The sequence below is a fragment of the Microcoleus sp. Pol12B5 genome, assembly GCF_036701335.1.
Classification (GTDB): Bacteria; Cyanobacteriota; Cyanobacteriia; order Cyanobacteriales; family Microcoleaceae; genus Microcoleus.
This window is the reverse complement of the sequence record NZ_JAUBQQ010000030.1, coordinates 1-57,671: the sequence shown is the minus strand read 5'-3', so window position 1 is coordinate 57,671 and position 57,671 is coordinate 1. Positions and strand designations below refer to the sequence as shown.

Sequence of the window (57,671 nt, the reverse complement as noted above, 5' to 3'; positions counted from 1 at the left end):
TAATCCTTGGGACTTGTCAGCGCCAAATCAGCAAAACAGGAAAAATCTGCATCTGCTGAATATAGCAAATTATCGATTCCTACAGCGTGGCTCAACTGCTTGCGCTTGGCTTCGTCTTCTAGTTCCGTTACCCAACCGTCGAACCGCAATTGTACTGTAGCAACTGGCACAGCATCTAATTTATAAATGTTGTCAAATTCTGACCATTTGCGCCAAGCTGGGGGCAATATTTTCTGAATTCCAGGCACATCTAATGCAAAAACATAAGCGTCTGCGGTAATATTTTCTTCTGTTTCGCCGTTAGCTACTACCAAGCCTGTGACGCGGGTTTCTTTGCCTTCTTCAAACTGAATTTCTCGGACTCTGCGCCGCGTGTAAATTTTTGCTCTTTTGCTTTCCAAATATTCCACAATGGGTTTGTGCAAATATTCGTTGGGAGAACCAGCCAGCATCCGCATGACAGAGGCTTCGGTTTTGGAAGCAAAGAATTGAAAGATTGTCAACATACACCGGGCTGAAATATTTTCAGTGTCGATAAAACCCAGTGCGTAGGCGATCGGATTCCACATTCTTTTGAGCGAGTTTTGGTTGCCCCCTTGACTGCGGAACCAGTCAGCGAAGCTAACTTTATCCAAATCGCGGATAGTTTTCATTGCCCCGTCAAAGTCTATCAAACCTCGGACGATCGGGCTAGTTCCCAGGGCGATCGCATTTTGAATTTTGTCTTGTACGGATAGCTGGGATGTAGTAAAAAATGCCTTCAATCCGTGCAAAGGAGCACCCACCGGAAAGCGAAAATCTAAAGAACCGGTTTCGCCGCCTCGATTGATAAAAGTGTGGACGTGTTCTTTGAGGAGCAAATCGTCAAATGCTCCCACTTTTTTCATCAGAGCAAATAAGTTATAATAGCAGCCGAAGAAGACGTGCAAACCCATTTCCACGTGATTGCCGTCGGGATCTACCCAACTGCCGACTTTGCCGCCAACAAAGGGGCGGGATTCAAAAATTTCTACTTCGTGGCCGGCCTCCACTAAATCGACTGCTGTGGTCATTCCAGCCAGTCCCGCACCTGCGATCGCAACCCGCATTTTACCTATCCTTTACAGTATTTTTACAAATTGTAACAAAATTTAGAATATTAGAAATATTATTAAAGTTCGTAAATGCCGATCGACATTTGTATAGCCCTCTGAACTCTTGCTAGGACATCGGCACTAAGTTGACCGTAAGGGCCTTGTTCCAGATAAGTCTTTTGGACAGTAATAATTTGCTCGCAGACAGCCAGCGAGTCAGATTATAACCCTCCTTCACCGTGCCGGAATCAAAACCCGAGTCGGAGTTTCGCCCCCTCTCAAATCGCTAGTAAAAGGGACAATCAGTACAGTACGGCTCAATTCATTCCGGCTATCTATGGAAACGACAGCAACAGGACGCTTTTTGGTATCTCCGATCGTTCGCAAAGCTCTAACAAGATAAACTTCGCCTTGTCGCGGATAAGCTTCTGTCATTGTATCAAAGACCTTCCTCTATTAAAATTTCTTCCATTTGTTCCTGAGCAAATGTTGCCCATTCTTCCTCAAACTCAATATCTTCTTGGCTGCGGTTTTGATAAAACTTCCGCAACTTATCTTCTATTTGCTTAGCGTACCAGAGACGGAGAGCTTGTTCGATAGCCTCCGTCCAATCATCAGTAAGCTGGTCTATTTTCTCCGCGAATTCAGCATCAAGGGCGACTAACACTTCTCGCTTTTGAGTAGAATTTGACATAATCATTTTCCTTTATAATTTAAAACCTAGGGTGCGCTGGGGCGCACCTTACAAATTACTTTTACATATTCTTTCTTCCTTCTTCCTTATTCCTTATTCTTTCTTCCTTCTTCCTTCTTCCTTATTCCTTCTTCCTTCAAAACATCGGCATTAACTGAAGTGGCCCAATTCCCAACTCTTTAGCAGACACCCAGCGCACCTCAAGCAAAGCGATCATATCCTTAAACTGAGGCTGACCGCGAGAAGCACCCATCAACCCTTTAGCAATAATCAAACCGCACCAACCGTTGGTTAATTTACAGCGACGGTCCCACTTCTTGCGAGCTTCCTGATGCACCGGATCGTCTTCATTGAACTCCCCAAACAAATACAACTCTCCATTTTTAGTTTGCAAAATACCCAAGTCGAATTGCTCATCCTGAAAAGGATTTTCGCCCGGATTAAAACCAATTCCCTTCACACCTCCAGCTTCTTTCAAATCCTGAATCATAGTTTTTGCCTTTGGATGAGAAGTTTGAATCATCACCACCGGCAAACCATCTCCGGCGGTATTAATATCAACTTCTGCACCTTGGTGAAACTGGACACTTTGGCGCAGGAAATCTACCGTTTCCCAAGGTACGGCGCCGAGACTCAAAAATGAATTTTGCGGCACCAAATCGTCCCGCAGCAGTGGCTTGTCAAATTCCTCATCATCGTCATCATCGTCATCATCGTCATCACCGAGCATCTGTAATAATTCGTCTGAAACATCCGGCATCGTGGAAACTTTAACGGATACCTGTTGAATTTCTCCGTCAGGCTGCGCCACTGGGATGCGATAGCGGCTGCTAAGAGTGGGAAAAGTGTCTGAACCCAATTTCCGGCGGCCGTTGCGGAAAAAGCGATGAAATGCTTCGAGAGCAACTAACATCGTGAGGGCTTCTTCTTCGTAAAGAATCGATCGCAATCCTTCTAAAGGATGTAGGTTGCCGAAATTTGGTTCAATTTCCGATGGAGGCAAATCGGCTAAATCAATTTCGTCGTCCTCGTCGTCCTCATCAATATCTGCGGCACTTTCAAAGGTAACAAACAAACAGTCTTGCCCTAAAAAAGCCTGTTCTAAATCTTCAAAAGATTCATCATTATTTACGACTCGTTCTCGAAACCGTTTCAAGGATTCTAGAGAACGGTACAGTAAAACTCCGTAATCCATTCTGCCTTGCCCCAATACGGACACGTAGAGGCTGGCGACATCCCACTGATTGATTTCAATAGATATAATTTGGTGTTCGCTCAAAGTCCGCCACGGAGAATCTTGCCAAATTTGAGCAGCTTTTTCCATTAAAACTTCAGCATACTGAGGGGGCAACTCAGGAGGTCTGTTGATGGCGACCTCTTCCATGCCTCGAAATATTTCGTCAATTAAGGGCAATTCCGGCACGTAGTCAATGGAAATGCCTAAATCTTGAAGTACGCCCCGCAGATAAAATTGAATTTCTCGGTTTTTGACTACTATTTTTTGGGGGCGGACTGCGGGAGCCGGACTTTGGGGATGTTCCATTGCCCGTAGCAGGGCTCGGACGATCGCCTCTGGGCCGGCATCTGGGCCTACCATGTCCATAGCCCTCACGACTCCTTCGGAGCCATCGACCCAGAGAATGCACTCGCCACCTGCTTCTAGAACGTCATCGTCATCTAGCATCATGTGCGAGTCAGCATTAGATAAGGGTCGGCGATCGCCCTCCCACACGCTGGGAATTTGAGGTAAGTTTTGTAGCCGACGAAGAGTAGAGCGATTCAGCGCTGCCATAGAGTAAGCCCGTTGGGTGAAGCATTGTTGCGGTGCCGGTAGCCGGTCAACCGCTGCTTCTCAATCATAAACCCTATAGGGGGAGAGGACATCAAGCTGGGGAACGATGCCCCACGCTAATTAAAAATTAGAAGCTAAAAATTCTGCCTTCAGCATCTAACCGAATGCCTTCTGGCGAATGCCTGTACAATGGAGCAATAAGATTAAACTCTTTGCATTAGACAGTCTCAGGAGTTCGGCAAATTATGACTCAAGCCATTTCTGAAAAGCGCGGCATTCAAATGACGGACTCTGCTGTCCGTCAAGTTTTAGCCCTGAGAGAAAAACAAGGTAAAGACCTCTGCTTGCGGGTAGGGGTGCGGCAGGGCGGATGCTCTGGAATGTCCTACGTGATGGATTTCGCAGATCCAAGCACTGTGAAATCCGACGATGAAGTGTTCGACTACGACGGTTTTCAGGTAGTTTGCGATCGCAAAAGCATTCTTTATCTCTACGGTTTGGTTCTCGACTTCAGCGATGCTATGATCGGGGGCGGCTTTCAGTTTACTAACCCCAACGCAACTCAAACTTGCGGTTGTGGCAGTTCTTTTTCTACATAAATCGGAAAAGAGGGCATGGGGCAGAAAGTTGTTAACTGCCCCATGCCCTTTTCCATGCAACATCCCAAATCTAAAATCTAAAATCGAATGACCCCTGAAGAATTGTTTAAAGACGGTTTCGATCGCTACCAAGCTGGCGAAGCCCCGGCTAATCTGATCCCCGTATTTAAAGAAGTGTGCGAAAAAGCTCCCAAAAATGGCAATGCCTGGGCTAGCCTCGCGTGGCTCTATCTGTTGGAAAATAAACCTGCACCGGCTCAAAAGGCAGCGAAAACAGCCGTTAAATTGAACCCTCATGACCCCCAAGCTCGCATCAACCTAGCAGTAGCGATCCTCGATCTCAAAGAAAAAGGAGTGCGCCCCCACGTCGAAGTGGCTCAGCAATTAGTGATGGCTTCGGAAGAGTTGCTCGACGAAGTTAAAAAAAATTTTGAAGAAGGATTAAAGAGAAAACCCGACTGGAAGAGTCTCGCCCGCGTTAAACAGTGGCTTCTGGAGCCGTAACCACGCAAACAAGTCGATTTTTGGGCGGGGATCGAAGAAATCGGCTGTGCGGTTTATTACGACATCGTAATAAATCAATAAATAACTTTATGGAAAACTCAGGAAGTCAGTGCTAGTATTTGAAAACTTAGACGATTGCCAAATCCGCTCAGCGGTTTTCAGATTTTATTAGGATAATACTAGGAGTTGTAAAAACATGAGCACTGACAGCCACGTTAACATCAAACCAGCAACCCGGAACCACAAAGGTTTCTTTATTCAGCCCGCTTCTTACAAGTTGATGAGCATAGATAAATCTGGCTGGGCATTAATTTGCATGGACAAAGCAGTTTGTCACTATGTAGATCCTGATGATTTGCAATTGCCCAATAAATCGGGAATGTCTGAAGGTTAATTCTGAAGTTTTGAGAGACTTTAAGATGCTTTATTTGAGTAGCTGCCCTCCATTGAGGGCAGCATCTTTTTTTTGTCAGAAAAAACTCCGGCCACGAAGTCGTGTACGGGATTTATATCAATTCCGGTTGCACTCCTCCGGAATAGTTGACTGTTGACTGTTGACGGGCCGGTCGAAAAACCGAATGGTTGAGTGTTAACTGTTGACTCGATTTGATTATTCCGATGCAACCGGAAAGGATATTAAGGAATAGAAGGATAGAAGGAAAAATTACCGGTTAGATTTGAAGGCAAAAAGCATCTCCAACTCAGCAGTTGTCGGTTGTGTAGAAGCTGTGGCTACGCTAACTCCTCGGAGAGAATTGAGCAATTCAGCAGCAGGCGGTGAAACTAAATTTGGCTGTACTGCAAGCAAATATTGGTTAGCCCAAGACATGGTTTTTTCCATATCTATGTAAAAGTAACCTTGGTTTGCCCGCGGTAAAGAAGTAGCGATCGCCTGAAAACTTGGACTGCTGCTTAACGGCTGGGGTGGCGTCGAAGTAATCACATCAACTAAAGGCCCGCCGAAAGCTACAAACACAGAATTTTCATTCAGCCAACCGTGCCCGAATAAAGTGCCTTGCTGGGGTATTTGCCACTCCGTAACCTCTTTGCCTTGAACTTGTCTGGGGGCGACACTGACTGTAGGATTGCTTTTGGCGATCGCATCGAGTTTTTTCAGGGTTGCTTCGGCTGCAGGGCGATCGCTAGTTTCAAAAATCATCGCCGCCCCCATGCCCAACTGAGATAAAATGCCTTGATTAGAACCGATCGCCCCAATCGCAAATTCCCCATTCATCCAACCAAAAACCTCTCGATCCGCATCCAAATCCAACCGCTTAAAACTATTCCTCACCTGCTGAACTCCCCTGTCAACTTCCGGGCTATCTTGTGCCTCAGCGGTTGCTTGCGACCAAATTTGATCGATTCCCTTGCCACCGACTAACGCAATGGTTTCGACGGGAAATCTGGGCAACAATTTCGATGCAAATTGTGGATTTTGCTGCACGAATTTAGGGTCTAACTGAGCAATAGTTTTTACCCTCAATCCCTCACTATCCGCCCCAATTCCCGCAACCAAAGACTTCACTTGTTTGAACTGCGAAAACACTGTCCAAGGCAACTGGATATCGGCGGAAAAATTAGCTTTCAATTGCTCAATTGCCGCCGGATAGTCAGCAATATAAACAGTTGCGATCGGATTCTTGACACCAGCACTCTCAGAAAAAAACTTAGTTGTACTCTGCTGCGTAGCCAGGGAGGGTTCTCCTTTAAAAGTATCGATCGCCAATTCCACAGGCTTTTTCAAAGGAGCCATCACTAATTGGTCGTTCAGCAAAGCCAAACTGTAGCGCTTGCCAGTTGGCTCTGCAATTTCAAAAATTTTAACTCCTTTATACTCGGTTTCTTGAGTAGTTGCACCGGGCTGAGATTTTAATTTATTAGCAAAATTCCAAGCGCTAATTTTATTTTTGACGCTCACTACTACCAGCAGTTTTGGAGGCTCTGTATTCGTCACAGCATCAGGGGGCAGCAAAGCGACCATGACCCCCCCTAACCAAGGTTTTAAGTCCCTGTCAAAGTCGATTTGAGTGCCTGCCAAGCTTTGTTCTTGAAAGGTCTTCAAACCCTGACCGACCAACTTTTGAGCCCCTGGCGTGCCAAATCGCTGCAATTGTGACAGCGCTTGGGGATTGGGGGAGATAAACGCGGCCATCATTGCTTCGTCGGGTACAACTTTGGCGCTGTCTTGAGGGTTGGATACTTGTTGGCTCAAACCCTGGAAGTAAAAGTAGACCGCAGCGCTACCTGCTGCGGCGATGGAGGCAGCAATTAGAAGCTTTGATTTTTTTGCAGGCATGGTTTGTGTTCCTCGCGTCCTTTATCAGTTTAATGAAAATACACTTGGCTTGTGGGGAGGCGATCGGGCCTGCTCTCTAGTTTTGTATAATCAAAGACAAGTTTGGACGATCGTCTAAACTGCTAGAACTGTGCATTATTGGTAAAAGATGAAAGTAGCGATCGCGGGAGCAACGGGATTTGTAGGTAGCCGGCTGGTGGAGAAGCTGCAAGCTGCGGGACATCAAGTGGTGGTTTTGAGCAGGGATGCGGCGAAGGCTAGCCGAGTTTTTCCGGCTTCAGCTTATCAGAATTTAGAAGTTGTCGCCTACACTCCTGCGGAGTCTGGTGATTGGCAAAAGTCGATCGCTGGCTGCGATGGTGTTGTCAATTTAGCAGGGGTTCCGATTGCGGAGGAAAGGTGGACGGAGGCGCGCCAGCAGGAAATTCTGGACAGTCGCAAACTGACGACGGCAAAATTGGTCGAGGCGATCGTCAATGCTAATCCTAGACCATCGGTGTTTGTTAGCGCATCGGCGATCGGCTATTACGGAACCAGCGAAACCGCTGAGTTTGACGAAACGAGCCTCGCGGGAAACGATTTTTTAGCAGCAGTTTGCAAAGACTGGGAAGCAGCAGCCCAACCTGCAAAAAATGCGGGAACGCGGCTAGCAATTTTGCGGCTGGGGATAGTTTTGGGAATGGGAGGCGCCTTGGCAAAAATGCTGCCACCTTTTAAACTATTTGCAGGCGGCCCGATTGGGACAGGAAAACAGTGGTTTTCTTGGATTCATCGCGAGGATGTGGTTGATTTAATTTTGTACGCTTTGCAAAATTCGCAAGTTGAAGGCGTTTTGAATGCGACAGCACCAAATCCGGTGCGGATGAATGAATTGTGTCAAACTTTAGGAGAAGTTTTAAAGCGACCTTCTTGGTTGCCGGTGCCAGGTTTTGCTTTAGAAATGCTTTTGGGAGACGGGGCAAAACTTGTTTTGGAAGGGCAGAAAGTGTTGCCAAAACAAACTTTAGCTAGCGGTTTTCAATATCAATATCCGACGCTGAGATTAGCACTCGAAGAGATTTTGTCTGGAAGCTAGGAAGTAGCCGAATCATCGTTGTCCAAGAAACCGGATTTCTTCGATAATTGTGGCATCCTCACGCCGGATTTTGTTAATAAACCCGGTTTCTGAGGGTCCTGCGGGCCTAATCCAAGAAACCGGGTTTCTGCGAGAATGTTGGCATCTTCACGCCCGATTGTGGTAAGAAAGCCTGTCTCTGAGTCCCATGCGATCGCTGTTATCATAAAATCACTTGAGAACAGAAGGGAAGGACAATGCAAACCCAAGAAAAACCAGCAACCGAAAAGCAACCACAAACAGAAAAACGCTACTACACGCCAGAGGAATATCTCGCATTAGAAGAAAGTGCGATCGACAAAAGTGAATACCATGATGGGGAAATCGTACCAATGACAGGCGGAACAACCAACCACAACAAACTTGCACTGAATTTTTCTCGCAAATTCCCCTTGACTGTGAATGGTCAAGATTACGAGACATTTATCAATGATGTGCGCCTGTGGATACCCCAAACTCGCCGCTACGTCTATCCCGATATCATCGTCATTCAAGGAGAACCAGTCTATCAAGGAAGTAACAAAACAATTGTCACAAATCCTCTGCTAATCGTTGAGATTTTATCCAATTCAACCAAAGACTACGATCGAGGTGGTAAATTTCTCGTCTATCGATCAATCCCGGAATTTCGAGAATACATTTTAATTGACCAATACAGCTATCACATTGAACAATTTGCTAAAAATTCTAATGGCAAATGGGTATTAACAGAATATGATTCAGACGAATCGGTATTGACCCTAGAATCCGTAGAATTTCAAATGTCGCTGAGAGAGATTTACGAACGAATTAATTTTGAAGTTGAAGACGAAGAAGTAAACCAGACAAAAAGTGAAATTCAAGAATAAGAGCGAGTCCGCGCCAACTCGTTCAAAAACTGGCTTTCTTTGCGACTTTTTCTCGATCGTGAGCTTTGAGCAAACTCGCCGGATCGGGCCCAGCGGGGATAATGCAGCCGGGATTCAGCGGGAACAAATTGCCGTAATAATCGCGTTTGACAGCCTCCAAATCGCAAGTGCCAGCAACTCCCGGTAACTGGTACAAATCGCGCAGATAAGCTCCCAAATGCTCGTAATCTTGAATGCGGCGCACATTGCATTTGAACAAGCTGTAGTAAACGGCATCAAAACGGAATAGAGTAGTAAAAAGCCGCACGTCTGCTAATGTCACCCGATCGCCACAAAGATAACGACTCCTCAAGAGCGATCGATCGATCTCGTCTAAAACAGCAAACAATTCACTGCAAGCCGAGTCATAAGCAGCTTGAGATTGCGCGAAACCGCAGCGATAAACGCCGTTATTCACCGATTGGTAAATCTTCTCATTCCACTCGTCAATTTGCGATCGCAAATCCAGAGGATAAAGATCCATGTGAGGATTGCTAGCAAACTCGTTAAACTCCGAGTTTAGCATCACAATAATTTCCGAACTCTCGTTATTGACGATCGTCTTTTTCGACTCATCCCACAGCACTGGCACCGTACACCGCCCCTGATAGCCCGGTAAAGCCAACTGGTAAAGTTCGGGCATCGTGTTGCAGCCAAAAGTCTCCGACTCCATCACCCACATTCCCCCTTCAGAGGGATAGACAATCGACACAGATATCGCATCTTCCAGCCCTTTGAGCGCCCTCGTCACCAAAGTGCGGTGCGCCCAAGGGCATCCCGTACCCACGAAGAGGCGATATCGTGCTGTGGCGGGCTGGTAAGGGTTGTCTGCTTCTGTGCTGACAAAATTGCGGAAACTGCTGCTGGGGCGAATGTATGCTCCGGTGCGATCGGGCGGCGCTAGTTTTGACATCATTAATTGCCACATTGATGTCCAGACAAATTTGCCTAGCTTGACTGTTACGGATGAAGGAAGCGATTTGTTTTTCACAATGCGATTAAAAGAGGTTTGCTAAACATAATCAGCTTATTTTAACTCACATTGCGAGGTTTATTCCCTCGATCCCAGGCAGAGCCTGGGAACGCAGATGCTTTGGCTCTGCCTCTATCTGTTCCCTCACCTGGGAACGACTTTTCTAGGATCTGCCAGAGGCTATTTCGCCATAAGCTCGATCGATCACTCGGCGAGCAACCGTCTGAATTCCCGTATGTTCGTAATAATTGGTAGTCATGTCTAAAAACGCCGCCACATAATCCAATTTGTCATCAGTAACATCAACGTATTGCTTGAGATGGCCCAAAACTATGGCGGGAGTTAAGCCGCGAGACTGTACTAAATTGTTCATCCAACCTTGCGCTGAGGCGAAAGTTGATGTCACAAACCCGAACTTTTGTGAATTATTTGCGCCGGGAATTAGGTTGCTGATATTTTGGAATGTTGAGTTTTGCTGCAAGGTTGAAGGATTCAATCCGCCTATGGTATTTTGTGCTACTCTAATGAAGTCCGGGCCAAGGGGAATTAAACCGTCAGCACACACTAAAGCAGCCATCCGCATTAGAGATTCGCCTTTGTAATGAGATAAATAATTACCAAAGCTTCCCACATTGTCAAGGGAAATATTGTTAAGTTTGCAGTAGGCTATTAGCTCGATCGCCACTTTGACACACAAGTCGATCGTTTGAGTTGTGTCAGCTTTGGGAGTGAGGCGGTTGAAAAAGGAAAGAAAGCCGATGTTTTCGCCAATTTTACTGGCCATAGCCGTTGCACCTAACGCACTGTCGGCGCTGTCTGCTAACTGGTAAAGCCTGACTACGCCTTGATATGGCTCATTGGGGTTAGCGTAAAGCTCGATCGCGCGATCGCGAATTTTTTCAACTAATTTGCGCTTGGTTTCCCCAGTCACCGCTTGAATAGTATTCTCAAAACCCGTTAGATTATTCCACTCCCCCGGAACCACAAAATCGAGGGATTTGAGCATCATCACAGTGACGCCACCAGACGGCAAATTGTCAACCAATTCCACAATAGATTTGCTCATCAAAAACTCCTGAATAGCCCGATTTAAAGTGTTCTTCCAAATACTCCAACTTCGGCAAATCCGATTCCAGATTCCAGATGAATTCCCCAGAAGGAAGTAGGTAAGCACAAATAAATATTATACCACCCGATCCACTTTTGCCCTACTCTGATCTTTCCTCTCTTCTCTAACTCTGCGTTCTCAGCGCCCTCTGCGGTTCATTAAAAAAAGTCTTTTTCACCAAACATTTGCATTTCACTCGCCAGCATAAAGTTAACTTTCATTATATTAACCGACTCAAAATCGCCTAAGCGTGTTAAAATAAGTGGCGCAAAATAGAAAAACATAAAACATGACGGTTGCAGTTAACAAAACTCCGGGATTAGCCTCGCGCTTAGTAAATGGCGTCCTTTCCATCAAGCCTTTGGCTAATCTAGCCAAGCACCAAGCACGGGAAATGATGATAAAAAGAGGAGAAAAAATCGGAGTGCATTGGCGACAAGAATCCCAAGCACTTTTGTCCCGGAATTGGGATGCAGAATTGCTCAGCGTTCAAAATCCCGATCTTGTTTACCCGAAATATTATCTAACATCATTCCACGCTTATGAAAAAGGTAATATGAGTTGGGAAGCTGCTACAGAAGTTGAAGTTGCCGCCCGTACAGTTCACGCCACTATTTGGCCGGAAGCAGGTGCAGAAGGCGATGCAAAACTCCGCGCCAGCTATCACGAAGTCATCAAATTTCAGATTGCTTCTTCGCCGCGAGATATTGTTGATTTAGGATGTAGTGTGGGAATGAGTACCTTTGCCCTTGGGGAGGTTTACCCGGAAGCGAAGATGACAGGGGTGGAGTTGTCTCCTTATTTTTTAGCAGTGGCTAAATACCGTTCCCAACAGCGAGAATCTGAATCTTTAAATCAAAAATCTCCGACTTGGGTGCACGCCGCTGCTGAATCTACTGGTTTGCCTGCGGCTGCTTTTGATTTAGTTTCTATGTGTTTAGTTTGTCACGAATTGCCACAGAAAGCTACGAGAGAAATTTTTCGGGAAGCGAGGCGTTTGCTACGTGTTGGCGGACATTTGACAATTATGGATATGAATCCTCAGTCGGAAGTGTATGCCAAAATGCCTCCTTATATTTTGACTTTGCTCAAGAGTACGGAGCCTTATTTGGATCAGTATTTTGGGTTGGATATTGAGCAAGCTTTGGTAGATTCCGGTTTTGCCCAGCCGACAATCACTTGTAATACAGTCCGACACCGCACTATTGTTGCTGAGGCAATATAGCGGTTTTCAGTATAGTGAAGTACAGATATCGGGTAGGACACGGCAGTGCCGTGTCTAAAGCTGTATTTATTTAATTCGATTGAAAACTGCTATAAATGGTAAAGTTGCAGAGATATTATTCAATCCTTGGGGCGGTGGGTGAGTGTAAATAATCTAATCTGTGGATTGTCAAATTTCTGCCCTCGCACCCCCTACCGATAAATAATGGCGATGCTACCGGATTTGATATTAGACAGCCGTAGAAGCTATTCACAGCGCCATTTGTTAGACATTTTGATAGAACCCTAAAAGAAGGACATGAGCATGAACCCGACCGACCCATCTCCAAACGTCATCGATTGTTTGCAGGTTATCTTGGATGCGACAGCATCGAAAAATTACGAGCTTTTTACTACAGTCGGTGATGCAGGCTACAAAGCGAACATTACACAAAAAATGTTTGACGATGTTAGCGAGCAGCTTGCTTCCCGCCTGCAAAAGGGATACTCAATTAATTATTTTGGTGAAATAAAACAAGGTAATTTTCCGATTTATTTGTGGAAGCTGAGTTTTGAAGATGGTGGAGATGAATTTGTGGCACACATGACTATGAATGGAGACAAAGTTGCTGGGATTTTCATCGAATAACCTATCTTGGTGATAGTGATTCCGGTTGCACGAATGAGATGATTGTTGAATGTTGAGTAAAATTAGGATTTCCTGAAAACTGACTGTTGGGATATTTGAACAATACTGATGCAACCGGAAACAATATGATTAGAAAGCTAACGAAACACACTATTTTTAGTGTAGATTGACCTTGACCATGAAATTTATTTTCGGTCTATCGACATAGGGTAGAAACCGGGTTTCTGAGCGTAAGTCACACCAGAACTATGAATGGACAAAACATCTGTTGGTATAAATGTTTGCACCCATATCTCGAAAGTGGCGAGAGGAATGCTTAACTCAAGGACTTGATGTTTGTAAACGAGCCTTGATTTACTGAATAGGGATACTTTCAGTTAAACTAAAGTTAATGGGGCATCTCAATTTAGCGGTTGGGTGCTCCTATCTACATTAGTTAAATGTCTTTTGTTTATCTTTTTTATAAATACACAATATTATGAGCAATTGTCATCAAAGCCTGATTACTCATATCTCTTGGGGACGTATTAAAGTAACCACTGACGGCCAAACTTGTCAATTCAAAGATTGTAAAGTATGGCCTGGAGGTTCTAAGGAATGGGATTGGAGACTCACAGGTACTCGTCACCAACCAGGTATTCAACCTGCTGATATCAAAGAAATTTTAGAGCAAGGTATAGAATTTATGGTTTTGACACGTGGTATGGAACTCATGCTACATACCTGTCCCGAAACTGAAGAACTGCTGCATCAAAGAGGTATTGAGTATTATATTGGGTCTACCAAATTGGCTGTAGACATTTTCAACAATTTAATGCAACAAGGTAAGAATGTCGGGGGAATATTTCACTCAACCTGCTAACGCGGTACCGATGCAGCCAGGAAATTATATCGAACATTCGCTGAAAATAATCTTCAAGAACTAGGTAACAAAATAGATGAAAGCCAAAAAGCATCTTTTTATCAAGTTAGCTTCTGGTATCTCAGCATTTCTAGTGGTTGGCTATTTCGGCATCTCCGCTTATGCAGGACATACTCTTTCAAAGCCAAACAGATGCTTTGATCCTCTTAAAGCATCTGTTTTTGCTGTTCCTCCTGAAAATGTAAGATTTCGTGCACCTGATGGCGTGGAGATTGCTGGTTGGTTTATTCCAGAAAAAGCGACAGATAAGGTATTAATTTTAGTGCATGGATTGAATTCCAGTCGGACTTGTGAGCTTGCTGGAAAGTTTGCCGAGTTTGGTTCAGCTATGAATCAAAAAGGCTTTTCGATACTTATGATCGATCTGCGAGGACATGGGCAAAGTGCTGATTCTCGTTTCACCTTTGGAATTACAGAAAGGCGAGATGTTATTGCAGCAGTGGATTGGCTTAAAATCAGGGGCTTTAAGCCAAAAAAGATTGGGGTTTTAGGTTTTTCAATGGGTTCTGCTACTGTACTTGGAGCAGCAGCAGATGACTCTGACATCGGAGCAGTGGTCACTGACAGTGGTTACGCAGAGGTTTATCCAATTATTCAGAAGCATTGGCAGTCAGCTTCAGGATTACCTGGGATATTTCTTCTTTCTACCATGATGTTTGGACATTTGTTGACTGGATATGATCTAACTTCTTCTAAGCCAGTGCAGGAGATAGGTCGTATTTCCCCTAGACCAGTTTTGATTATTCACAGTGCGATCGATCCTTATACTCCTATAGAAAACTCCCGTCAACTCAGAGAAGCATATCCTGGGGCCGAATATTGGGAAACCAATGCCAAGAAACATCCAGAAAGCTACAATACGAACCCAAAGATGTACGTTGACAAAGTTGCTGATTTCTACAATCGGAGTCTCAAGTAGGGCTGCATAATCGGGTCAAGAAGCCTATTTAGGCTTTCCCTACCGGGCGGTTCATAATTGCCGCGCAAACAAACCAAAAGGATAATCAATCGCAAATTGTATGACTAGCTTCCCAACCTAACATGACTGTTTTACGCTCTACTCCCCAGCCATAGCCACCGAGTTCTCCAGATTCTCGAATGACTCGGTGACACGGAATTAGATAGCCGATCGCATTTTTACCGATCGCATTTCCTACAGCTCTAGCAGCAGTTGGGCGTGCTACCATTTGAGCTATAGTCTGATACGTTGCGATCGCCCCAAATGGCAATTGCAAAAGTGCTCGCCAAACTTGAATCTGAAAGTTAGTGCCTTTTACCAAGAGCGTTAGTGATTTTTGCTCGCTGAGAGTTTCTGAAGTGAAAATCAGGTCACGCAATGATTGAGTGGCTTGCTCATCACGAATGATTTCAGCTTTTTTCCAGGTCAATTGCAGTCTTTGTTCGGCGGTTTGTTCGTCTGTTGTCTCCAAGAAATAAAGATTACAAATACCACGGGCAGTTGTCGCGATTAGAGATGTGCCAAAGGGGGTATCATGAATACCATAGCGAATTTGTAAACCTGCTCCGCCTGCTTTGAATTCCCCTGGTGACATTGCTTCTAAGTTCACAAATAAATCGTGTAATCGTCCGGGACTTGATAGCCTCACGTCCAATGTTAAGTCGAGAAGGCTTTTAGTCTGAGTGATTTTTGCCTTGGCATATTCAACTGTCAGATATTGCAAAAACCGCTTGGGGCTAATGCCGGCCCATTGAGTAAATAGCCGTTGAAAATGATATTCACTCAGTCCTATGTGCTGGGCCACAGTTGCCAGATTGGGCTGGTTTAGGTGGTGTTGTCGCATAAAGGCGATCGCCCGAGCAATCCGGTGATAATCTTCGCTAGCATAGACACTGGCATTCTGCATCGAAATAATCTAGTCTAAGTCAGGGGAATTTTGATGTTTCCTCACTTTAGCCATATACTAGGCTCAAAGCCACCCGTTTCTTGCGGTGAATGCAGTCAGTCGATTTTAGATTTTAGATTTTAGATTTTAGATTTTAGATTGAAGAGATTGAAGAAAGCGACCTCACCGATCAAACCGGGGCTTGCGATGAGGATTCAAAGCTTTTTTCTCACTCCACGGATGCCTCGGACGATTTGTAACCAAATTGCTTGATTGTCAATAAATTAACCGAACTTTCGCTCTCATCCTCCGCGCAACTGCGTCACCAAGTGAACTAATTCCGGTAAAATCAGCTTTTCCACAGCTAGTTTCACGCCATTGCTAGAGCCCGGAAGAGAAAAGACTAACTTGCCTTGATAGACGCCTGCAACTGCGCGAGAGGCGATCGCCCTCGAACCAATTTCTTGATAGCTCAAGAACCGAAATATTTCCCCAAATCCTGGTAAAATCCTGTCAAGCAAACTCTCCATCACATCATAGGTCGTATCTCGGGGAGCGATGCCCGTGCCGCCGTTAAAAATGATTGCATCTACATCTTCACGCTGGGAAAAAGCCTGCATTTGCAATACAATTTTGGCTGCATCATCTTTAACAACAGTGTAAGCTACCACAGAGTGACCCGCATCTTTTAGCAGCTTCTTAGTTAACAAGCCGCTATTGTCTGTTTCCGCCGAGCGGGTGTCGCTAACAGTAATGATAGCGCAGTTTACGGTTATTTTAGATAAGTCGGGGTGAGGAATTTGCGTCATATAACAGATGTTGAAGGAAGAAGGAAGAAACAAGCAGGAAGAGGGAAGAGGGAAGAGGGAAAAGCGAAGAAGTCATTAGTTAGTTGTTATTTCTTCGTTGTTAGTTATTCATTATCAAATAACTAACAACCAATAACTAATGCCCCATACCCCATGCCCCATACCCCATGCCCTATTCCCCATCAATTATGCCTTGCTAAATCCTAAGCCGTTTGATTCGGAGTAGCGTTCCATAAAACGCATAAATCGATCCCATTCTTCGGGACTTCTCATTAGATAAAGAGCTTCCAAACCAGCAGGCTGACCGTTGATAAACTTAGCCTTAACCTCGCGAGTGAGGAGTTCGCCTTCTTCGTCGATCATGTACATTCCAGTAATGTCTTCGGTACTGGTGCTGCTGAGAGCTTTGGGATTTTCAAAGATAAACGTGGCCGTGCCTTGAGCTCCCGTTTTAGAACGGGTTAGGCGCACTTCGGGCACAGCATCTTCGTCTATACCCCGAGAAAATTGAATTTTAGCCATAATTTGACAGTCGAACCTTAAGGATTGCTTACTTAATTTCTTAATGTTTAATCATAAAACGATTCGGGTACTCGCAAATCAAGACTTGGCAGAGTGGGAGTGGGTGAGAGTGGGTGAGAGTGAGTGAGAGTAGGGGAGAGTGAGGGAATCGGAGACAAGGGGGAGGGGAGATGGGATAACTTGGGGTACAAAGAACTCACATCTTGCACCATTCTCGCTTAACAGGGTTTCCGGCCTGTTCCACAAAGAGTAGATTTTCTTGTGGGGTGGGCAGGAGATCCCGCCCTGAAAGGATTATTGAGAATGGTGCAATATCTCAGAAGAACCAACCTCTCTCTTGTGTCCCAATTCCCTTAGACGATGTAGGGAGAGTTAATTGGCTCGGTTCGCTTTGTGGCTACCAGAGTTTGGTAGATGAGGGCGGATATCTCGCCACGGGTGATGTCGTGGGCTGGGGAAAGCTTTTCGCGGGCGGGATAGTTGACCACGATTTTGCGCTCTGTGGCGGTTGCTATCTCGTCGGTGGCAAAACTGGGAATCTGAGCTCGATCGACATAAACGCTCAAAGAATTGGGGTTGCCGCCGCCCAACTGCAAGCCGTTTACCAAAGATACGATCGCCTGAACTCTAGTCAAATTCTGCTCCGGGCGAAACGTGCTGTCTGGATATCCAGCCAAAAAGCCAGCTCGATTAGCTTGGTCGATCGCTCCCTTGGCCCAAAAATCGGCCGCCACATCCTTAAAAACCGTCGCATCACGGCGCGGCACCAATTCAAACGCCTTCGCCAACATAGCCGCATACTGAGCTCTAGTTACAATCTCGTAAGGTTGAAAAGTGCCATTGGGAAACCCGCTAACAATATTCATCTTTGCCAAGCGATCAATAAAATCCTTAGCCCAATGCGTGCTAATGTCGCTAAACTGTAGCTTGCCAGGAGTCGGAGTTGGCGTCACATTGCCCAAATCAAATAAACCTTTCATCCGCGAAGAATTGAGCTGATTTCCCACCGTAGAAATCTTAACCCCAGTCGCGTTTTGCAAATCTAATTCACCGTTATTCTGAAAAATATTGCCACCCAAATCTTGAGCAGTACCAATATCTGGCAGCGACTTCCCCACCGCAGTCAAACCGTCTTGGGTATTTTTTTCAATGCGATTATTGCGTAAAATCGGCTGAGATTCCCCCGCTAAAACTATACCGGAGCGATTTTCCAAAATTTGGTTATCAGCAATCAAAGGAGCCGACTTAGCTTCCAGAGAAATGCCAAAATCCATCTTTTGAAAAATATTGCGCCGTATTACTCCCTTAGCAGTTCCCGCCATCATCACCCCAGCCGCAGAGTTTGCCACAAATACGTTGTCGAGAATCGCAGGATTAGCGATTCCCGTGGCAAAAATGCCTTCGCGCTTGCATTGAGTGAAAGTGCAGTTAGCTACGGTCGGAGAAGTTGACTCAATCCAGACTCCCGTGCCACGACTATCGAGATTGGTTACAGTTACTCCGCGCAACTCCGAATTAGTTGCTAGCAGTATCGTGATATTTTGGCTTGCAGCGGTGGGACTGACAAATTTGCCACTGCCTTGAATCAGAATGCCTTTACCTTTGTTAGCTTCATTGCCAATAAGTTTTACTCCCGAAGAAATTTCCAAGGGGAATTTTTCGCCACTAACAGCGCTGTAAGTTCCCGCTGCTAACTGAATCGTAGTTCCCGATGCAGCGCGGGCGATGATTGCACGGGCTATAGTTTTGAATGGAGCCGATTGGGTGCCGGCTGCGGAATCACTGCCTATTTGCGGGTTGACGTAAAGTGTTGCCATGTTTTTGTTAAAGAGATAATTGGCGATCGAGCTTTTGTGCAATTTTCATTGTCTGCGAACTTGACCCCGGATCTATATTCACCTGTGATTGCGGAGATTATTTAATTGCACCATATCCGCAACATTACCTCTCAGGAGTGGCAACCGCAGGGGGATTGCCCCTACAAGTCACTAAATTACTAATTTTAGGGCCGGAAACCGGGTTTTGTGCCTCCGGTTCAACCTAAAAATCAAGAGTTTTAGTTAAGAAAAGCCATTTTTTTTCGTTTTACGTCAGCGGATGGTAAGGCATTTATTTCTGGGTGTAAGCCGTCTTAACTCCCAGCCTATTTCACAATACAAGACGCCTCCAAAACCACTAGAATTTCATTCTGAAAAACCGCACAACTTGTCATTGCTGAAGCTAAGGCGGGAATTTTTCCTTGTTTGAGAGACAGCCTCGCCTCCGGTGTAGAATCAAATTGATTTAGCCAGCCATCATCCTTTATATACTCAAGAGTGAAAGCATTGCGATCGAGCATCCAAAAATCAACTCCATATTGATTAATAAAATTTTGCAATACAGCTCGATTGGGAGTGTATTGAGCGCGAATTAACTCGTTAATTCGCTGTTGATATTTGCTGTAGTAGCCTTTCTGATAAGGCACTGCATATTCCTTGGCCACCAGAACAGAACGCTGACTAAATGTTGGCAAGTGATCAGTCTCTCCCGCTATTGAAGCAATCAAGATATCTTTAGGTTGTTGCTCAAAAAATTTGTACAAACCCGATATTTTACCTTCTACATACCCGACGGTAGGAAATTTTTCGGTCAAGCAGGGATAAAGGACAACGGCGATAGCGATAATCGCTGTCGTAATTAGTGCAACTAGGTTTTTTACATCAAATGTTGTTGTGGTTTTTGAAGCCCAAAGACCGACTCCATCGATAATTAAAGTTAGGGCGATGGCAGTTATTAAAACAACAATAAATCGCAAGCTATAGGCTGTATAGCGACCGGGTTGATATAGCTTGAAAATGGTGGCGTGAGCCGCAAAAAACATCGCAGAGGATGCTAAAAATAGCTGAAGCAAAAGCCAGATTTTGCTTTGAATCTGATTTGCTAAGGGAAAAGCCGATCGCAAAAACAGCAGTAGCGGAAATAACAATCCGACACAGTGAGTTACAGGCGTAAACAGCGACTTGGGAAACATCCCGCTGCCCCGCCCTGTCAACCAATAATCTTTGGGGTTGGGACGAAAAAAAGCATTTCTGCCGTCTGGTGCAAATTCGGCCATTTGCTTCGCTTCTGCTGCGGTATAAGTTGGGCCAAATTCAGAGTGATCTAAGGCATAGGGCAGCATTACTAAAAAGATTACTCCCAAACCTGTAGTGCAAAATAGGTAATTTGTTCGATCGCCCGACAAGCGCAAACCGCCGTTTTTCCAGCATAGCAGGCGCAAAACTAAAATTCCAGCAGCAACCAAGGCGTAAGGAGGATAGAATAGTCCGATGAGGGCGATCGCTCCTAAACAAGGCAGCAACGAACTGCGGGACAAATAATATAAAAAAGCCAGAAATATCGGATATATAAAAGCTCTTGGCGTTGTGGAAGCCAAATCATCGGTCATCCACATATGCTGATTTAGCAGCAAAGATGCAATAAATCCAGTCATCGGGACTGGCAGCATTTCTAGGCAAAGCCCGAAACAGTAATAAGTGGAGATTAAGCCGAGAAATAGCGGCAATATTTTGTGAAATAATAGCGGGTGAATGCCAACTGTTGCTGCTAATTTGTAGAGCGTGCTGTATCCTGCGGGGGCGACAGATTGAAAGTAATTAGCAATGAAATCGTTGGGGAATAATTCAGGATCGACAAACCGCATCATCCAGAAAACGTGCTGCCTCGCATCGTCTTGCACCATATACTCGGCACTGAAGACTTGCTTGAGTCCTAAAATAGCATAAAGTGCAGCAAAAGTCAAGCTCAAAGTCAACCAAAATATTGTGTGCGATCGGGAAGTGCGATCGACTGTAGCAGTTAGAAATTTGTGCAACCGAGCTATTAATACCATTTGAGATTTGAGATTTGAGATTAAAGAATCAGGAATGACTGATTCTCAAACCTAAGATTATATCATGGCCGGTCAATTACCCCTAATAAAAACCGCTTTACTGTCAACCTCGCCCTATTTTAGATTATTTTCCAGACCGCACACCCGCAATTTTAAGGCGAATCCGATACAGACTTGTATTTGCCGTAATATAAAGCGTTTTGCGATCGCTTTCTCCCCAAGCCAAATTAGTCGCCGTCTCTGGCACAGAAATTTTCCCCAAAAGCTTGCCATCCGGCGATAAAATCCACACTCCCCCCGGCCCGGTGCTGTAAATATTCCCCTCTAAATCAACTTTTAGACCGTCGGGAACTCCGCCTTGACTGGCGTCTTTTAAATCGGCAAAAAGCCGCTCATTTGTAACAGTTTCGTCCGGTTTTACATCGAAAACGGCAATGTATCCCGCTTCCGAATTGTTGACATAAAGTTTTTGTTCGTCTGGCGAAAAAGCGATGCCATTCGGCAGCACCAAATCCTTAACCAGCAGAGTTAATTTTCCGTCGGATGCCAGCCTGTAAACACCGTAAAAACCCAATTCTTCCTGGTCTTTACTAACACCGTAGGACGGATCTGTAAAATAAATGCTGCCGTCGGATTTAACAACCAAATCGTTCGGACTGTTGAGCCGCTTGCCCTCGTATCTATCCGCCAATGTGATAACTTTGCCGTCCTTTTCTGTGCGGGATACACGCCGATTTTCGTGTTCGGCAGTAAGTAAGCGGTTTTCTTTGTCTAAAGTATTCCCGTTGGCTTTTCCCGAAGGGCGGCGAAATACCTCAACTTGCTGATTTGAGGCTAATTTATAGATAATATTGGCGGGAATATCGCTGAACAGTAAAAAGCCGCCTGGATGCCAAATCGGGCCTTCTATAAATTGGAAATTGCCAGCTACTTTTTCTAATTTCGCACTGTCATCCAGAATATCTTGCACGGTATTTTGTTTCTCCCTATTTTCCGTTTTGACGGTCAATACTGTAGATTTTGATGTTAATTTATTGGGCGAGTTGCTGTCAGGGAAAAGTTTTAACACAGGATTTTTGAAAAACCTGTTGCTGAAGGCTAGACTCAAAAGTATAAACAAGAGGCTGATTGTAGCAATTTTGGCGGTCATGTTTGACTTGTTAATTGCATTGATTGAGAGCTGTGGTAAAATCGATCGTACCGCATCTATCTTACATTTATATTAAGAATACAAAAGTGTGGCTTCAAACAGACCGCCGCGCGGATAACATAGTATAGCAATGTCATTTCAATTAGCGATCGCCACCTGCTGACATTCCTGAAGTTGACACCCCGGAGCATGGATTAAAATCACAAATAATATCTAGCTATATGCTTTCCACCTTAGATATCAAACTACTAGGCGGATTCTGCCTTTCCTGTGCAGACAAGCCCGTTGTCGGTGTCACCACAGAGCGCCCGCAAGCTTTGTTGGCTTACCTGGTACTGCATCGCGATATCCCGCAAACCCGTCAGCGACTTGCCTTTCAATTCTGGGCAGATTCAACCGAGGCCCAAGCTCGCACCAACTTGCGCCGGGAATTGCATCACCTGCGTCAGGGACTCCCCGATGCCGATCGCTACCTGCTGGCGGATGCCAAAACCCTGCAATGGAATCCCCATGCCTCTTTCGTGCTGGATGTGGCTGAGTTTGAACGGGCATTCGCCTCCGCAGAAGCAGCGGAACGAGCCGCAGATGTTAACGGTGCCAGAACAGCCTGGGAGCAAGCGATCGCGCTTTACGGCGGTGATTTGCTGCCGAGTTGTGAGGATGAGTGGATTTTTCCAGAACGCGAACACCTGCGACAGAAATTGCTCCATGCTCTCGAATCTCTGACTCGCCTGTCGGAAGCTCAGGGTGATTATCGGGCTGCAATCCGTGCTGCACAGCGCTTACTGGAGATCGATCCGTTGCACGAAACCAGCTACGCAGCTTTGATGCGATCGCACCATTTGAACGGCGATCGCGCCAATGCACTGCAAGTCTACCACCGCTGCATGACTTTGCTGCGCGAGGAACTAGGAGTTGACCCTAGTGCGATCACTCGCAAGCTCTACGAGCAACTGTTGCTGGAAGACGAAGCGCCCGACATTCAACCCTCGTCTCACTCCGCAGGGCCACCCCAAACGAATTTGTTTCCCTCACCTTTGGCTTTGTCGCCTCTAGTGGGACGCGATCGCGAATGGGCATCGATTCAGCAGTGGGCAAAGCCAATACTGCTTGCGAACTGCGGCGCGAACGCCAGCGCAGAGGCATCGCCAGTGCTCTTGCTCGCGGGCGAACCCGGAATCGGCAAAACTCGCTTGCTGGAAGAGCTGCGAGCCACGGCACAGGCGGTGCAAGTGCTGTGGGGACGAGGATTTGCCGCGGAGATGGTGCGACCCTACGGTATCTGGATTGATGCTTTGCGATCGATCGTTATTCCGCCCGCCCTCAACATTCCGCCGGAGCTAGGTTTCTTGCTACCAGAACTCGGTCAACCTGGGAAAGCTCCGCCCGATCGCAGTCATCTGTTTGATGCGGTGGTACAATTGCTGGCTCAATCTGCCAGTGAGGCTGCGTTAATCGTCATTCTGGATGACATTCAGTGGATCGATGAAGCTTCATCGGCATTGCTACACTACGCCATCCGCTTGTTGAGTCATAAGCCGATTTTATTCGCCTGCACCGGGCGTTCCAGGGAATTAGAGGAGAATGCGGGCATCTCGCGGGTGGTGCAGGCACTCAGACGAGAACGACGGCTGCTAACGCTGGAATTACATCCTTTTGATCGACAACAAACGGCTGAATTGATTCGCAGACAGCAAGCGGTTAATCCGTTAGAGCTATCTCCAGAAGCGATCAATCGCATATTTATCGATAGTGGGGGGAATCCCCTGTTTGCGCTGGAAGTTGCCCGGGCATTGTCCCAGGATCGGTCTACTCATGCTGATAATTTAGAGGCTTTGATCCGCGATCGCCTCCACCAATTGGATGACATCGCTCGCGAATTTTTGCCTTGGGCCGCTGCATTGGGGCGGAGCTTCAAACCGACAGCGGTGGCTCATGTGGCAGACTATCCGCTGCCGAAATTGCTGATGGCGATCGAACAGCTCGAACAACAAACCATTATCCGTCCCAGCGCCTCTCTCGGTGACGAAATCGGCTATGACTTTGCTCACGATATTGTGCGTCAGGCTGTTTATCGGCAGTTGTCACAACCGCGCCGCCATTTGATACATTTGCAAATTGCTCATAAGTTGCATCAACTCTCCACACCAGAAGGCGCTTGGGCTGGCGATATTGCCCGTCACGCCGCTATCGGGGGCGATCGAGAATTAGCCGCGTCTAGCGCCTTCTGTGCCGCCGAACGTTGCTTGAAATTGTTTGCCTACGCGGAAGCATCAGAATTGGCTCAGCTTGGGATTGAGCAGTGTCAAGGAGTTGACGATCGCACTCGCATTCAATTGCATTTAAAATTGCTGCGGGTTAGCGCGATCGCAGGCGTTACTGGCGATCAAGTTTCTCAACTCGACAGGGAGGTGCACCGCTTAATCGATGAAGCAAATGCTCTCGGTTTAGAAGAAGCAGAAGCCACCGGACTTGAGGCATTGGTGATCCTACATTTCGATCGCAGCAACTTCGCTAACGTCCACCAACACTCGCTGCGGGCAGCAGAGGTAAGTCGGGCATCCAGTCCAGTTACTGCCGTGCGATTGCTGGTATATAGCGGGTCTTGCTTGGCTGAAATTGGACGGGAAATGACGCGGGCAGAAGCTTTGTTGCTGGAGGCACAGTCTCTGGCGGGGAGAGTTGGCGCTACAAACATCGGAATTCCCCAAGGGTTGGGTGCCGTACACCGCCATCACGGGAACTATGCCCAAGCGCGAACTCTGTTGCAACAGGCGTGGCGATTGGCCCAGGCCCAGCAGGATCGTTGGTGCGAGTGTTATAACCTCAGCTATTTGGCGATGACGGAACTGGAAGCGGGCGATCCGGCGGCGGCATTGCCTTATTGTCAGGAAATGGCGATCGTCGGAGCCAAAATCAAAGGCGAAGGCAGTGAAGGTGCGATCGCCCAGGCACTTTTAGCTTTAGCGAACTATCAGCTTCAGCAAATTGGAGCCGATGCTGCTGTGGAGCGGGCGATCGCGACTTTGCAACAGGTGGATGCCAAACGGATGCTGTCTTATGTGCTGATTGGGGCGGCTCAAGTGGATTTAGAGTGCGATCGACCCCTTTTGGCAACAGCCCGCGCCGAAGCTGCTTTAGAAGCTGCTCAGACGGTCGATCATCCCAGCGAGATTGCTCTGGCTTGGGCGATTTTGATTGAGGGTGCTTTAGGTTTGGGCGATCGAGAACGGGCAACTGCCTGGTTTGAATCGCTGCGCGATCGCATCGATCGTCCTGCGCTGAGTTTCCGTGCCCGCACTGCTGTCGATCGGGCGATCGAACAGATTTAGTCATTAGTTATTAGTCATTAGTCATTAGTTGTAGCGAACTGCAATTAGGGATGGTGTTCCTCACAGGGAACTTTACTTTACTTCATATCGCTCTTCTAATTTTTTAAACTTTTCCGCTTGTTTGATAATTGCTTCATATTCCCCTTTTTTGTTAAATTATGCCAAACCTTTAGTATTACTGTAATTATTTGGTAGACCGTTATGTTTAAAATGAATCGCCGTCAATTTCTATTAAGTAGCGCTGTAACGTTTGGTGCGGTAATAGCCCATGCTCAAGTTAAAGCCCAAAACTCCCGAACTCCAGGAGCATTAGAGAAAGGACTATCCTCTCAGAAAGTGATCGTTGTCGGAGCGGGGTTGTCTGGTTTGGTTGCCGCTTACGAGTTAGCAGCAGCAGGTCATACAGTAACGGTTTTAGAAGCCCGTGAGCGAGTAGGAGGGAGAGTTTTGACATTGCGAGGCAATTTTAGTGAAAATCATTTTGTAGAAGCGGGAGCAGCAAGAATTCCGTCTAATCACAATTTAACACTTGGCTATGCTCAACATTTTGGTTTGCCTCTCAAGCGTTTTTTACCACCAGATGGGCTTTACATTGCTGTGAAGAAAGGGCAACGTCTTCTGATTTCTGCGGATGATTTAGCTAAAGTTATACCGGGCGGAGACATATCAAAAGTTGTTAAAATTGCTCAAGGTTCAGATCGATTACCACAAGCATTTGCTACCGCTCTAGTTGATAAAATTCATCTAGGATCTGCGGTTACTCGTATTGAACAAACTTCTTCAGGGGTTCAAGTCTTGTGCCAATCAGGACAGCAATACACTGGAGACTGCGTAGTATGTACTGTTCCCTTGCCAGTCTTGGGACAGATCAATTTTCAGCCTCCACTATCACCTCAAAAACAGCTTGCTATCGCTGGGGGTTATAACTATCGCGCAGCGACACGAATGTTTGTTGAATTCTCCGAAAGATTCTGGGAAAAAGAAGGGTTGAACGGTTGGGGGTTGTTTGAGGATCGTCCTGAAGAACTGTGGCAACCCAGTTGGGATTTTCCTGAAAAAACAGGTATTTTGGAAGCTTATCTGAAAGGGGAAAATGCCCTTGCTATGGATGCCCTCGCCCCGGAACAACAATTGCCTCAATTACTACAGCGATGGGAAAAGATTCTCCCTGGTGTAAGTGCTTATCAGGGCAAGATGACCAGTTATTCTTGGGCTAAAGACCCTTGGTCGAGGTCAGGTTGGGCATACCCGACTGAAGACCAAGAAAAAAGGTTGTTTGATGAACTTGGAAAGTCGGAAGGTAAAGTCTATTTTGCTGGAGAACACACTTCTACTACGAGGGGATGGATGCAGGGCGCATTAGCATCTGGATTGAGGACTGCTAAAGAGATCCATCAGGCAAGAACTTAATTTTCTGATATTTTTGTGCGATCGCACTATCATTTACAGATTGGCTGAGAATGCGAGCGTAGAGCAGACTTTGCCCACGTTTATGCTGGGGGGGTGACAACTCGCTCACTTTGTCCATTGCGAGGCGCTGAAAAAATTGGGGTGAGAGTGGGGAAAATCATCAATCGCTACAATTAGTCATGAGTCATTAGTTAACAGTCAACAGTGACCAATCAACAGTCATTACTAATTAAGAGGAAGTAATTATGTCTCTTATCAAAGTTGAAACAACGACCGATCAACCAATAACCGCAGAAATGTTAGCTGATACGCGAGTTTTAGATTGTCTTGGGGCAAGAAATGCCAAGTGGTGCTACTCTTTACTATCAGCCGATCGCGATCGCATGATTTGCACCTTTGAGGCACCAGATGCAGAGTCGGTGCGACAAGCTTATCGCCAAGCCGATGTTGGATTTAGCAAGGTTTGGACAGCCCAAGTTATTGAACCTGAAGGTGTGCCACCTGTATGGAACGAACCAATCCTCAAGGTGTTGGAGGGAAGCTATCCGAATGGCTTTACCGATGAAGAGTGGAAGGAAGCCCAGCGATTAATTTTAGCGTGTTATCAGGAACGGGGTATTGAATGGGTGCGTTCCTATGCGTTGCTGGATAAAACTCGCGTGGTGTGTGAACTGAACGCGCCCGATGCGGAAGTGATTCGAGAAGCCCACGGTAAAGCGGGAATTCCCTTCGATCGCGTTTGGTGTGCGGAAGTTCTCAAACCTTGAATTCGCGCGGACGATCGCGCTTGGATGCTTTGGGAACGCTTCGAGAACGCTTTGGGAACGCTTTCGGAACGATCGCCTCGTTAGATTGATATCAAGTTAAGCAAACAACCAGCAAATTAACTAATCCCTTTACACTTTAAGGAGAAATAAAATGGCTGAATTTGACCTTGGTACCTTGCCATCTAATAGTGCCGTAGTAGTTCCGCGCCGCACTATCAGTAATCTCAACAGCAAAGACACCTACAGTTTCCGTCTGGATAGCGATAAAAATATCAACCTTGGGCTGGTTGGTATGACCGACGATCTGAATGTTCAACTATTTCGCGATTTCAATGGCAATGGCTTAGTTGATGGTAACGATAAGCAAATTGCTATTTCCGATCGATTGCGTTTGGATGAAGTAATCAACTTGTCCTCAGCAGTTGCTGACGTTGATGCAGGCAATTACGTGGTGCAAGTCAATCGGAACCGTGCGTTCAACGATACTCCCTACAATTTGAGAGTATCGGCTGACGCGATCGGAACAGCCAGCAAAGTCCTCGCCGTAGAAGATGATTTCGGTGCCGTCTTTTCCAACGACCAACCAAGAACTCATCAAGGTTCTGTGGGTAACACCGACACCACCGATACTATCCATCTCGCTGTCAATACCCAGGGATTTTATCACTTTGGTCTCAATAATCTCAGCGCTGATGCCGATCTCCGATTGATTCAAGACAAAAACAACAATCGCGCCGTCGATGCAGGTGAGGTAATTGGAAGTGTGGTTAAGCGAGGCACTATTTCCGAAGGATTTGTCCAAAACTTGGCTCCTGCAACTAACTACTATCTCCAAGCCTCTCAATTCACAGGTAACACTAATTACTCTGTTACCTTGACTCCGATTCCCAACTAGAAAGTCCTGGATGTAAAAACTCTATCTGTAGGGTGCACACTGTGCACCTTACCCTATCACTTGTTCGTTCAAATGGCTTTAATTGAAACCAGACAGCTATGACCGCAGTTTTATTACAAATCCGCAATCGCACCATCTCTGGGGAGGAGATAGTTCCTCGACTTGCCAGCTACCAAATGCTGCCCCAATTATACCGCGAGAGCATCATTGATGAAGCGATCGCCCCCATCGATTGCACCGCTGAAGAAATCGTGAATGCCAGCCAGCAGTTCTACGAACAAAATCAACTGATCGACGAAACCACACAGCAGTTTTGGCTAAAAAAGCACGGGATGAGTCGGGAATTTTTAGAGACTGTTTTCATTCCAAGGCTGCTCAAAATTGAGAAATTTAAACACCAAACTTGGCATCACAAACTAGAGTCCTATTTTCTGCAACGCAAGCGATCGCTAGATCGAGCCATCTATTCTTTGATTCGGGTTAAAGACGCAGAAATTGCGCGCGAACTGTATTTTCGGATTCAAGAAAAAGAGCAATCCTTTGCCGAACTGGCGCGCGAGTATTCCCAAGGCCCAGAAGCTCAAGTCAATGGAATCGTTGGCCCGGCGGAACTCGGCACAATCCACCCGAATTTGGCGCATCTGTTGGCGATAAGCCGGACCGGTCAGCTTTGGCATCCTATCCCTGTAGAAGGATGGCTGGCGATCGTCAGATTAGAAACATTAATTCCGGCTCAGTTTGATTTAGCGATGCGTCAGCGTTTGCTGCGCGAATTGTTTGAAATTTGGGTGCAAGAACAGATAGGTGAAATGTTGAATTGACGGGCAGGAATCTGACGATCGTACCCCTGGCAACATCCAATTTTCCAAATAGAAACTTTTGAATACCATCACCATTAAATTATGATGACACAAACATTCGATCAAACCAAAGCAGAAGCATTCGCAGAACGGATGCTGGATATTCTCAACAGCGGAGGCCTGGCCGTCATGATTTCGATCGGGCATCGCACCGAACTGTTTGACACAATGGCAGAATTGCCGCCCTCTACCAGTCAACAAATTGCCGATGCTGCCGGATTGAACGAACGCTACGTGAGGGAATGGCTCGGTGCAATGGTAACGGGTCGCTTAGTGGATTATAATTCGATCGACAAAACCTACACTTTGCCGACAGAATATGCAGCATTCCTGACACGGGCTGCAGCTTCTAACAACATTGCCCCCTTTGCTCAATTCATTCCGGTGTTGGCATCGGTGGAAGACCGGATTATCGATTGTTTCTACAAAGGCGGCGGTGTACCCTACTCAGAGTTCAAACGTTTTCATGCCGTGATGGCAGAAGATAGCGGTCAAACCACGGTATCTGCTCTATTTGACCATATTCTGCCACTGATTCCCGGACTTACCGAAGCATTGCAGCGGGGTATTGAGGTGCTAGATGTCGGCTGTGGCTGCGGGCGAGCACTCAACAAGCTGGCTGAAGCGTTTCCGAATAGCCGATTCACAGGCTATGATTTTTCTGGAGAAGCCATCGCCAATGCCAACACGGAAGCCCAACTGCGGAAGTTGAATAATATCCAGTTTGAGGTGAAGGATGCCGCCACATTGGATGAGTGCGATCGCTACCATTGGATCACCACATTTGATGCAATTCACGATCAAGCCAGACCCGATATTGTACTCCAAAACATCTACAAAGCTCTGCGTCCCGATGGTGTTTATTTGATGCAAGATATCCGCGCCACAACGGATGTCGGCGGTAATCTAGAGCATCCCATTGCGCCCTTACTCTACACCATTTCTTGTATGCACTGCATGACTGTTTCTTTAGCCTACGGCGGCATGGGATTGGGAGCGATGTGGGGTCAAGAAAAAGCGCTGCAAATGTTGAGTGAAGCTGGGTTTAGCAGCGTTGAAATCAGGCAACTAGCCCATGATTTCCAGAACGACTATTATATCCTCAAAAAGAGCTAAAATAATGTGCAAACTTTGTGCGATCGGTCAACAATTGCAGAAGAAAAAACAGCCTAATTCGGGGTTGTTGAATACCAGCCAATTTTCGGTCTTCATCGATTTGAAACAATTGTCCTCCACACCGGAATTCAAATCAGCTAAACCACCTAACAATCCTCAGTCATCAGTTAAGCCCCTAGTTTAACACTCAGGGATTCTAATCAGGAAGAGGTTAATCTCTCAACTGCTTATGTTCGCACGAATGCTGTTCTCCTTAACCCTGACTTAAGGCGAATAAAGTCTTTACTATGAACCTGTTGGTAGTAAGGACTTTATTCGTTTCAACTTTTAAGCAGGAAATGATATAAAGAGGGAGGCAATACCGATCGCGATCGCACCGGTACCCATCACAAAAGACCAGAAGCGGTGATAACTCTTAACCGTGGTACCGCTATCGCTTTCAAGCTGAATCAAATCCATCCAAGGTGCAACACCCCGGCGGAACCAACCCAATGCGCTAACATCCATTCCAATCAAACTTTCAACCCGTTTCATGCCAAACAGGAAATTACCAATGGGCCCAAAACGAGAAACATAGCGCAGATAAATCATTCCCGTTCTGTCTTGTAATTTCAAATCAGAACCGAAGGCATAACCCGCATCGCCGCGACCAATTAATTCGCCTTGTAGTTGCGCCGGCTGACCGCGTAAAGGGCTTGCGTAAGGGTCAGACATTAAGGTCAAAACATCCAAATGTTCTGCTTGTTGGTAATTCGGGAACATCACCAGAGTCTTGAGCAAAATTCCCGTACCCAAACCGATTAAAGGACAAGCAACCATCATCATTGGGTTTACAGCATACAGAGAAATGCCGATCGCAAAACCCACCGCTAAGCCCATAGTTTCTGCACTGTACAGCAGCAAATCGAACACAAAATTGCCGTACAATCTCCGCTTGCTCAAATCGTTGCCTTCGCCGACAATTCGGCCCATGTCAAACTCAATATCCAAGCCTAATTGTTCGGCATAAGTGCTTAAAGCGCGAACTCGTTTACCAGTCAGCGGGTGAGTCGAGTTCAACTCCATCCACCAACCCCACGGATTAAACATATCCCACAAAAACACTCGCCCAATCTTTTCTGGTTGCGAAGAAATCCTGTAAGCAGTCCCAGTAGATGTGGCAGCTTTGGCATCGTAAATGCCTAAAGCGCGAGTTCCTTCTAACAAAATGCTGGGTTCTTTTGCCCTTTGTCCTTCTTCCAAAATACCGTAAGCAATTTTTACCAAAGCGCGAGACAAAGCATTGGGGTTTCCAGTAGTTTCGGCGGCAAAATGGTCGGCAAAATATTCTCGTGTCCGCGATAAATACAGCAATAAATAAGTGCCAGCGATGTAAAACAAATAAGCAACAGCAGCTACCGTACCGGCCGCATCTTTAGCTTTTTCGCCACCACTTCGACCCATTCTTTGAGTTGTAGTGTAAATTAAATAAGTAATCTGCACCAAAGTCGAAGCTAAAGTCATTACTGCAAAGTCCCAGTGGACGATGTGACCGAGTTCGTGGGCGTAAACAGTGGCAATTTCCTCGTCGTCTAAATAGGTAAAAAGACCTTGACTGACGACTAAGCGAGCGCTGTTTGGAAAGGAACCATAAGTAAAAGCAGTAGGGTTTTGGTCGTCGATAATTCCTAAACGCGGAGAAGAGAGTTTTTTCTGCTTGCAAACCTTCTGAATAACTTTCGCTGTTTCGGGACTTAGGCTTTCAATTTCTGCTAGGGAAACCCAGCGAGTATGGTATAGCCAATTTTGGCTTAAGTCCATCAAGTAAGGCGATAGGAAAAAAGCAGCGATGTTAAAAATCAGAGTTATGGGAAGTGCGATCGCCAATCCGGTAACTGGATCGGGACTGCTGAGAATCAAAACTGAGGCTAAAGATAGCGCTAACACCATACCAAACAGCAGGCTGAGGGTGATGCCGGAAGCTAAAACGAGATTTCCGCCAGTTTTCTGTATCAGTTTAACGCCTGCTTTGGCGGCTCGCCCTGCCTTGCGTAAAGGGGCATGAGATGACATAATAATCTCCAAAGGTTATTGACAAATGGAAATGACCGTGGGATTTTATCTATACTTCACTGTTTTAACCTGTTAATGTGGATTGCTGTCAGGGGTCTCAACAAAAATATAGAATTTCCTCTAAAATTGTTAAGACTGAAAACCGCCCCGAAATTTATTTGTGCGGATTCAATTCCACACTCAAAATTCAAAACCCAACAATCAAAACTATTTAAAAGTTACTGCCATGTCTATTATTGAAATTGCCCAAAAAACGCGCGTATCTGCTAGAAAGTTGGCAGTTTTGTCCGCTGATGCCAAAAATCAAGCTATTGAGGCTATTGCGAAAGCTTTAGAAGCTGCTGCGCCGGATATTGTGGCGGCGAACGCGGCTGACGGCAAGGCGGCTGAGGCGGATGGAATTGCGAAACCGCTGTACGATCGCCTAAAGTTGGATGAGAGCAAGTTGAAAAGTGCGATCGCAGGCGTGCGCGACGTTGCGAAACTCCCAGATCCTATCGGTGTCGTGCAAATTCACCGTGAATTGGATAGAGGATTAATTCTGAAGCGCATCACCTGTCCTTTGGGCGTTTTAGGCATTATTTTTGAAGCGCGCCCAGAGGCGTTAATTCAGATAGTATCCTTGGCAATCAAATCAGGAAACGGCGTCATTCTCAAAGGCGGCAAAGAAGCAGTCCGTTCCTGCGAAATATTGACAAAAGTGATACATCAAGCATTAGCAGAAACTGCGGTTAATCCAGAAGTCGTGCAATTGCTTACCACGCGGGAAGAAACAATCGAACTGCTGAAAATGGATGAATATGTAGATTTAATTATTCCCAGAGGTTCTAATTCCTTCGTGCGGTTCGTGCAGGCAAACACGCGGATTCCCGTGTTAGGACACGCCGACGGAATTTGTCATTTGTACGCAGACACAGCGGCGGATATTCAGAAAGCAGTAGAGATTTCTGTCGATGCAAAAACTCAGTATCCAGCCGCCTGCAATGCCATTGAAACCTTGTTAGTTCACAGTGCGATCGCCCCCAAATTCCTGCCCACTGTTGCCGAAGCTTTGCAGCAGAAAAAAGTCGAACTGCGGGGAGACGAAAAAACTCGCGCTATCCTTAAAAATATTGCCGAAGCAGCAGAAACAGATTGGTCTACAGAATACAGCGATTTGATTTTGTCAATCAAAATAGTAGATTCTGTGGAAGAGGCAATTAACCATATCAATACATACGGTTCCAGACACACCGATGTCATTGTTACCGAAGACAGCGAAACCGCCGAAACATTTTTAAATGGAGTAGATGCGGCCGGAGTTTATCACAATTGTTCGACTCGATTTGCCGACGGTTTCCGCTACGGCTTCGGTGCAGAAGTGGGGATTAGTACGCAGCAAATGCCACCTCGCGGGCCTGTGGGTTTAGAAGGGTTGATTACCTATAAGTATCGAGTTGTTGGAGATGGCCATGTTGCCGCTAGTTATGTAGGGAAGGATGCGAAGGAGTTTACTCATCGGGATTTGTAAAAGAGTAATACCATTTGCGAAAAATCTTGCTACAATAGCCTTAAAAAAAGGGACAATACTACATTTTATCAACCCTGATAAATGTTGCATTAGTGTAGAGAAGTAGAGTTGCTTCTCATCTTGATGCTGTCGTCAAATCGAGGTGAAGTCAACTGGCTGTGCATATTCTGCACAATTGTGTCCCAGTAGGTGATTCAGCTTTTGGGGAGATGTCTAACGTTTCTGAGCCCAATCACAACTTGAGTCATTTTACTCAATTATGTCTCCTCTGGAAATAGCGATCGCCTCTAGGGGCAGTTATACAAAATATAAACATTTTGTCAATGTGTAAGTCCTAGCGGCTTCTCTTAATTTTTATTGATTGGCTGGGGGAACTGCGGGGATGAAAATCATCATTTCTCCAAGGGCGTTGATAAATCCTGCTTTGAACCGCTAGATAGCGCGTCTAAATGAATGGTCTCATTGACCAAGAATTTCTTGATGGTACCCGCCACGTGATTTATCCGTGGAGTCAATCCAAAATCTAAAATCTAAAATCCTCAAGCCCCCGAATTTATCCGTGGGGTCAATCCAAAATCTAAAATCTAAAATCTAAAATCGAATGACCGAGTAGAGACGTTCCCTGCTCTGTCAGTTGAGTCTCCAATAAATTCGTTAATTCCTAGGCTCTCCCTTTAGGCTAAAGGAATTTCAATAATGAACTCTGTCCCAACACCCTGTTCTGAAAAGCAACTCAGTTGACCACAATGTTTTTCTACAACAATCTGATGACTAATTGATAAACCCAATCCCGTACCTTTTTCTGCTGGCTTGGTTGTAAATAGATAATCAAATACTTTAGTACGTACCTCTTCCGGCATTCCCAAACCGTTATCTTTAATGTGAATAATGGCGATATTTCGATGGCGGTCAACTTCAGTGTCAATCATAATTTGCCTTGGATTTACTTTAATTTCTTCCAATTTTTGCTTCTGAAGAGAATCTTCTAAAGCATCAATGGCATTAGCAATAATGTTAATAAATACCTGATTGATCTGTCCGGGGTAGCACGGTACTAGAGGTAAATTTCCATATCCTTTAACGACTTCTATTTTCGGACGTAGATCATTTGCTTTTAATCGATGTTGTAGAATTAGTAATGCACTGTCAATCCCTTCATGCAGGTTAGCTTCTACTTTTGATGTACTATCAGGGCGGGAAAAAGTTCTTAAAGATACACTAATTTGACGAATACGTTCTACGCCCATTTTCATGGATGAAATAAGCTGGGGTAAGTCTTCTATTAGATACTCTAAATCCACTTCTTCGGCACGAGTGGCGATCGCTGCACCTGGAGAGGGAAACTGTTGCTGATAAAGATGAACAATTTCTAATAAATCTTGAATATAAGTTTCAGCATGAGTCAGGTTTCCCTTGATAAAGCCTACTGGATTATTAATTTCATGAGCCACTCCAGCCACTAATTGACCGAGGGTAGACATTTTTTCGCTTTGGATTAATTGGAGTTGAGCTTGTTGTATAGTCTGTAGAGCTTGTTTTAGTTCAGAGGTTCGGTCTTCAACTCGTTTTTCTAATTCTTGATTCAATTGTTGTAAAGTTTTTTCTAAAGTAGTTTTTTCTTCAATTTTTTCTTGGAGCAATTGATTTTTGCTTGCCAGATCTTTGGTCAAATTTCGCAACTCTAAATGAACTTGAATTCGAGCTAATACTTCTTCTTTTTGAAAAGGTTTAGTGATATAATCTACAGCCCCAAGACTCAAACCTTTGACTTTTTGATCGGTGTTGCCAAGAGCCGTCATAAAAATGATCGGGATTCCTGAAGTTGACGGGTTACTTTTCAGTCGAGAACACGTTTCAAATCCGTCAATTCCCGGCATCATTATATCTAATAAAATTAAATCTGGAGTGACATATTCTATTTTTTGCAGCGCACTTTCTCCATCTTGAGCTACTAAAACTTCTAATCCTGCTTCATCTAAAACGTTAAATATAACACCTAAGTTTGTAGGATTATCATCTACAATTAAGAGGGTGTTTTTTGAGAAAGATAAATTATTCATAAAGGTTTAGCCTTCTCCTTGGTGTTTAATTATAGGCCGCGTGGCGTCCTGACTATCTAATCTGCCAGTTTGCAGAGCCAATCGGCAGCAGGATTTTTCAATTATAAGCTGCATGACGTTCTGACTATCTAGGGGTCGGGAAAAAATTAACCTTCTCCCATTGGTGTATCATCATATTATAGTTCAACGAGGATGCTAACCAATGTAATCTTTTTTATTTTAACGTAAAGTTTTTGTAACGCACTATAGTCTTATTGCTTTCCTATCCCTTTATCTACAGAAGAGTCCTACGTCTGGTGAATATTCTATGGCTCTATAGTATAGACAAATACATTATTCCTACTAAAAACTTATGTGTACAAATGTTTCTAAATTCCGAAAAATGCCGCTACGCCATGTCTTAATTGTTCCTTTTATTTTACAAATCTTTACAGCCGTAGGGTTAACCGGATATTTTTCGTTACAAAATGGACAGAAAGCTGTGAATGATGTAGCGGCACAGTTGCGCCGTGAAATTGCCACGAGAATTGAGCAGAATTTGCAGACCTATCTTGCTGCTCCCCATTTAGTTAATCAAATTAATGCTGATGCTGTTAGTTTGGGCCAATTGAGCATGGAAGATATGAGAGCGTGGGAGCGTCATATTTGGCGACAAAAAAATAGATTTAATAGCGTAAATGGTCTGACAATTATCAATGAAAAAGGGAAAGGTGTATCTATTATTAGTAATGATGAAAAAAAGCTCGTCCTTCAAGCAACAAGTCCAACCAAGCCGAACCAAGTATTTATGTATTTGGCTGGTAGTCAAGGAGAAAGAATAAAATTAATCAAAGTGGTTAAAAATTTCGATCCCCGAAGAATTACAGCTTACAAAGAAAGCATGGAAGCTGGCAAACCTACCTGGACTAAAATACATTTTGGTGAACTTATTATCACCCCTATAATGACAGCAGGGCAACCAGTTTTTGATAAAAATGGAAAAGCGACTGGTGTCTTGTTAACTACTCTACGTTTATCCCTAATTGGGAATTTTTTGCAAACTCTAAAAGTTGGAAAAACAGGACAAACTTTTATTATCGAGCGAAGCGGCATGCTAGTGGCAACTTCCACATCAGAAAAACCATACCAGAATAGGCAAAGATTTCCAGCCAATGACAGCAAAGATATTTTAACCAAAGCTACTGCAAAATATTTAACAGAGCGATTTAACAATCTCAATGAAATTAAAACTTCTCAGCAGTTAGAATTTTTAGTAGAAGGACAAAAACAATTCGTACAAGTTGTTCCTTTTCAAGATGGTAAAGGTATAGATTGGTTAATTGTAATTGCGGTTCCAGAAAATGATTTTATGGAACAAATTAACAGGAGTAGACATACGACGATTTTATTATGTCTTTTGGCACTATTTTTGGCAACTGTTTTGGGAATTGTGACTTCTGAATGGATAGCCCGACCGATTCGGCGTTTGGGTAAAGCCACAAGCGCGATCGCTGGCGGTGACTTCGAGCAAAAAGTAACGGCCTCCTCCGTTAAAGAAATCAGCGCTTTAGCGACTTCTTTCAATTTAATGAGCCAGCAACTCAAGCAGTCCTACGCACAATTAGAAGATTATTCGCACTCCTTAGAACAAAAAGTCGCAGAAAGAACTCAAGCATTAGAGCAAGAAATGGGCGATCGCCAACAGATACAAGAGACGCTCCGGCAAAGCGAAGAAAGGTATCAATTAACCCTAGAAAGCGTTAATGAAGGCATCTGGGACTGGCAAGTCCAAACCAACGCCATCTATTTTTCACCCCAATGGAAAGCCATGCTAGGCTATCAAGACAGCGAAATTTCTAACGAGTTTAGTTCTTGGGAAGAACTGATTCACTCCGATGATTTACACCCGATATTAGACTCTTTAGGAAAGTATTTAAAAAGAGGAAGTAACGAACCTTATAGTTGGGAATTTCGGATGCGGCACAAAAACGGTAGCTACAGGTGGATACTATCGCGAGGTCGAGTTGTCGAGCGAGATGGGGAAGGCCAACCCCTACGTTTAGTCGGCTCTCACACCGATCTTACCGATCGCAAACAAGCAGAAATAGAATTGCAAATAGCCAAGGAAGCTGCCGACGCTGCGAACAAAGCCAAAAGCGAATTTTTGGCAAACATGAGCCACGAACTTCGCACACCCCTCAACGGGATTTTAGGCTATGCTCAAATCCTCATGCGTTCAAAAAACTTAGACAATCAAGAGGTAAATAGTCTAAAAATTATTTATCAATGTGGCTCTCATTTGCTCACTTTAATTAACGACATCCTCGACTTTTCTAAAATCGAAGCTAGGAGAATAGAACTTTACCCGACGCAATTTCATTTTTGGGCATTTTTAGAAGATGTCAGCCAAATCTTTCGCCTCAGATCGGAACAAAAAGCCATCAGTTTTATTTGTCAATTTGACTCTTCCTTACCCACCAACGTGCAAGGGGATGAAAAACGCTTAAGGCAGATTTTAATTAATCTCTTAGGTAATGCTGTAAAATTTACCGATCGAGGGGGCGTTACCTTCAAAGTTCAACTTGTAAAATCAGTACCCTTAGAAACTAACGCTAATGAATTAAATGCCATCAACTCTATCCGCTTTCAAATTGAAGATACTGGAGTGGGGATTGGCGAAGAGAAAATGCAGAAAATCTTTCAACCTTTTGAACAGGTAGGCAATACCGATAAGATGTCAGAAGGAACGGGTTTGGGATTAGCAATTACTTTAAAAATCATCGAAATGATGGGTGGCAGTATTCAAGTTAACAGTCAGTTAAATGCTGGCAGCCAATTTTGGTTTGATTTAGATTTACCTTCTGCTAGTAAATGGGAATCGGCAATTCAGCTACAAGCTGCGATCGCTGGCTATCAAGGAACTAAACTGAAAATTCTCGCAGTTGACGATCAGTGGGAAAATCGTTCTGTGCTGGTTAATTTGTTAGCACCCCTTGGCTTTGAAGTGCTAGAAGCTACAAATGCCAAAGAAGCTTTAAAACAAGTCGATTGTAGCGATTTTAATGCTATTATTACTGATTTAGTAATGCCAGAAATGGATGGTTTCGAGTTAGTAAGCCGTCTCCGCTCTCAACCTAAGTTTAAAGATTTAGTCATTATCGTTTCTTCAGCTAGCGTGTTTGAAGCTGACCAGCATAAGAGTTTAGATATGGGCGCAAATGCTTTTTTACCCAAACCCGTACAGGCGGCTGATTTATTTGTATTGCTACAAAAGCATTTAGGGATATCTTGGGTATATCAAGAGTCATCTCACCTCAATCAAAATGTCAATCAATTCGTGCGATCGGATTCAGCTTCTTTGTTAGTCCCTCCACCAGATGAAGAACTGGTAATTTTATACGATTTGGTTATGAGAGGTAATTTAAAAGCAGTGACTCAACAAGTTGAACAGTTAAAAAAATTGGATGCAAAATATATTCCCTTTGCCGAACGGGTAGGTGAATTGGCTGCAAGCTTTCAGGAAAAACAATTACGGTTATTAATTAACGATTACAAAGCCGATAACAAAAATCAAATTGATGATGGAAAATAACACAAAATTATTTCAATTATAAGCCTATAAACCGCGTGGCGTTATGACTATCTAAGGGGCGAGAAAAAAAGTAACCTTGTCCGAAAATACATCCTAGTTCTCGAAGAATTTGTATTTGTTCTTGAGTTTCCAATCCTTCAGCAACAATTTCCATATTTAAATTTTTACCTAATAATATAATTGTTTGAATTAAACTTGTATCGTTGGGATTTCGAGCCAAGTTTTGCAAAAAGGAACGATCGATTTTTAAAGTATCAATTGGCAACTCTTTGAGTAAACTTAATGAAGAGTAGCCAGTACAAAAATCATCGATACATATACCAACCCCCATAGCTTTTAAAAATTCCAAGTTAAAACTTGTTGTTTTTAATAGACAACTTTCAGTAATTTCTATATTTAAAGTGTTTTTCTTTATCCCAGTTTCTTGTAAAATTTCTGCAATTTGTTCAAAGCAATTAACTTGCTGGAATTGAATGGGAGAAAAGTTAACGTTCAGTTTCAAAGGCAGGTCAGGCAATTCCTCTTGCCAACGTCTTAACTGGTTGCAAGCTTCCCGTAAAATCCACCAACCTAAAGGATTAATTAATCCTGTTTCTTCAGCAACAGGGATAAATTGATCGGGTGAAATCATGCCTTTGGGATGATTCCAGCGGATTAAAGCTTCAAAACCTTTAATTTCTTCAGTAATGAGGGAAACAATAGGTTGATAGTACAAGCAAAATTCTTGTTGAGAGATCGCTTTTCGCAAGTCTTGCTCCAGTTCGAGGCGTGCGATCGCATCCGCTTGCATCTGCGGATCGAAAACCTGATAGTTACCACTTCCCTGCTTTTTGGCTCGATACATCGCAATATCCACATCTCTAAGGATATCCATCGGGTGTTGATAATTTATTGCACTAGAAGTTATACCAATACTCGCTTCTACGATAGCTTCATATTCATTAAAATTAAAGGGTAACTTAAACTGTTCTAATAATTTTTGAGCGACTAAAGTTCCGGTTTCTGTTTCTAGTAAAATAATAAATTCATCCCCACCCATTCGCGTTGATATTTGACAAGGTTTTAAACACCCTTGCATCCGCTTGGCTACGCACTTTAGTAGCTCGTCTCCTGCTAAATGTCCTAGGCTATCATTTATAATTTTAAAACGATCTAAGTCAACAAACAAAACAGAATAACTTGTATTTGCTGCAATTAACTCATGCAACTTCTTAATCAACCAGTCTCGATTTGGCAAACCAGTTAAGGAGTCATGGAAGGCATTATGCTCCAATTGAGCTTGACTTCTGTACAAGTCTTGCAGCGTTTGAGACAGTTCTGCTGTTCGTTCTTTGACTCGGATTTCCAATTCTTGATTTAGCTGTTTTAAGTCTGCACGAGCCTTGGCGTGTTCCGCAATTTCTTGTGATAAGTGCTGATTTTTAACTTCAATAGTTTTAGTTAAATGCCGCAAATCTAAATGCGTTTTAATTCTCGCTAAAACCTCTTCTTTTTGAAAAGGTTTAATAATATAATCTACAGCTCCTAAAGATAAACCTCTGACAACATTATCTGTTTCAGAAAGAGCCGTAATAAAAATTACAGGAATTTGACTCCATAAGGGATTTTCTTTCAAGCGTGTATAAGTCTCAAATCCGTCTATTCCGGGCATCATTATATCTAATAAAATTATGTCTGGAATCACATAATTTATTTTTTGAATAGCACTTTCTCCATCTTGAGCGACCAAAACCTCAAAACTAGCTTCAGTGAGGAAATCCGCTAATATTCCTAAATTAGCCGGGACATCATCCACTACCAAAATTGTATTTGAGTAAGAATTTAAATTGTTCATAAATTTATTTCCTTGTATTGAGTGAGCATTTCCAAGATTTTTTTCTCTTGAAACTCTTTAGCTAACTGTCGCAATTTTGACGCAAATGACATATATTTTGGATCAGTTTCTTCAAGAGTTTTTGTCTGTTTTATAATCTCTTTCAAATTACCTCGCAAAGCCAAATTAAACAGTTTATCTAATACTTCTGGAGGAGGAGGAACAATTTTATCGTAATTTGGTTTCCTTCCTGAAGGCATCAATGAGGCAGCTTCATAAATCCACTCTATTTGTAAATGAAGTTCTAACTTTTCTAAAAGTTCTTCAGCTTGAACGGGTTTGGCTAAAAAATCAACAGCTCCAGCTTGTAAGCTTTGATTTTGGTCTGTTTCAAAAACACTTGCCGAAGAAACAATTATTTTAATATCTTTTAATTCTAAGCTTGTTTTCCAGTATTCCATCAATTGAAATCCATCCATTTCTGGCATAACTAAATCTGTAATCACTAAATCTGGTTTAGCCTGAGTTGCTATGTTCAATCCTTGTTTACCGTTAGTCGCTTCTATTACTTCAAATCCTAGAGGAGTCAGTAAATTAACAATGACCGATCGATTTTCCCAACGATCGTCAATCACGAGAATTTTTTGGGGAGATCCTTTAAATCCAATAATTTTACCTTTGTCAGTTTTAGAACTTGTATTAACCCATTCTGTGGCTTCTAATAGCTCTAAATCAAACCCAAAAATACTGCCCATTTGTAATTGACTCGTGACTTGAATGGTACTACCCATTAATTGAATAATTTTTTGAGTGATTGCCAGTCCTAATCCCGTTCCTTCTGCTTGATTTTTTCTAGATCCAACTTGTTCAAAAGGTAAAAATATTTTGGCGATTTCTTCGGGTTTAATTCCTACTCCTGTATCTTTGACACTGAAGCGAATTTTACAGCTAGTTTGATGGGAAAAATTAATATTTTTTTCAATTAAACTGACACTAAAACTTATGTCTCCTATTTTGGTAAATTTGATGGCGTTACCAATAAGGTTAATTAATGCTTGTCGCAAGCGTTTTTCGTCGGCGTGAATGGCAATGGGTAAATCGGGATCGGGTTGGTAGCTAAATTTGAGACTTTTTTGTTCGGCGCGAATGCGACAAATTTCGGCAACGGCCTGTAGAAAAGCGGGAAAATGAAATTCTGTAGGGTAGAGTTCCATTTTCTGAGCTTCTATTTTAGACAAATCGAGAATATCGTTAATCAAAGTTAGCAGGTGAGAACCGCACTGGTAGATAATTTCAATGCTATTTTGTTCGTGTTCTCCTAGTTTTACAGAACGCTTGAGAATTTGGGCATAGCCTAAGATCCCGTTGAGTGGGGTTCGCAGTTCGTGACTCATGTTAGCCAGAAACTCGCTTTTGGCGCGGTTGGCATTTTCTGCAGCTTCTTTAGCGGCATAAATTTCTTGTTCGGCACGTTTGTATTCGGTAATGTCTTCTACTGTACCTTCGTAGTAGAGAATATTGCCATTTTCATCACACATAGCGCGAGCATTTTCTGAAATCCAAATAATACTACCGTCGCGGCGATAAACTTGAGATTCAAAGTCGGAAACACTGCCGCGATCGCTTATAATTTTTATGAATTCTTCTCGGTGGTTGGAATCTACATAAAGTTGTTGTTTAATATTGGTTAATTTGCCAATTAATTGGTCAGAAGAATTGTAACCATAAATTTCAGCCAAGGCTGGATTAGCGCTAAGATATTCCCCTGCTGGGGTAACTTGGAAAATTCCATTAATTGAATTGTTAAAAATGCTGCGATATTTGGCTTCAGCAGCTTGTAATTCTTTTTCAAATTGCAGGCGCTTTTTGCGGTTGCTGACAAAAGCTATAAAAATGTAAGTCACTACCGCTAATACTAGCAGTGCAAACCCGATGATTTGATATTTTCTACCAACTAACTGATTCAGTCGCTGTTCCAATAAACGATCTAAAAGTGGAAAAGCTGTATTGTAAAGTTTTAATTGGGACTCTAGGGCAGTTGTGGCTGTAGCTGTATATACGAATGGCTGTAAGTTGATGGTATTGGCATTAATGATATCTTTGTCGAGTAAGTCAATAAATCTTTTGATATTCTTGAAATTTTCGCGTACGCTAGTTGATAGCTGCCGCTGAATTTGCGGATTAGCATTAGCAGAAATTTGCAAGCCTCTTTGCACTGCTTGGATAGGCGGTGCAATTAAACTCCGAATAATCAAAAGTTTGGCTCGATCGCTATCGGCAATTTTTTGTTTAGCTTGTTGAGTTGCTATCTTTGCACCGATATCTTTAGCTTGAGCTGTATTCTCTATCGTTAATGGTAGCTGCGTGACAACGGTATCCATTAAATAATAACTGTCTAAAGATGGATCGAGAATGAGATTAGAAACATCTCCAATGTGGGCAATTAAATCTAGGATATCGTTAACAAGAGTTGTATGTGCTTGCCAGCTTTGGGTAGGAGATAAGTTTAATTTTTGCTTTTTTAATTGCTGCCAGTTGCCATTAATGGAATTTTTGAGCGCTAGCCATTTCGGGCTAGTTTTAAATTGGGGCGATAGCTGTTTTTCCACGGCATTGAGGTTTTGGATTGCCGTCTCGATCTTTTCTGTTGCCGTGGCGATCGCAGGGGCTAAAGACTTGTCCCCATTTAAATATTGATTAACTTGCGTGCGGTGTTCAATAACAGCGACAAGCAAATTTTTCAAAGGATAGTTATAAGCCAAGCCGAGTTTTTCTTCTTGAGCGAATTCAATTTTAATATCAATTTCAGCAATTAATTGATAAACTACCAGAGCAAAAGGAAATATAAAAATCAACAACAACGCCATTAAATTTATGGGTTCTGTGAGGCGTTGGTTTAGGTGTTTTTTCATAATCTAATAAGTAATGGATAATGATTAATTTTTAAATGGCTATGAGGATAATTGTTAATCTGTGTTCTAGCCTCAGGGCGGAGTTTGACAATTTATTGGTAGCTATTTGTCCATTCTGTAGAGAGACATACCCCGTTATTCCTATACCCACAAAAATATTTAGGATAAAAGCTCGAACCAAGAGCAGATCTAACGGAACTTTGGGAGTTGCAGTCATCCACTAACTGGCTGAGGCTTTTTTAGATTTGTCCAGGTACTTGGTTAATATCAATATTACGCTGTCTTTTGCCCAACAATACGTATTATAGTTGAAGGAAGATGCTAATATATGTCATTGTTATTACATTACATTAAAATTCCTCCAAAAGACTCTAGTCCTATAACTCTTCTATCCTCTTATCTACGGAAGACTCCTACCTTTGAAAAATATTTAAATATTTAAAACCATATAATAATACATTTTTTGACAAGTTTATGTATAGAATTGTTGCTAATCCTCAGAAAAGACCGCTCCCCAGTATCTTACTTCTAGGACTTAGGCATTGACAAATGTTTATATTATGTGTAACTGCCTCTAGAGGCGATCGCTATTTCCAGAGCAGACAGAATTCACTCAAATTACTCAAGTTGTCATTGGATCCAGAAACATTAGACATCTCCCCAAAAGCTGAATCACCTAATGGGACACAATTGTGTAGAATATGCACAGCCAGTTGACTTCACCTCGATTTGACGACAACATCAGGATGAGAAGCAATTCTAGTTAAAAGCTAGTCCAGAAATAGCGCTTAGTTTAGTCGTTTTTTTGATAATGATGAGGGAGAGTCTACATCATCAAACGATCGCTAAAGCTATTGAGTAGAGGATTAATATTGCTGGGGCGATCGCCCTTCCTTATATCCCATTCAAACAAACTTAGCTACAATAAGCTATACTGTGCTCGGCGACTCCCCAAATCAACAATTTGCCGTGGTTTATGTCTAACTCATCTCTCCTCACCCCAGGTTCGACTCTCGAAAAACGCTACCGCATCCTCCGCGAATTGGGCCGAGGCGGTTTCGGCCGCACTTATCTCGCCGAAGATATCAACCGCTACAACGAACATTGCGTGCTCAAAGAGTTTTCTCCGGTGGTTCACAGCCCGAAAGCGGCCGAATTGTTCGATCGCGAAGCAAGTATGCTTTACCACCTCCAACACCCGCAAATTCCAAGGTTTCGAGAACTCCTGCGAACGGATTTGGGCGGGAATCCATCTTTGTTTTTAGTGCAAGATTATATCAAGGGTCAAACTTACGAAGAACTATTGATATCGCGCCAGCAGCAAGGTAAAAATTTTAGCGAAGCCGAAGTTACTCAACTGCTATTTCAGCTTTTACCAGTTTTAGAATACATCCACTCGAAAAATTTAATTCACCGCGATATTTCCCCGGATAATATTATTCAGCATGATGCTGACAAACTACCATTTTTAATTGATTTCGGTTCGGTTAAGCAAATCGCAGCAAATGCCGTACTTCAGTTTAACGGACAATCGGATACGGCGATCGGCAAACAGGGTTATTCGCCAGCCGAACAAATGCGACTGGGGAAAGTGTCTGCTGCTAGCGATTTATACGCTTTAGCCGTCACGGCTTTGGTACTGCTAAGCGGCAAAAAGCCTCAAAAATTTTACGATATCAATAATAAAACTTGGGATTGGCGATCGCACGTCAGTGTCAGCTCAAATTTAGCCACGGTATTGGATCGGATGTTAGCAGAACAACCGGGCGATCGCTACCAATCTGCAAAAGCAGTCCGCGAAGCACTCAAAGATCCAAAACTATCTCACATTGGCAGTATAATTTCTCAAATGGTGACAATGAACTTTGTCGGCCGCCCTTTCAAAAACACCACTCAAACTGCTACCAGTAATCATACTCCTGTTCACCAAAATCCTCAACTGGTTAATAACCACAGCACATTCAAGTTAATTCCTTGGAAAACCCTAGGGAGTTTAAGTGTGATTTTGGTACCCGGAATTTTAGCTTTTAGTGTAGTCAAATCTGGTTTCCCGTTGCCAAAATTGCCGGATTTACCTAAATTTTCTTCGCGCCAGCAACCTCCCGATACATCCTTAGAGGAATCTGAAATAATTCGTCAAGAAAAGATTGGTAAACGACGCAAAAATCTCAACATTAATCAAGATATATTCTATCAAAAAGTGGATGAATTATATTACAATAAATATCCAGAATTACAAGGGCGCAGCTTGACAGAAAAGCCAGAAGATGCTGAAATTAGGCGGAAATGGTATGAAGTTGCTGAGGATTTAATGGACAAGTTGGAGAAAGGAGAACGGTTGTGAAATTTAAGATAAAATAAGAGTGATTGAACCGCAGAGGGCGCAGAGGGCGCAGAGAAAGAAGGAACAGGGCACAAAAAGAGAGGGAAGAGAAAGAGAACTTTATCTGGTTTAATACAAAGTGGTATAGACAACGCACTTTTAGTTTATTGCAAAATGGATTCTATTCAACTTACAGGAATTCGCTGCTACGGATATACGGGCTATCTGCCGGAAGAGCAAGTTTTGGGGCAGTGGTTTGAAGTGGATGTTACTCTATGGCTGGATTTATCGCAAGCTGGAAAAAGTGATGATATTCAACATACTCTTGATTACCGCAGCGCAATTACTCTGATTCAAAAGCTAGTCCAAGAGTCGAAATTTTTATTAATCGAACGCCTAGCAGATACGATTGCTCAAGCGCTTTTAGAACTACCGTTAGTCGAAAAAGTTAAACTACAACTCTCGAAACCTGCTGCCCCCATCCCTGATTTCGGTGGCAGAATTACTCTAGAAATTACTAGAAGTCATTAATTATTAGTCCTTAGTCCTTAGTCATCAGTCTTTAATCTGCATTAGTTTGTCGCTAATGACTGATGACTAATGACTGATGACTATTGATTAGTTACCACTTCAGCAAGTTAAATTCTTCCATGTCTACGGTATTGCGGTTGCGATAAATCGCCAAAACAATTGCCAAACCTACGGCAGCCTCAGCCGCCGCTACCGTAACTACAAACACGGTAAATACTTGGCCCTTAATTTGTACAGGGTCGAGATAATTGGAGAAACCCATCAAATTGAGATTGACAGCATTCAGCATCAACTCGATCGACATCAACACGCGCACTGCATTTCTGCTGGTAATCAAACCGTAAATACCAATACAGAAAAGAGCGGCGGCTAATAACAGGAAATACTGGAGTTGCAGTTGCATAAATTTTGCGATTTTGTCTCAATCTAAAGTTACTACAAAACTAACACTATGGTGCGCTTAGCGCACCATAATATTACTTAGATTCTGGCGAAGACACATCTCCGGCAGAAACTAATTCGCGAGGTCTTTCCGGCAAACTCAAAGCAGGTGTTTCGGATAGCTTCTTTGACAGTTCATCCGGGAAGAAATCGCGTCGCGCCAACACAATTGCCCCTACCATTGCCATCAACAAAAACACTGATGCTAACTCGAAAGGCAGCAAAAAGTCGGTGAAGAAATGTTTGGCGATTGTGACGATCGAACTTTCTGCCGGTGCTCCTGTCGTCGCGACAATAGCCCAAGGAGTAGACACCACCATCGTACCCAAAAGCGCAAATAAACCAGCACAAACCAGTGCAGTTGCTACTTGACGCACCCAAGCGTTGGGAATTGTGCGGAAGTCTTCTCGCTTGTTTACTAGCATGATGGCAAACAAAATCAAGACGTTAACAGCACCAACATAAATCAATACCTGCGCTGCTGCTACAAAGTCGGCATTCAGCAACAGGTACAAACCGGCAATGCTGGTAAATACGCCGCACAACAAAAATGCTGAGTAAACGATATTGGAGAACAGCACTACTCCTAGTGCTCCTGCAATCATCATTACCGACAGTATGCCAAATGAAACAATTTGAACCCCTTCAGCTAGATTCACAATTTTTTATCCTCAATTATTAGTTTTCTATTGTTCGTTTTTACTCATTAGCTAGCAGTCATTAATAATTGGTTATTTCACTAATGACTGATGACTATAGCAATCGTTGCAGGATTTGTAAATTTTTGACCCCACCCCTGCCCTCCCCTTATCAAGGGGAGGGAGTAAGAAATTCACAAATGATTTAGGATAGCTATACTAACTAATGAGTAATTACTTACTTTTCGATAATTTCCTCTGGACGCAGACCGGCGCGGCGATCGGTGTAGGAAACTTCATGGGGGTCGATCGCACCTTTCGGCAAATAAGCGAATTCCCGCATCGGTGTCACCATCGGATCGTCTGTAACCTTGTAGGGTAAACGTCCGAGGGCCACGTTGTCAAAATTCAATTCGTGACGTTCGTAGGTGGCTAACTCGTATTCTTCTGTCATGGACAAACAATTAGTCGGACAATATTCTACGCAGTTGCCGCAGAAGATACACACTCCGAAATCGATACTGTAGTGCTTGAGTTGTTTCTTCTTAGTTTCTTTGTTAAATTCCCAATCCACTACAGGCAAATTGATCGGACACACCCGAACGCAGACTTCGCAGGAGATGCACTTGTCAAATTCAAAGTGAATTCGACCCCGGAAACGTTCCGAAGGAATTAGTTTCTCGTAAGGATACTGCACCGTAATCGGCCGGCGTCTCATGTGGTCAAAAGTAACAGATAGACCTTGACCGATATACTTAGCAGCTTGAAGAGTCTCTTTGGCGTATTCGCCTACTTGATTGAGGAATTTTAGCATGGTGTTCTCTCTCTGTACTTGAGTTTTTGGTAATTGATAATTAATAATAGGTAATTGGTTAACAGCTATTTTTGTTTAGCTATTGCCTTTTACCTATTATTAATTAACCGCCAAAAGCAAAGGGAAAGGCAAGTTTCAAAGCTGCGGTCAATAGCAAATTAACTAGAGCAACGGGAAGTAAAAACTTCCATCCCAAATCTAGCAATTGGTCGATCCGAACTCGCGGCAGAGTCCAGCGGAGCAGAACTGCCAGAAACAGGAAAAAGTAGGCTTTCAACATGGTCATCGTAATGCCCAACAAGCCAGTAATTACCTGCAACCAAGGAGTCGTCTCGCTCAATCCCAGGGCATTTGTCAGCACTTCGACAGGAATCGGGCATTCCCAGCCGCCGAGGTACAAAACTGCTACTAGCAGGCAAGAAAGGACGAGGTTAACGTAGGAAGCGATATAGTACAAAGCAAATTTCATGCCTGTGTACTCAGTCTGATATCCTGCTACCAATTCTTCTTCTGCTTCCGGGAGGTCAAAGGGCAAGCGTTCGCATTCTGCTAGTGCTGCAATCCAGAAAATTAGGAAACCTGCTGGTTGCCGCCAGATATTCCAGCCGACAATCCCGTAGCCGGCTTGCTGGTGTACGATGTCGATCGTACTGAGGCTATTGGACATCATCACGACTGCCAATACTGCCAAAGCTAGGGGAATTTCGTAGCTGAGGGATTGAGCCGCGGCTCTGAGTCCTCCGAGGAGGGCGTATTTGTTGTTGGAAGCATAGCCGGACATCAGCAAGCCGATCGGCTGAATGCTAGAAAGAGCAACCCACAGAAATATCGCTGTCCCCATATCAGCGATCAGCATATGCTCTCCGAAGGGCACGATTAAGTAGGAGAGAAAAACTGGAATCACCACAATTACCGGGCCCAGCGTGAACAGCAGTGCGTCAGCTTTTGCCGGTACAATGTCTTCTTTGAAGACCAACTTCAGACCATCGGCAACGGGTGCTAGCACTCCCAGAGGGCCGATAAATTCCGGGCCTACCCGCTGTTGAGCGGCTGCGGAAATTTTCCGCTCTAGCCAAACGCTAGTAAGTACCCCGAATACAGCACCGACAATCATCAGCACCATTGGCAGTGGTAGCCAAAGCACTTGGGCGATGTCCGCCGGCAAGCCCCAATTGATTAGGGCTTCTACGAAACTTCCTTGTAAGTCAATTCCTGGGTTCATTTTTCCAGCTTTTGAGTGCTCAGCATATAATTTTTCACCCGTCCTTCGTAGGAATAGGCTTAGAAATCGGGGTCTTTGTAAAGATTTTTAAGGCTTTACCGCCTAATAGTATATCGCCCGACAGGCTCCAAGAACGTACAGACTGGGTGAAATTATTTTATGCCAGAGCCCAGGTTAGCTAATGGGTTTGCCACTTATGTCTGTTTAGTCTGGCAACAAGCTTAGTCGATTTTAGATTTGAGATTTTAGATTGAATTAACCTCGAATGCCAAACAAAAGGGCCCAGAGTTAACTCTGGGCCCTTTTAATGCTTTAAAGTGGCTTTCAAATGGCTTAAACCATTGATTTTACGTCACTTTTTTTATGGAACTGGGCAGAATCGAACTGCCGTCCAAAGCGGGTATTTACCTTCCGATCGTTCACAGGTTTATCCCCTCTAATCCTCGGGGCGGGAACCATCTTTATCCCAGATGGGGGGATTTTCTAGTGATTGCTTTCCTAGCTAGCCGACTAGAAACGTTTAGCTAGGGCATCCGTTGGGGGTTGTTATGCTACCTTTAACGGAGTTAGGTGGCATACACTCTAAACCGGGCTTAAGAAGTTTTTAGGCTACAGCGACGGCTTTGCGAGCGAAAGGAACGATGTTGTTCGCATTTACTTTTTTGTTTGAGCCGATATTAACGAGAGTAGACTCCCTCTCGACCTGCATCACGGAGCAGCTTTCGCCACCCTGTCGAAACCATTACAGCCCCTCGTGTGTTCTTTAATCATAGACAATATTTCCTGTTGCGTCAAGTCAAGCGATTTTAGATTTTGGATTTTGGATTTTCGATTGGGGATTAAAGAAACCGGGTTTTTGGCGGTTAATGCGGGCTGTAACGAAGTATCTGGCAAAAAAAACTGGTTTCTGACCACCCGTGCGTAATTCCTAATTAATGCAAGTTGTCGTCCCAGACGCCGATGTAAATCCGATCGCGCTCATTGCGTTCGATCATCCCTTCGAGCGAACCCTTCTTAAACGTAAACCGATTACTCCGGCGCTGCTGCACGTCGCCGAGCCCTTGCAAAATCTCCCGGCTGGCGCCGCCCACCATCCCGTTTAACGCGGTTCGCATTACCAAATCGTCCACCGACGGGGCAAAAGAACCCTCTGTTTGTACTAGCTCGCCCGAATCGCGATCGTAAATGTAGCCGAGAGTAATTCGATTTGGCAATATTTCGTAAAGTGCGGTGCGAGTATTCGGCCAATAGCCCCGGGCTTGAGAGTCAGTGGGTTCTCCCAATTGGGATAAAATCTGACTTTCCGCCGTACCCACCGCATACCCAGGGATTGTGGGAGTCTTCTGATAATTGGTTTCCGGTTGTTCGGGGCTGGGGGCGGGAGATCGATCTGGTGGCAACTCTTTGTCAACAAGTTTTTCTGTTGGTGTAGGTTCGGCAGCCTCGGGAGAAGGCGCTGGAGTTGGCGCTGGGGCTGGTGTTGGCGCTGGGGCTGGTGTTGGAGTTTCAGCAGCAGGCGCTGGAGTTTCAGCAGCAGGGGGCGGAGTTTCTCTGCGAGTCGGCGCTGGCGTTGGTGTCGGCGCGGGAATTGGTGCAGGGCTGGAGCGCGCGTCTGGATATGCAGGGGCCGAAGTGCGATCGTCCTGGGCGACTGGTGCGGGTTCCGAAGACGGCCGGTTGAGGAAAACCCTAGCAATGCCGACCAAACCTGCAACAATAAGTGCGATCGCCACGAACCCCAAAATCCACCAAACCTTGCGGTTGTTGTCCCCAGAAGACACCACAGCAGGCGTTGTTCTGGAACCCGCAGGCGACTGAGGCCCGTGTCCCGGAATCACCGCCACCGTCGGCCCAGTGCTCGGCGACGCTGCACCCCCCTGCCCATGCAGCAGCGACAGCCACTCATCCACACTAGCAGGGCGATTTTGAGCTTCTACCGTCATCCCGCGCATCACCGCAGAGCTGACAGTCGCACTTAGCTGAGGCCGCAAGTCGCGCGGTGAAGGCATCGGCTGACTGGTACGCAAAATTGCAGCCACCGGCACTTGTGCTGTCAGTAAGGTGTAAAGCGTCGCCGCCATACCGTAAACATCTGTGGCGGGCGTATATTTTCCTTGGGCAAAATACTGTTCAGGGGGTGCGTAGCCGTCGGACACCATATTAGTGTGACTTTGGGTTGCACCAGGAGTAAACTCGCGGGCAATGCCAAAGTCAATCAGCACGACTTCCTGAGTACCTTGCCGCAAAATAATGTTTTGGGGCTTGACATCTCGGTGCAGCAAACCCTTTTGATGAACCGCCTTCAACGCAGCCCCAATTTGACTGATGTAGAGAATTGCGAGATTTTCTGGTAGCGGATTATTTGAACCGACTACATCGCCCAAATTCTGACCGGCTATGTAGTCCATCACCATGTAAGGCTGCCCGTCTTCCACAAAAAAATCGCTGACGCGGACAATATTCGGATGAACGCAGGAAGCTAACCGCCTCGCTTCGTCTTGAAACTTGCGATCGAACTCAGCAAAATTGGGTTGCTGCCGCAGAGATTCGTTGAGGGTTTTAATGACTACAGGCTGTCCTAAATAGCGGTGATTTGCCCTGAAAGTTATTCCAAAGCCGCCGCGGCCCAATTCTTGTTCGAGGGTGTACTTTCCACCCTGTAAAGTTTTGCCGATTAGCGCATCCATAGGTTCAGGCGATCGCGTACCAGATAATATGGCTGATTATTGCACGTATGGTCTGCCCACTCACCACTCCAAAGAGCGATCGCAATCCTCGATCGGCTCTAAGTAGCAGGTTGGCTTCTAGCTGACATTGATACTTGTCTCCGGCCTCAGACCAGGTGTGAGTGTATCCGATGCTCTTCTGGGATCGCTGAAATATCTGGATGTTTTCTGGAATCAGCATTCAAATTCAGCCTTATTTCAATTTTCAATTAATACTTGTGCTACTTTTTGTAACAATGACGATTGACTGTTATCACCTATTTTTAAAACATTTTGAGTGAGCGTACTAAAATGTAAAGCTGTGATGGGATGGTCGATCAGATCAGATGTGGGAATTGACTCTCCGCCAGATCTCTTCCCAATCAAATGATAGGCTCTAAACCCTTTCTTAATCGAGCCTGCGATACTTTGCCCTGGAGGGACATAATACTGAATAAATGTTTCGTTCTTCAAATCCAAACATATCATATTTTGGATTCTGTACATAGGTTGAATCTCGCTGTTGTAATAGGAGACCACAGGTAAGAATCTACTACTATTTTCACCTTTGTTTTTTCTGTCAATAGTTAATTGGCCGCTTTTCATATCTGCAATAATACCAGTTCGTCCAATTAATGTGGGCGTATAAAAATCATCTGTATAACAACTAATATACAGTGCCTCTGATTCATCTACAAAATATTTTTGATCGTTAATTAATTTTTCTGAAGAGTTTTTTCTCCTTCTTAAAAATCGAAATTTCGATTCTATTTGTTTCAAATCGCGCATTACATTTTTTATGTATATGTAACCATCTTGATACAGAAATTCTACCGCAACCGCTTTAGCTTCCTTATTTTTAGGGCTGCGTACATAAATACTAAAAAATTGTTTTTCAGGAAATGATTCATGAGTAATACGCAAGCCCAAGTTCGGATTTGCAAGACTCTGGGAGATCCAGTTCTTAATTCCCAACTCAATCAAGATTTTCTGAAATTCAGCGGAAATCTTTATCTTATATTTATCGCAGAAACTTTGCCATTGTTCGCTATCTTCTTGTCCTATTAGATAGCAGGAAATATAACCCTCTACATCCAATAATCTCCCCTCTGTAAAAGCTTTCGTATCCTTTTGGAGACTATCCCGATCGATTTGAGCTGTATAATTAAGAACCGCCCAAGCTGATTTCTTATTTCCGACACCAGTAAATTCAGGTATATTTCTGCCCTGGGTGCTAACAAAAATTCCTGTCTCTAAATAGTTAAATTTTTTCTTTAACTGTGAATAGAAATCTACTGGCGATTTATTATCTAATGTTGTTGATGGACACCAGAGAGTGTCTTTTCTCTGGTAGGCCCTCGAACCCGCTTCTTCCTCCAAAAGTTTATTGAAAACCAAATAGTTTTTTCCCGCTTGGAGTTGAATTTCTGACCATTTAATAGATTCGGTAATTCTCCAGCAAACCTCTTCCTCACCTTCAGCTTCTACTTTTTCATAGGTACTAACAGTTTTTCCCTGATTGTAAAATGCGATCGTAGATACCCCTTGATGTTTCATAAAATGTTGCAAAAATTGTTGGTCAGATTCAGTCAGATCGACTCCAGTATTGTTAATAATCTCTAAGAATTCTACAGATTCTATGTTTTTGATAAAAGGGTTTTCCAAGTAATGGTCAGCCTGAAAATCAAGAGATTTAAATTTAATCTGGCACTCACTTAAAAAGCCTTCAAGTTTTGTGATGAGGTTTTGGTAATGATAAAGCTGAGTCTTTTTGAACTGGTCATAATTTTTGGGATCGCTATCAAATTGCATAAAATTTATTTTATTTGTTTTCCTAGCATCTAAGTCGCGATCGAAGTAGTAGTTCTTATCGTCGTAGACCACCAAATCTCCTAAATCATCACCATCTATGGTACTGTAGCTATCTTTGGGTAAGAAGAGTCGGTATTTTCGAGACAAGGTTAATGTTAGTACGCTATGTTGATTGTATTTGATTAACAAGTTTTGTCCCCACACAAAAAGAGCCTCTTTCGATTTGCTGAGATCCCTGGAATGGAGTAACAGTAATTCTTCAAAACCATTCAGTGTCTCAAAGTATAAGCCTTGAGACAGAATATAAAACTTGAAAATGAGGTTGAAAATTCTTTCTCGATCGCTAGAATTGTCTGTAAATAACTTTTGCCATCCAGAATGATTTTTATTAGGGGATAAAAAGAACACATATTTTTTGCCCCCAGTATATGAGAGGAAGTATTGAATTTCTGATTTTTCCCGTTTCTCCCCATGTGCAGCAAGTCTTTCTTGGACTTGAGCTTTAATGTATTTATGCCGCTCTTTATAAAAGGTAGGCCGTGAATCCTCATTTTCAGAATCTTTATCTTCAGCAATCGGATATTTAAGCTCAAAATGTTCTATCCCTTGTCCCTCTTTAAATAGATACTTACGCAGTTTTTCGGCAACTTCTTGTTGCTTTTCTAATATTTCTATTTGGTTGGTTCGCGATATGTCTGACAATGCTGCTGTTTTATTGTTCATTTTATTTATCCTTGGGAAACAAAAACTCTGTGAGGATATTAGATTCTACTGGACAATTGCGATCGTCAAAAAAAATCAAATTTCCAGAAAATAGCGTGGGTGAGTATTGTTGATTTTTTTCTTGGGCGGCGTGCAAGTTAAGAAGTAACCCCCTTGCGGTGCTAAATTCTGGATAGTCTGAAACAATCGCCTTCAGCTTGTTTTCGGTTTTATCCAGCGTCTTTTTGGACAGGCGATTTCCCGAAGCCACGCTCCAAGCTTTAACATCAATACAAAATAGCGTATTCTCCTTGACATAGTACAAATCAAACCGCTCGTATAGCTTACGATACTTTTTGAAATCTCGCAATGGCTCAAAACGATAGCTGGATTTTATGTCTTTCCAGTCTTTGCCTTGGAAAACTTCATCTTTAATCCAGCCTTCCACAAAATTTTCAGCGAGTGAGGGATACAACACATCGTAAAAGAAATGCGGACGCGGAATATAAGTATTAAAAACTTGCGGTTGTGGCATCAACTTGTTGTACCGTCTGTAGATTGAATCAGTCGAAGTATCTAGGGAGCCAATTTCATTACCTTCTAAGTCATAGCCTCGCTCTCTGATTTTTAGATATTCAGGATATAACCGCTTCTGGTAAGGATAGATTTTTTCCCCATTGATGCTATCACTGATAATCTGGAATTTTTTACCGCTTTCTTCCTCGGAAGCTAAATAGGGCGTAAATTCAACTTGTTCTGGGTTGTGATAGAATAATGACTCAATAAAATTAGCCGGAAATAGCCCTGAATCTCGCAACTTTTCCAGATACTTGGCTGGGTATTTGAAAACAATTGGGTCGCGCAACGCATCCCACGTTTGTGCGATATCAAAAGTATTTTTATTAAGATGAAAGCGATCGATTTCCTCCAACATTTGTGTTCTAAAGTCTTGAAAAGCCAGAGTGGCATCAATCTCATCAATAACATGATCGTCATAATCCTTAATCGAACGTTTTTTCTCTTCTTCTCGAACGCTTAAGTAAACTTTGTGGTTGTTAACGGAAAATTTACGAATTTCCTCCTTTTCTTTTCCTTCCAGGTATCTGTAAAAATTTACTAAATTTTTTCTGGTTTCTTCATTAACAAATATTTTTATTACTTGGTTGGGAAAATCGCGTCTCTCAGATCTGCCGATCGCTTGCAAAACTTGTTTCCCTAATAAAATCTGGTGTTGCTGCTCTCTAAATGCTCCAGCTTCTGGTCGGCTGAGGTATTGGTTGAAATCTTTGATTTCAATATTAGACTCTCCCAAGTTGACAATACTTTTCATTAAGGCAAAATGGTAACGCGTAATAGAAAGTCCAGAATCTTTTGATTTGTTAAGTGATGGTCCCATTACTGTATAGTAACTGTCCATTAACAAAGCTAAAGAATCGAAATCCTTTTCATCGCCTTTGTGGTTTTTGATGATAGCATTAAACCCTTTGGAAGCTGATTGATAAGCCGATATAAAGAAGATTTTTTCCCCTTCTTTTTCAACGAGCTCATTCAAATACGTGTTCTCAGCTTTTTTGTCGAAGTAAAGACTGTTGAATGAGGCCTCATACAAAATTATTTTAATCTGAATATCACTCTGATATTCTTTATGCTTTACTTGCAGATAATATATATTTGGATGCTTTGGTGACACCTTAAATTTAAAGTTAGCGTGCTTGAGTAGCTCGCAATGTTGAATTAAGTTTTTAATCCAGCGTAGAGTTTGAGTAAAAGCAATTGTTTCTTGAATTGAGTCATCTTCAAACAGGTAAAACAAGAAACGAATAAACTTTTGAAGTTCTTGGATTTTGTAAATACCCAGCCAATTCCCATCCTGTTTGAGATCGTCAATAAAACTTTTTAAAATAGTTTCTTCAAATCCTTCGACAACTTTTTGAGTTTCGTTATTTGGGAAAGATAATAAATCCTCACCGAAAAACTTTACTGCAATCTGTCGCTTGGCCTCACGACTCTCTCTGATGTTTTCGCAAAGCGATACTTCTTCCTCGCTCATTTCCTTAAAGGAACTTTCACCGGATTCACTAGCATTCCGCAATTTATCTAGGACTTACGCATTGACAGAATAACAAAATAGTGCATTGATAAATAAGGGTCGTCTAGTAATGGGTATGGGAGAAT

Annotated in this window: 44 protein-coding genes and 1 other RNA gene (1 of these 45 running past the window's edge); 19 read left to right on the top strand and 26 right to left on the bottom strand. The window is 43.8% G+C overall.

Going from position 1 to position 57,671, the window contains the following annotated elements:
• The 4 genes from zds to QUA24_RS15115 all read right to left on the bottom strand — a co-directional run.
• On the bottom strand, window positions 1-1,088 hold the 5' portion of the coding sequence (gene zds, locus QUA24_RS15130) for a 9,9'-di-cis-zeta-carotene desaturase (protein ID WP_333230587.1). It extends 349 nt beyond the left edge of the window; the window shows 1,088 of its 1,437 coding nt (coding positions 1-1,088); its start codon is at window positions 1,086-1,088; the stop codon falls past the left edge of the window.
• 219 nt (window positions 1,089-1,307) lie between these two features.
• The gene (locus tag QUA24_RS15125; protein WP_333230586.1) at window positions 1,308-1,508 is read right to left on the bottom strand and encodes a type II toxin-antitoxin system PemK/MazF family toxin; all 201 of its coding nucleotides are present in this window, start codon (window positions 1,506-1,508) and stop codon (window positions 1,308-1,310) included.
• Window positions 1,509-1,512: 4 nt separating this feature from the next.
• Window positions 1,513-1,767, bottom strand: coding sequence for a hypothetical protein (locus tag QUA24_RS15120; protein ID WP_333212548.1), 255 nt, complete (start codon window positions 1,765-1,767; stop codon window positions 1,513-1,515).
• 136 nt (window positions 1,768-1,903) lie between these two features.
• Window positions 1,904-3,559 carry a DUF6930 domain-containing protein gene (locus tag QUA24_RS15115; RefSeq protein WP_333230585.1) on the bottom strand — a complete coding sequence of 552 codons (1,656 nt, stop codon included), beginning with the start codon at window positions 3,557-3,559 and terminating at the stop codon, window positions 1,904-1,906.
• Window positions 3,560-3,804: 245 nt separating this feature from the next.
• Here QUA24_RS15115 and QUA24_RS15110 point away from each other — a divergent pair, with 245 nt between their 5' ends.
• The 3 genes from QUA24_RS15110 (at window position 3,805) to QUA24_RS15100 (ending at window position 5,056) form a co-directional block, all read left to right on the top strand.
• The gene (locus QUA24_RS15110) at window positions 3,805-4,158 is read left to right on the top strand and encodes a HesB/IscA family protein (protein ID WP_006632680.1); all 354 of its coding nucleotides are present in this window, start codon (window positions 3,805-3,807) and stop codon (window positions 4,156-4,158) included.
• Window positions 4,159-4,245: 87 nt separating this feature from the next.
• The gene (locus tag QUA24_RS15105; protein ID WP_333212545.1) at window positions 4,246-4,662 is read left to right on the top strand and encodes a tetratricopeptide repeat protein; all 417 of its coding nucleotides are present in this window, start codon (window positions 4,246-4,248) and stop codon (window positions 4,660-4,662) included.
• A gap of 196 nt (window positions 4,663-4,858) precedes the next feature.
• Entirely contained in the window at window positions 4,859-5,056 is a 198-nt protein-coding gene (locus tag QUA24_RS15100) for a hypothetical protein (protein ID WP_006632682.1), read from the top strand.
• Between the two features lie 270 nt (window positions 5,057-5,326).
• Here QUA24_RS15100 and QUA24_RS15095 read toward each other — a convergent pair whose 3' ends face one another.
• Window positions 5,327-6,958 carry a DUF3352 domain-containing protein gene (locus QUA24_RS15095; protein ID WP_333230584.1) on the bottom strand — a complete coding sequence of 544 codons (1,632 nt, stop codon included), beginning with the start codon at window positions 6,956-6,958 and terminating at the stop codon, window positions 5,327-5,329.
• Between the two features lie 148 nt (window positions 6,959-7,106).
• Between QUA24_RS15095 and thyD the strand changes: the two genes are divergently transcribed.
• Both thyD and QUA24_RS15085 read left to right on the top strand, forming a co-directional pair.
• Window positions 7,107-8,033, top strand: coding sequence for a thylakoid membrane protein ThyD (thyD, locus tag QUA24_RS15090; protein ID WP_333230583.1), 927 nt, complete (start codon window positions 7,107-7,109; stop codon window positions 8,031-8,033).
• Window positions 8,034-8,269: 236 nt separating this feature from the next.
• Window positions 8,270-8,920 carry a Uma2 family endonuclease gene (locus QUA24_RS15085; protein WP_333230582.1) on the top strand — a complete coding sequence of 217 codons (651 nt, stop codon included), beginning with the start codon at window positions 8,270-8,272 and terminating at the stop codon, window positions 8,918-8,920.
• Between the two features lie 22 nt (window positions 8,921-8,942).
• Here the strand turns inward: QUA24_RS15085 and QUA24_RS15080 are convergent, their stop codons facing one another.
• Entirely contained in the window at window positions 8,943-9,887 is a 945-nt protein-coding gene (locus QUA24_RS15080; protein ID WP_333230590.1) for a glutathione S-transferase family protein, read from the bottom strand.
• A 208-nt stretch (window positions 9,888-10,095) separates the two neighbouring features.
• A complete protein-coding gene (locus QUA24_RS15075) occupies window positions 10,096-10,998 on the bottom strand; it encodes a hypothetical protein (RefSeq protein ID WP_333230581.1) in 903 nt (300 codons plus the stop codon).
• Between the two features lie 331 nt (window positions 10,999-11,329).
• Here QUA24_RS15075 and QUA24_RS15070 point away from each other — a divergent pair, with 331 nt between their 5' ends.
• The 4 genes from QUA24_RS15070 (at window position 11,330) to QUA24_RS15055 (ending at window position 14,733) form a co-directional block, all read left to right on the top strand.
• Window positions 11,330-12,265 (top strand): class I SAM-dependent methyltransferase, encoded by a 936-nt coding sequence (locus QUA24_RS15070; RefSeq protein WP_333230580.1) that lies wholly within the window; start codon window positions 11,330-11,332, stop codon window positions 12,263-12,265.
• A 303-nt stretch (window positions 12,266-12,568) separates the two neighbouring features.
• Window positions 12,569-12,892: a hypothetical protein gene (locus tag QUA24_RS15065; protein ID WP_333230579.1), complete on the top strand. Its 324-nt coding sequence runs from the start codon at window positions 12,569-12,571 to the stop codon at window positions 12,890-12,892.
• Between the two features lie 478 nt (window positions 12,893-13,370).
• Window positions 13,371-13,754 carry an Mth938-like domain-containing protein gene (locus QUA24_RS15060; protein WP_333230578.1) on the top strand — a complete coding sequence of 128 codons (384 nt, stop codon included), beginning with the start codon at window positions 13,371-13,373 and terminating at the stop codon, window positions 13,752-13,754.
• A 76-nt stretch (window positions 13,755-13,830) separates the two neighbouring features.
• Window positions 13,831-14,733: an alpha/beta fold hydrolase gene (locus QUA24_RS15055; protein ID WP_333230577.1), complete on the top strand. Its 903-nt coding sequence runs from the start codon at window positions 13,831-13,833 to the stop codon at window positions 14,731-14,733.
• Between the two features lie 85 nt (window positions 14,734-14,818).
• Here the strand turns inward: QUA24_RS15055 and QUA24_RS15050 are convergent, their stop codons facing one another.
• The 6 genes from QUA24_RS15050 to QUA24_RS15025 form a co-directional block, all read right to left on the bottom strand.
• Window positions 14,819-15,679, bottom strand: a complete 861-nt coding sequence (locus QUA24_RS15050; RefSeq protein WP_333230576.1) for a methylated-DNA--[protein]-cysteine S-methyltransferase — start codon at window positions 15,677-15,679, stop codon at window positions 14,819-14,821.
• A gap of 281 nt (window positions 15,680-15,960) precedes the next feature.
• Window positions 15,961-16,467, bottom strand: a complete 507-nt coding sequence (locus QUA24_RS15045) for a MogA/MoaB family molybdenum cofactor biosynthesis protein (RefSeq protein ID WP_006632696.1) — start codon at window positions 16,465-16,467, stop codon at window positions 15,961-15,963.
• A gap of 186 nt (window positions 16,468-16,653) precedes the next feature.
• Entirely contained in the window at window positions 16,654-16,989 is a 336-nt protein-coding gene (psb28, locus tag QUA24_RS15040; RefSeq protein WP_333057059.1) for a photosystem II reaction center protein Psb28, read from the bottom strand.
• Between the two features lie 353 nt (window positions 16,990-17,342).
• Window positions 17,343-18,806 (bottom strand): DUF1565 domain-containing protein, encoded by a 1,464-nt coding sequence (locus QUA24_RS15035; protein ID WP_333230575.1) that lies wholly within the window; start codon window positions 18,804-18,806, stop codon window positions 17,343-17,345.
• Window positions 18,807-19,132: 326 nt separating this feature from the next.
• The gene (locus QUA24_RS15030) at window positions 19,133-20,860 is read right to left on the bottom strand and encodes a hypothetical protein (RefSeq protein ID WP_333230574.1); all 1,728 of its coding nucleotides are present in this window, start codon (window positions 20,858-20,860) and stop codon (window positions 19,133-19,135) included.
• Between the two features lie 124 nt (window positions 20,861-20,984).
• Window positions 20,985-22,010, bottom strand: a complete 1,026-nt coding sequence (locus QUA24_RS15025; protein ID WP_333230573.1) for an SMP-30/gluconolactonase/LRE family protein — start codon at window positions 22,008-22,010, stop codon at window positions 20,985-20,987.
• Window positions 22,011-22,231: 221 nt separating this feature from the next.
• Here QUA24_RS15025 and QUA24_RS15020 point away from each other — a divergent pair, with 221 nt between their 5' ends.
• The 6 genes from QUA24_RS15020 (at window position 22,232) to QUA24_RS14995 (ending at window position 30,390) form a co-directional block, all read left to right on the top strand.
• Entirely contained in the window at window positions 22,232-25,342 is a 3,111-nt protein-coding gene (locus tag QUA24_RS15020; RefSeq protein WP_333230572.1) for a BTAD domain-containing putative transcriptional regulator, read from the top strand.
• A gap of 201 nt (window positions 25,343-25,543) precedes the next feature.
• Window positions 25,544-26,752 (top strand): flavin monoamine oxidase family protein, encoded by a 1,209-nt coding sequence (locus QUA24_RS15015; protein ID WP_333230571.1) that lies wholly within the window; start codon window positions 25,544-25,546, stop codon window positions 26,750-26,752.
• Window positions 26,753-26,997: 245 nt separating this feature from the next.
• Window positions 26,998-27,519: a DUF4242 domain-containing protein gene (locus QUA24_RS15010; RefSeq protein WP_333230570.1), complete on the top strand. Its 522-nt coding sequence runs from the start codon at window positions 26,998-27,000 to the stop codon at window positions 27,517-27,519.
• A gap of 151 nt (window positions 27,520-27,670) precedes the next feature.
• Window positions 27,671-28,414, top strand: coding sequence for a hypothetical protein (locus QUA24_RS15005; protein ID WP_333230569.1), 744 nt, complete (start codon window positions 27,671-27,673; stop codon window positions 28,412-28,414).
• 98 nt (window positions 28,415-28,512) lie between these two features.
• Window positions 28,513-29,235 carry a peptidylprolyl isomerase gene (locus QUA24_RS15000; protein ID WP_333209734.1) on the top strand — a complete coding sequence of 241 codons (723 nt, stop codon included), beginning with the start codon at window positions 28,513-28,515 and terminating at the stop codon, window positions 29,233-29,235.
• An 81-nt stretch (window positions 29,236-29,316) separates the two neighbouring features.
• On the top strand, window positions 29,317-30,390 hold the full coding sequence (locus QUA24_RS14995) for a class I SAM-dependent methyltransferase (protein WP_333230568.1): 1,074 nt from the start codon (window positions 29,317-29,319) through the stop codon (window positions 30,388-30,390).
• 327 nt (window positions 30,391-30,717) lie between these two features.
• On the opposite strand, the gene QUA24_RS14990 is transcribed toward QUA24_RS14995, so the two are convergent.
• On the bottom strand, window positions 30,718-32,442 hold the full coding sequence (locus QUA24_RS14990) for a zinc metalloprotease HtpX (RefSeq protein ID WP_333230567.1): 1,725 nt from the start codon (window positions 32,440-32,442) through the stop codon (window positions 30,718-30,720).
• A gap of 226 nt (window positions 32,443-32,668) precedes the next feature.
• Here QUA24_RS14990 and QUA24_RS14985 point away from each other — a divergent pair, with 226 nt between their 5' ends.
• Window positions 32,669-33,952, top strand: a complete 1,284-nt coding sequence (locus tag QUA24_RS14985) for a glutamate-5-semialdehyde dehydrogenase (RefSeq protein ID WP_333230566.1) — start codon at window positions 32,669-32,671, stop codon at window positions 33,950-33,952.
• A 674-nt stretch (window positions 33,953-34,626) separates the two neighbouring features.
• Here the strand turns inward: QUA24_RS14985 and QUA24_RS14980 are convergent.
• Complete coding sequence (locus tag QUA24_RS14980; RefSeq protein WP_333230565.1) at window positions 34,627-36,012, bottom strand: response regulator; 1,386 nt, start codon at window positions 36,010-36,012, stop codon at window positions 34,627-34,629.
• A 382-nt stretch (window positions 36,013-36,394) separates the two neighbouring features.
• Here QUA24_RS14980 and QUA24_RS14975 point away from each other — a divergent pair, with 382 nt between their 5' ends.
• Window positions 36,395-39,583 carry a PAS domain-containing protein gene (locus tag QUA24_RS14975; RefSeq protein ID WP_333230564.1) on the top strand — a complete coding sequence of 1,063 codons (3,189 nt, stop codon included), beginning with the start codon at window positions 36,395-36,397 and terminating at the stop codon, window positions 39,581-39,583.
• Window positions 39,584-39,599: 16 nt separating this feature from the next.
• On the opposite strand, the gene QUA24_RS14970 is transcribed toward QUA24_RS14975, so the two are convergent.
• Both QUA24_RS14970 and QUA24_RS14965 read right to left on the bottom strand, forming a co-directional pair.
• Window positions 39,600-41,417: an EAL domain-containing protein gene (locus QUA24_RS14970; protein WP_333230563.1), complete on the bottom strand. Its 1,818-nt coding sequence runs from the start codon at window positions 41,415-41,417 to the stop codon at window positions 39,600-39,602.
• The gene (locus tag QUA24_RS14965) at window positions 41,414-44,308 is read right to left on the bottom strand and encodes a response regulator (RefSeq protein WP_333230562.1); all 2,895 of its coding nucleotides are present in this window, start codon (window positions 44,306-44,308) and stop codon (window positions 41,414-41,416) included. The genes QUA24_RS14970 and QUA24_RS14965 overlap by 4 nt, the downstream gene beginning before the upstream one ends.
• Before the next feature lie 976 nt (window positions 44,309-45,284).
• Here QUA24_RS14965 and QUA24_RS14960 point away from each other — a divergent pair.
• Window positions 45,285-46,652 carry a serine/threonine-protein kinase gene (locus QUA24_RS14960; RefSeq protein ID WP_333230561.1) on the top strand — a complete coding sequence of 456 codons (1,368 nt, stop codon included), beginning with the start codon at window positions 45,285-45,287 and terminating at the stop codon, window positions 46,650-46,652.
• A gap of 153 nt (window positions 46,653-46,805) precedes the next feature.
• Complete coding sequence (gene folB / locus QUA24_RS14955) at window positions 46,806-47,162, top strand: dihydroneopterin aldolase (RefSeq protein WP_190662829.1); 357 nt, start codon at window positions 46,806-46,808, stop codon at window positions 47,160-47,162.
• A 91-nt stretch (window positions 47,163-47,253) separates the two neighbouring features.
• Here the strand turns inward: folB and nuoK are convergent, their stop codons facing one another.
• From nuoK to QUA24_RS14910, 9 genes are all read right to left on the bottom strand, one after another.
• Entirely contained in the window at window positions 47,254-47,559 is a 306-nt protein-coding gene (nuoK, locus tag QUA24_RS14950; RefSeq protein ID WP_228042566.1) for an NADH-quinone oxidoreductase subunit NuoK, read from the bottom strand.
• A gap of 79 nt (window positions 47,560-47,638) precedes the next feature.
• The gene (locus tag QUA24_RS14945) at window positions 47,639-48,262 is read right to left on the bottom strand and encodes an NADH-quinone oxidoreductase subunit J (protein WP_333230560.1); all 624 of its coding nucleotides are present in this window, start codon (window positions 48,260-48,262) and stop codon (window positions 47,639-47,641) included.
• A 217-nt stretch (window positions 48,263-48,479) separates the two neighbouring features.
• Window positions 48,480-49,055 (bottom strand): NAD(P)H-quinone oxidoreductase subunit I, encoded by a 576-nt coding sequence (ndhI, locus tag QUA24_RS14940; RefSeq protein ID WP_333042046.1) that lies wholly within the window; start codon window positions 49,053-49,055, stop codon window positions 48,480-48,482.
• A gap of 103 nt (window positions 49,056-49,158) precedes the next feature.
• A complete protein-coding gene (gene nuoH / locus QUA24_RS14935; protein WP_333230559.1) occupies window positions 49,159-50,277 on the bottom strand; it encodes an NADH-quinone oxidoreductase subunit NuoH in 1,119 nt (372 codons plus the stop codon).
• 361 nt (window positions 50,278-50,638) lie between these two features.
• Window positions 50,639-51,029, bottom strand: a transfer-messenger RNA (tmRNA) gene (ssrA, locus tag QUA24_RS14930).
• 180 nt (window positions 51,030-51,209) lie between these two features.
• Window positions 51,210-52,964: a serine/threonine-protein kinase gene (locus QUA24_RS14925; RefSeq protein WP_333230558.1), complete on the bottom strand. Its 1,755-nt coding sequence runs from the start codon at window positions 52,962-52,964 to the stop codon at window positions 51,210-51,212.
• Window positions 52,965-52,968: 4 nt separating this feature from the next.
• Entirely contained in the window at window positions 52,969-53,184 is a 216-nt protein-coding gene (locus QUA24_RS14920; protein WP_333230557.1) for a hypothetical protein, read from the bottom strand.
• Window positions 53,185-53,201: 17 nt separating this feature from the next.
• Complete coding sequence (locus QUA24_RS14915; protein WP_333230556.1) at window positions 53,202-55,517, bottom strand: hypothetical protein; 2,316 nt, start codon at window positions 55,515-55,517, stop codon at window positions 53,202-53,204.
• A 1-nt stretch (window position 55,518) separates the two neighbouring features.
• Window positions 55,519-57,546 (bottom strand): hypothetical protein, encoded by a 2,028-nt coding sequence (locus QUA24_RS14910; protein WP_333230555.1) that lies wholly within the window; start codon window positions 57,544-57,546, stop codon window positions 55,519-55,521.
• Between the last annotated feature and the right edge of the window lie 125 nt (window positions 57,547-57,671).

Bases quoted from the DNA above. Each gene is read 5' to 3' on its own strand.
- QUA24_RS14910 (WP_333230555.1), bottom strand. From the start codon at position 57,546: ATGAGCGAGGAAGAAGTATCGCTTTGCGAAAACATCAGAGAGAGTCGT.
- QUA24_RS15120 (WP_333212548.1), bottom strand. From the start codon at position 1,767: ATGTCAAATTCTACTCAAAAGCGAGAAGTGTTAGTCGCCCTTGATGCT.
- QUA24_RS15035 (WP_333230575.1), bottom strand. From the start codon at position 18,806: ATGGCAACACTTTACGTCAACCCGCAAATAGGCAGTGATTCCGCAGCC.
- QUA24_RS14915 (WP_333230556.1), bottom strand. From the start codon at position 55,517: ATGAACAATAAAACAGCAGCATTGTCAGACATATCGCGAACCAACCAA.
- thyD (WP_333230583.1), top strand. From the start codon at position 7,107: ATGAAAGTAGCGATCGCGGGAGCAACGGGATTTGTAGGTAGCCGGCTG.
- QUA24_RS15005 (WP_333230569.1), top strand. From the start codon at position 27,671: ATGGCTGAATTTGACCTTGGTACCTTGCCATCTAATAGTGCCGTAGTA.
- QUA24_RS14920 (WP_333230557.1), bottom strand. From the start codon at position 53,184: ATGCTGATTCCAGAAAACATCCAGATATTTCAGCGATCCCAGAAGAGC.
- nuoH (WP_333230559.1), bottom strand. From the start codon at position 50,277: ATGAACCCAGGAATTGACTTACAAGGAAGTTTCGTAGAAGCCCTAATC.
- QUA24_RS15080 (WP_333230590.1), bottom strand. From the start codon at position 9,887: ATGTGGCAATTAATGATGTCAAAACTAGCGCCGCCCGATCGCACCGGA.
- QUA24_RS14965 (WP_333230562.1), bottom strand. From the start codon at position 44,308: ATGAAAAAACACCTAAACCAACGCCTCACAGAACCCATAAATTTAATG.
- QUA24_RS15100 (WP_006632682.1), top strand. From the start codon at position 4,859: ATGAGCACTGACAGCCACGTTAACATCAAACCAGCAACCCGGAACCAC.
- QUA24_RS15060 (WP_333230578.1), top strand. From the start codon at position 13,371: ATGAGCAATTGTCATCAAAGCCTGATTACTCATATCTCTTGGGGACGT.
- QUA24_RS15000 (WP_333209734.1), top strand. From the start codon at position 28,513: ATGACCGCAGTTTTATTACAAATCCGCAATCGCACCATCTCTGGGGAG.
- QUA24_RS14970 (WP_333230563.1), bottom strand. From the start codon at position 41,417: ATGAACAATTTAAATTCTTACTCAAATACAATTTTGGTAGTGGATGAT.
- folB (WP_190662829.1), top strand. From the start codon at position 46,806: ATGGATTCTATTCAACTTACAGGAATTCGCTGCTACGGATATACGGGC.
- QUA24_RS15045 (WP_006632696.1), bottom strand. From the start codon at position 16,467: ATGACGCAAATTCCTCACCCCGACTTATCTAAAATAACCGTAAACTGC.
- QUA24_RS15025 (WP_333230573.1), bottom strand. From the start codon at position 22,010: ATGACCGCCAAAATTGCTACAATCAGCCTCTTGTTTATACTTTTGAGT.
- QUA24_RS14985 (WP_333230566.1), top strand. From the start codon at position 32,669: ATGTCTATTATTGAAATTGCCCAAAAAACGCGCGTATCTGCTAGAAAG.
- QUA24_RS15095 (WP_333230584.1), bottom strand. From the start codon at position 6,958: ATGCCTGCAAAAAAATCAAAGCTTCTAATTGCTGCCTCCATCGCCGCA.
- QUA24_RS14980 (WP_333230565.1), bottom strand. From the start codon at position 36,012: ATGAATAATTTATCTTTCTCAAAAAACACCCTCTTAATTGTAGATGAT.
- QUA24_RS14960 (WP_333230561.1), top strand. From the start codon at position 45,285: ATGTCTAACTCATCTCTCCTCACCCCAGGTTCGACTCTCGAAAAACGC.
- QUA24_RS15030 (WP_333230574.1), bottom strand. From the start codon at position 20,860: ATGGTATTAATAGCTCGGTTGCACAAATTTCTAACTGCTACAGTCGAT.
- QUA24_RS15070 (WP_333230580.1), top strand. From the start codon at position 11,330: ATGACGGTTGCAGTTAACAAAACTCCGGGATTAGCCTCGCGCTTAGTA.
- QUA24_RS14990 (WP_333230567.1), bottom strand. From the start codon at position 32,442: ATGTCATCTCATGCCCCTTTACGCAAGGCAGGGCGAGCCGCCAAAGCA.
- QUA24_RS15105 (WP_333212545.1), top strand. From the start codon at position 4,246: ATGACCCCTGAAGAATTGTTTAAAGACGGTTTCGATCGCTACCAAGCT.
- QUA24_RS15020 (WP_333230572.1), top strand. From the start codon at position 22,232: ATGCTTTCCACCTTAGATATCAAACTACTAGGCGGATTCTGCCTTTCC.
- QUA24_RS15015 (WP_333230571.1), top strand. From the start codon at position 25,544: ATGTTTAAAATGAATCGCCGTCAATTTCTATTAAGTAGCGCTGTAACG.
- QUA24_RS14925 (WP_333230558.1), bottom strand. From the start codon at position 52,964: ATGGATGCGCTAATCGGCAAAACTTTACAGGGTGGAAAGTACACCCTC.
- QUA24_RS15075 (WP_333230581.1), bottom strand. From the start codon at position 10,998: ATGAGCAAATCTATTGTGGAATTGGTTGACAATTTGCCGTCTGGTGGC.
- QUA24_RS15010 (WP_333230570.1), top strand. From the start codon at position 26,998: ATGTCTCTTATCAAAGTTGAAACAACGACCGATCAACCAATAACCGCA.
- QUA24_RS15085 (WP_333230582.1), top strand. From the start codon at position 8,270: ATGCAAACCCAAGAAAAACCAGCAACCGAAAAGCAACCACAAACAGAA.
- psb28 (WP_333057059.1), bottom strand. From the start codon at position 16,989: ATGGCTAAAATTCAATTTTCTCGGGGTATAGACGAAGATGCTGTGCCC.
- QUA24_RS15050 (WP_333230576.1), bottom strand. From the start codon at position 15,679: ATGCAGAATGCCAGTGTCTATGCTAGCGAAGATTATCACCGGATTGCT.
- QUA24_RS15065 (WP_333230579.1), top strand. From the start codon at position 12,569: ATGAACCCGACCGACCCATCTCCAAACGTCATCGATTGTTTGCAGGTT.
- QUA24_RS15115 (WP_333230585.1), bottom strand. From the start codon at position 3,559: ATGGCAGCGCTGAATCGCTCTACTCTTCGTCGGCTACAAAACTTACCT.
- ndhI (WP_333042046.1), bottom strand. From the start codon at position 49,055: ATGCTAAAATTCCTCAATCAAGTAGGCGAATACGCCAAAGAGACTCTT.
- QUA24_RS15125 (WP_333230586.1), bottom strand. From the start codon at position 1,508: ATGACAGAAGCTTATCCGCGACAAGGCGAAGTTTATCTTGTTAGAGCT.
- QUA24_RS15110 (WP_006632680.1), top strand. From the start codon at position 3,805: ATGACTCAAGCCATTTCTGAAAAGCGCGGCATTCAAATGACGGACTCT.
- QUA24_RS14975 (WP_333230564.1), top strand. From the start codon at position 36,395: ATGCCGCTACGCCATGTCTTAATTGTTCCTTTTATTTTACAAATCTTT.
- QUA24_RS14995 (WP_333230568.1), top strand. From the start codon at position 29,317: ATGATGACACAAACATTCGATCAAACCAAAGCAGAAGCATTCGCAGAA.
- QUA24_RS15055 (WP_333230577.1), top strand. From the start codon at position 13,831: ATGAAAGCCAAAAAGCATCTTTTTATCAAGTTAGCTTCTGGTATCTCA.